47 protein-coding genes (2 of these 47 running past the window's edge) are annotated in these 57671 nt (G+C 42.6%); 17 read left to right on the top strand and 30 right to left on the bottom strand.

From position 1 onward, the window contains the following. The 5 genes from uvrC to AC3IRT_RS02395 all read right to left on the bottom strand — a co-directional run. Positions 1-587: the start of an excinuclease ABC subunit UvrC gene (uvrC, locus tag AC3IRT_RS02415; protein ID WP_489394946.1), read on the bottom strand. Its footprint begins 1213 nt before the window's first position; only the first 587 of its 1800 coding nucleotides appear in the window; its start codon is at positions 585-587; the stop codon falls past the left edge of the window. Positions 588-604: 17 nt separating this feature from the next. After that, the gene (locus AC3IRT_RS02410) at positions 605-2854 is read right to left on the bottom strand and encodes a transglycosylase domain-containing protein (RefSeq protein WP_489394945.1); all 2250 of its coding nucleotides are present in this window, start codon (positions 2852-2854) and stop codon (positions 605-607) included. A gap of 206 nt (positions 2855-3060) precedes the next feature. Next, entirely contained in the window at positions 3061-3531 is a 471-nt protein-coding gene (locus AC3IRT_RS02405; protein WP_489394944.1) for a T9SS type A sorting domain-containing protein, read from the bottom strand. A gap of 230 nt (positions 3532-3761) precedes the next feature. Beyond that, positions 3762-5453 (bottom strand): amino acid permease, encoded by a 1692-nt coding sequence (locus AC3IRT_RS02400; RefSeq protein ID WP_489394943.1) that lies wholly within the window; start codon positions 5451-5453, stop codon positions 3762-3764. Between the two features lie 263 nt (positions 5454-5716). Next, positions 5717-6394, bottom strand: a complete 678-nt coding sequence (locus AC3IRT_RS02395; protein WP_489394942.1) for an ACP phosphodiesterase — start codon at positions 6392-6394, stop codon at positions 5717-5719. Positions 6395-6571: 177 nt separating this feature from the next. On the opposite strand from AC3IRT_RS02395, the gene tyrS reads away from it, so the two are divergent. Beyond that, complete coding sequence (gene tyrS / locus AC3IRT_RS02390; RefSeq protein ID WP_489394941.1) at positions 6572-7858, top strand: tyrosine--tRNA ligase; 1287 nt, start codon at positions 6572-6574, stop codon at positions 7856-7858. Here tyrS and AC3IRT_RS02385 read toward each other — a convergent pair whose 3' ends face one another. Continuing rightward, positions 7859-8566 (bottom strand): DUF4397 domain-containing protein, encoded by a 708-nt coding sequence (locus AC3IRT_RS02385; protein WP_489394940.1) that lies wholly within the window; start codon positions 8564-8566, stop codon positions 7859-7861. A gap of 155 nt (positions 8567-8721) precedes the next feature. Between AC3IRT_RS02385 and AC3IRT_RS02380 the strand changes: the two genes are divergently transcribed. From AC3IRT_RS02380 to AC3IRT_RS02370, 3 genes are read left to right on the top strand one after another with little or no spacing between them, the layout of a single operon-like run. Next, positions 8722-11400, top strand: a complete 2679-nt coding sequence (locus tag AC3IRT_RS02380; protein ID WP_489394939.1) for an FtsK/SpoIIIE family DNA translocase — start codon at positions 8722-8724, stop codon at positions 11398-11400. 10 nt (positions 11401-11410) lie between these two features. Then, complete coding sequence (gene lolA1, locus AC3IRT_RS02375; protein ID WP_489394938.1) at positions 11411-12070, top strand: outer membrane lipoprotein periplasmic chaperone LolA1; 660 nt, start codon at positions 11411-11413, stop codon at positions 12068-12070. A gap of 39 nt (positions 12071-12109) precedes the next feature. Further along, entirely contained in the window at positions 12110-13150 is a 1041-nt protein-coding gene (locus AC3IRT_RS02370) for a LacI family DNA-binding transcriptional regulator (RefSeq protein WP_489394937.1), read from the top strand. Here the strand turns inward: AC3IRT_RS02370 and AC3IRT_RS02365 are convergent. From AC3IRT_RS02365 to AC3IRT_RS02355, 3 genes are read right to left on the bottom strand one after another with little or no spacing between them, the layout of a single operon-like run. Beyond that, entirely contained in the window at positions 13125-14696 is a 1572-nt protein-coding gene (locus tag AC3IRT_RS02365; RefSeq protein ID WP_489394936.1) for an MFS transporter, read from the bottom strand. The genes AC3IRT_RS02370 and AC3IRT_RS02365 overlap by 26 nt on opposite strands. A gap of 14 nt (positions 14697-14710) precedes the next feature. Then, entirely contained in the window at positions 14711-15895 is a 1185-nt protein-coding gene (gene uxuA / locus AC3IRT_RS02360; protein ID WP_489394935.1) for a mannonate dehydratase, read from the bottom strand. A gap of 13 nt (positions 15896-15908) precedes the next feature. After that, positions 15909-16730: an SDR family oxidoreductase gene (locus tag AC3IRT_RS02355; RefSeq protein WP_489394934.1), complete on the bottom strand. Its 822-nt coding sequence runs from the start codon at positions 16728-16730 to the stop codon at positions 15909-15911. A gap of 235 nt (positions 16731-16965) precedes the next feature. On the opposite strand from AC3IRT_RS02355, the gene AC3IRT_RS02350 reads away from it, so the two are divergent. Further along, the gene (locus AC3IRT_RS02350) at positions 16966-17955 is read left to right on the top strand and encodes a PfkB family carbohydrate kinase (protein ID WP_489394933.1); all 990 of its coding nucleotides are present in this window, start codon (positions 16966-16968) and stop codon (positions 17953-17955) included. Between the two features lie 17 nt (positions 17956-17972). Continuing rightward, positions 17973-18617 carry a beta/alpha barrel domain-containing protein gene (locus AC3IRT_RS02345; RefSeq protein ID WP_489394932.1) on the top strand — a complete coding sequence of 215 codons (645 nt, stop codon included), beginning with the start codon at positions 17973-17975 and terminating at the stop codon, positions 18615-18617. A 114-nt stretch (positions 18618-18731) separates the two neighbouring features. Here the strand turns inward: AC3IRT_RS02345 and rpoC are convergent, their stop codons facing one another. From rpoC to AC3IRT_RS02305, 8 genes are all read right to left on the bottom strand, one after another. Then, positions 18732-23009 (bottom strand): DNA-directed RNA polymerase subunit beta', encoded by a 4278-nt coding sequence (rpoC, locus tag AC3IRT_RS02340; protein ID WP_489394931.1) that lies wholly within the window; start codon positions 23007-23009, stop codon positions 18732-18734. Between the two features lie 69 nt (positions 23010-23078). Beyond that, the gene (gene rpoB, locus AC3IRT_RS02335; protein WP_489394930.1) at positions 23079-26888 is read right to left on the bottom strand and encodes a DNA-directed RNA polymerase subunit beta; all 3810 of its coding nucleotides are present in this window, start codon (positions 26886-26888) and stop codon (positions 23079-23081) included. A 167-nt stretch (positions 26889-27055) separates the two neighbouring features. Then, the gene (gene rplL, locus AC3IRT_RS02330) at positions 27056-27430 is read right to left on the bottom strand and encodes a 50S ribosomal protein L7/L12 (RefSeq protein ID WP_116776281.1); all 375 of its coding nucleotides are present in this window, start codon (positions 27428-27430) and stop codon (positions 27056-27058) included. 75 nt (positions 27431-27505) lie between these two features. After that, positions 27506-28024 carry a 50S ribosomal protein L10 gene (rplJ, locus tag AC3IRT_RS02325; protein WP_489394929.1) on the bottom strand — a complete coding sequence of 173 codons (519 nt, stop codon included), beginning with the start codon at positions 28022-28024 and terminating at the stop codon, positions 27506-27508. 2 nt (positions 28025-28026) lie between these two features. Continuing rightward, entirely contained in the window at positions 28027-28725 is a 699-nt protein-coding gene (gene rplA / locus AC3IRT_RS02320) for a 50S ribosomal protein L1 (RefSeq protein WP_489394928.1), read from the bottom strand. 22 nt (positions 28726-28747) lie between these two features. After that, a complete protein-coding gene (gene rplK / locus AC3IRT_RS02315) occupies positions 28748-29191 on the bottom strand; it encodes a 50S ribosomal protein L11 (protein ID WP_489394927.1) in 444 nt (147 codons plus the stop codon). A gap of 170 nt (positions 29192-29361) precedes the next feature. Then, positions 29362-30783 carry a hypothetical protein gene (locus AC3IRT_RS02310; protein ID WP_489394926.1) on the bottom strand — a complete coding sequence of 474 codons (1422 nt, stop codon included), beginning with the start codon at positions 30781-30783 and terminating at the stop codon, positions 29362-29364. Between the two features lie 140 nt (positions 30784-30923). Continuing rightward, entirely contained in the window at positions 30924-32825 is a 1902-nt protein-coding gene (locus AC3IRT_RS02305; protein WP_489394925.1) for an alpha-L-fucosidase, read from the bottom strand. 163 nt (positions 32826-32988) lie between these two features. Between AC3IRT_RS02305 and hemL the strand changes: the two genes are divergently transcribed. After that, positions 32989-34305 (top strand): glutamate-1-semialdehyde 2,1-aminomutase, encoded by a 1317-nt coding sequence (gene hemL / locus AC3IRT_RS02300; protein WP_489394924.1) that lies wholly within the window; start codon positions 32989-32991, stop codon positions 34303-34305. Positions 34306-34727: 422 nt separating this feature from the next. Here the strand turns inward: hemL and argC are convergent, their stop codons facing one another. From argC to AC3IRT_RS02285, 3 genes are read right to left on the bottom strand one after another with little or no spacing between them, the layout of a single operon-like run. Then, positions 34728-35747: an N-acetyl-gamma-glutamyl-phosphate reductase gene (gene argC, locus AC3IRT_RS02295; RefSeq protein ID WP_489394923.1), complete on the bottom strand. Its 1020-nt coding sequence runs from the start codon at positions 35745-35747 to the stop codon at positions 34728-34730. 29 nt (positions 35748-35776) lie between these two features. Beyond that, positions 35777-36964, bottom strand: a complete 1188-nt coding sequence (gene argG, locus AC3IRT_RS02290; RefSeq protein ID WP_489394922.1) for an argininosuccinate synthase — start codon at positions 36962-36964, stop codon at positions 35777-35779. A 21-nt stretch (positions 36965-36985) separates the two neighbouring features. Further along, entirely contained in the window at positions 36986-37702 is a 717-nt protein-coding gene (locus AC3IRT_RS02285; RefSeq protein WP_489394921.1) for a GNAT family N-acetyltransferase, read from the bottom strand. Positions 37703-38233: 531 nt separating this feature from the next. Between AC3IRT_RS02285 and AC3IRT_RS02280 the strand changes: the two genes are divergently transcribed. From AC3IRT_RS02280 to AC3IRT_RS02265, 4 genes are all read left to right on the top strand, one after another. Beyond that, a complete protein-coding gene (locus AC3IRT_RS02280; protein WP_489394920.1) occupies positions 38234-38551 on the top strand; it encodes a carboxypeptidase-like regulatory domain-containing protein in 318 nt (105 codons plus the stop codon). Positions 38552-38557: 6 nt separating this feature from the next. Further along, a complete protein-coding gene (locus AC3IRT_RS02275; RefSeq protein WP_489394919.1) occupies positions 38558-39145 on the top strand; it encodes a TonB-dependent receptor plug domain-containing protein in 588 nt (195 codons plus the stop codon). Further along, on the top strand, positions 39129-40682 hold the full coding sequence (locus AC3IRT_RS02270; protein WP_489394918.1) for an outer membrane beta-barrel family protein: 1554 nt from the start codon (positions 39129-39131) through the stop codon (positions 40680-40682). Before AC3IRT_RS02275 ends, AC3IRT_RS02270 begins: the two co-directional genes overlap by 17 nt. Before the next feature lie 147 nt (positions 40683-40829). Then, the gene (locus AC3IRT_RS02265) at positions 40830-41093 is read left to right on the top strand and encodes a hypothetical protein (RefSeq protein WP_489394917.1); all 264 of its coding nucleotides are present in this window, start codon (positions 40830-40832) and stop codon (positions 41091-41093) included. A 129-nt stretch (positions 41094-41222) separates the two neighbouring features. On the opposite strand, the gene pruA is transcribed toward AC3IRT_RS02265, so the two are convergent. The 7 genes from pruA to AC3IRT_RS02230 form a co-directional block, all read right to left on the bottom strand. Continuing rightward, complete coding sequence (pruA, locus tag AC3IRT_RS02260; protein ID WP_489394916.1) at positions 41223-42857, bottom strand: L-glutamate gamma-semialdehyde dehydrogenase; 1635 nt, start codon at positions 42855-42857, stop codon at positions 41223-41225. Positions 42858-43077: 220 nt separating this feature from the next. Beyond that, entirely contained in the window at positions 43078-43941 is an 864-nt protein-coding gene (locus tag AC3IRT_RS02255; protein ID WP_489394915.1) for a helix-turn-helix domain-containing protein, read from the bottom strand. 10 nt (positions 43942-43951) lie between these two features. Then, positions 43952-44596 carry a peptide-methionine (S)-S-oxide reductase MsrA gene (gene msrA / locus AC3IRT_RS02250; RefSeq protein WP_489394914.1) on the bottom strand — a complete coding sequence of 215 codons (645 nt, stop codon included), beginning with the start codon at positions 44594-44596 and terminating at the stop codon, positions 43952-43954. Between the two features lie 102 nt (positions 44597-44698). Continuing rightward, positions 44699-45310, bottom strand: coding sequence for a superoxide dismutase (locus tag AC3IRT_RS02245; protein ID WP_489394913.1), 612 nt, complete (start codon positions 45308-45310; stop codon positions 44699-44701). A 100-nt stretch (positions 45311-45410) separates the two neighbouring features. Continuing rightward, the gene (locus tag AC3IRT_RS02240; RefSeq protein WP_489394912.1) at positions 45411-45881 is read right to left on the bottom strand and encodes a nucleoside deaminase; all 471 of its coding nucleotides are present in this window, start codon (positions 45879-45881) and stop codon (positions 45411-45413) included. Positions 45882-45902: 21 nt separating this feature from the next. After that, a complete protein-coding gene (locus AC3IRT_RS02235; protein WP_489394911.1) occupies positions 45903-46241 on the bottom strand; it encodes a tRNA-binding protein in 339 nt (112 codons plus the stop codon). Between the two features lie 3 nt (positions 46242-46244). Beyond that, on the bottom strand, positions 46245-46460 hold the full coding sequence (locus AC3IRT_RS02230) for a hypothetical protein (protein ID WP_489394910.1): 216 nt from the start codon (positions 46458-46460) through the stop codon (positions 46245-46247). A gap of 74 nt (positions 46461-46534) precedes the next feature. Between AC3IRT_RS02230 and AC3IRT_RS02225 the strand changes: the two genes are divergently transcribed. The 5 genes from AC3IRT_RS02225 to AC3IRT_RS02205 all read left to right on the top strand — a co-directional run bounded on the left by AC3IRT_RS02225 (position 46535) and on the right by AC3IRT_RS02205 (position 54736). Beyond that, positions 46535-47110 carry a porin family protein gene (locus tag AC3IRT_RS02225; protein ID WP_489394909.1) on the top strand — a complete coding sequence of 192 codons (576 nt, stop codon included), beginning with the start codon at positions 46535-46537 and terminating at the stop codon, positions 47108-47110. A gap of 184 nt (positions 47111-47294) precedes the next feature. After that, entirely contained in the window at positions 47295-48074 is a 780-nt protein-coding gene (locus tag AC3IRT_RS02220) for a succinate dehydrogenase cytochrome b subunit (RefSeq protein WP_489394908.1), read from the top strand. A 54-nt stretch (positions 48075-48128) separates the two neighbouring features. Next, positions 48129-50063: a fumarate reductase/succinate dehydrogenase flavoprotein subunit gene (locus tag AC3IRT_RS02215; RefSeq protein WP_489394907.1), complete on the top strand. Its 1935-nt coding sequence runs from the start codon at positions 48129-48131 to the stop codon at positions 50061-50063. A gap of 45 nt (positions 50064-50108) precedes the next feature. Further along, positions 50109-50882 carry a succinate dehydrogenase/fumarate reductase iron-sulfur subunit gene (locus tag AC3IRT_RS02210; protein WP_489394906.1) on the top strand — a complete coding sequence of 258 codons (774 nt, stop codon included), beginning with the start codon at positions 50109-50111 and terminating at the stop codon, positions 50880-50882. 86 nt (positions 50883-50968) lie between these two features. Next, positions 50969-54736, top strand: a complete 3768-nt coding sequence (locus AC3IRT_RS02205) for an ATP-binding protein (RefSeq protein ID WP_489394905.1) — start codon at positions 50969-50971, stop codon at positions 54734-54736. A gap of 64 nt (positions 54737-54800) precedes the next feature. On the opposite strand, the gene AC3IRT_RS02200 is transcribed toward AC3IRT_RS02205, so the two are convergent. The 3 genes from AC3IRT_RS02200 to AC3IRT_RS02190 all read right to left on the bottom strand — a co-directional run bounded on the left by AC3IRT_RS02200 (position 54801) and on the right by AC3IRT_RS02190 (position 57620). Then, a complete protein-coding gene (locus AC3IRT_RS02200; RefSeq protein ID WP_489394904.1) occupies positions 54801-55739 on the bottom strand; it encodes a hypothetical protein in 939 nt (312 codons plus the stop codon). 96 nt (positions 55740-55835) lie between these two features. Further along, on the bottom strand, positions 55836-56978 hold the full coding sequence (gene gmd, locus AC3IRT_RS02195) for a GDP-mannose 4,6-dehydratase (RefSeq protein ID WP_489394903.1): 1143 nt from the start codon (positions 56976-56978) through the stop codon (positions 55836-55838). A 99-nt stretch (positions 56979-57077) separates the two neighbouring features. Beyond that, the gene (locus AC3IRT_RS02190) at positions 57078-57620 is read right to left on the bottom strand and encodes a lipocalin family protein (protein WP_489394902.1); all 543 of its coding nucleotides are present in this window, start codon (positions 57618-57620) and stop codon (positions 57078-57080) included. A gap of 48 nt (positions 57621-57668) precedes the next feature. Here AC3IRT_RS02190 and AC3IRT_RS02185 point away from each other — a divergent pair, with 48 nt between their 5' ends. Next, on the top strand, positions 57669-57671 hold the start of the coding sequence (locus AC3IRT_RS02185) for a hypothetical protein (RefSeq protein WP_489394901.1). The gene runs 330 nt beyond the window's last position; only the first 3 of its 333 coding nucleotides appear in the window; it begins with the start codon at positions 57669-57671; the stop codon falls past the right edge of the window.

Here is a 57671-nt window from a genome sequence, read left to right as displayed (position 1 = left end):
TTAGCTAGGTTCTGATTATAAGATTCTTCTTCTTGGTAACCCTCACAAGGACCTTTACAATTGCCGATTTGATACTCTAAGCACACTTTGAACTTGCCTTTTCGAATATTCTCTTCGGATAGATTGAGGTTGCAGGTACGCAGTGGAAATAATTCACGAATCATATCTAGCACGATATGCATCATGCCCACCGAAGCATATGGTCCATAATAGCGTGAACCATCTTTGATATATCGACGTGTCCAGTAAATACGTGGAAAACGCTCGTGTTTGATGACAATCCATGGGTAAGTTTTGTCATCTTTGAGCATCACGTTATAGCGTGGCTGATGCTTTTTGATGAGGCTATTCTCTAGCAGCCAAGCGTCGATCTCCGTATCTACAATGGTGAATGCAATACGATTGATCTTGCGCACCAGCACGCGCGTTTTGCCATTGAGCTGATGCGGACTATTAAAATAGGATCCTACCCGATTGCGCAAATCCTTGGCCTTGCCGACATAGATCAGCTGCTCTTCTTTATCAAAAAACTGATAAACACCCGGTTTGTGCGGTATGCGCGTTAATTCCTGTTTATAATCAAACACGTAAACACTCCTCTATTTTAAAACCCTAATCGGTCGTCTTGCAGTGGCGTCTCTTCTGGTACACCAAAGAACTCGGTATGTCTGGAGCAATCTATCTCAAAACGATTAATACCGCCCGGAGGCAATGGAAAATCTTCCTGAGAATAATTTAATGCTTTATCTGCATAGACTTTCCGCATGAATTTACCAAAAACTGGCATGGCAGAACGCGCTCCTTGTCCGAGCGCGGTGCTGCTAAAGCTAATTCCTCGATCTTCGGCACCAGTCCACACGCCTGTCACTAATTCTGGTGTAATACCCATAAACCAAGCATCCGCGTTATTATTTGTGGTACCCGTTTTTCCTCCAATCGGATTTTTTAGTCCGCCAAAATCCGGATCCCAACGCAATCTACTCCCTGTACCACCGTCTACAACGCCTTTCAAGATGTCTACCATTGCATAAGCAGTTTCGCTGTTGATGGCCTTTACTACTTTTGGTGCTTTCTCGTAGATCGGCGTTCCGTTTTTGTCTTCTACACGCAGGATCATGGTCGGCTCTACCCAAGTTCCATGATTCACAAAGGCAGCATACGCACCCACCATATCAAAGATCGAGGCATCGTACGAGCCTAAAGCGATGGAAAGGTTATTTGGTATATCGGATGTGATTCCCATTTTTCGGGTGAATGACGCTACGTTATCTGCACCAATTTCATTGATTAAATAAGCCGAAGCCTGATTCTGCGAAAACTTAACCGCATTTTTCAACGTAATTGGATCTCCGCCACGAATATCTCCGCGCGGACTCCATCCGCCGATATTCTGTTGGTGATTGGGAATGGTATTACATGGTGTATATCCATTATCGATCGCGCAAGCATATACAAAAGGCTTGGCCGTAGAGCCAACCTGTCTTGTACCTAATTTCACTTGATCGTATTTGAAATGTTCGAAATTAATACCACCTACCCACGCTTTGATGTGCCCAGTTTGGGGCTCCATAGACATCATCGCATTACGGAGAATTAACTTCGTATAACGAATAGAATCCAGCGGAGTCATCACGGTATCGATATTGCCTTCCCAACTGAAGATGGTCATCGGTATTGGCTTCTCAAATTCTTTGGCAATATTGCTTTCCGACATTCCTTCGTCTTTTAGCATCCGATAACGGTCAGAACGCTTCATTCCTCTGGTAAGTATTTTAGCATTTTCACCAGAGAAAGCATCGCGGCGACGCCATTCTTTGCTAAACTCATTCTGTAACTTACTCATCCACTCCTTCTGCGCGTCCTCAGCATGTTGCTGCATTTGGAAGTTGATCGGCGTATACACGCGTAATCCATCACGGTCTAGATCATATGGTGTACCATCTGGTTTGGTAATAGCAAGCCTTTTGAATTCTTGACGGATCTGCTCTTTGAGCACCGCACGGAAATAAGGACCTATACCTTCGGAGTAACTAGAAATGCGCAATTGCAAGTCAAGTCCATCTTGTTTAAAATCATTGTAATCGTTCTGAGAAAGGTATCCTTGCTCCACCATATTATGCATGACGAGATTTCTTCTGTTGAGCGCATTTTCAGGATAGCGCACTGGCGAATAGATTCCTGGACCTTTCAGCATGCCAACTAACAAGGCCGCTTGTGGTGCCGTTAGTTGATCTGGTGTGGTATTGAAGTACGTACGCGCGGCTGATTTGATTCCAAATGTATTGTATGCGCCAAAATCTACCGTATTGAAATACATCATGATGATTTCGTCTTTCGTATAGTTTCGCTCCAGTCGAACAGCAGTAATCCACTCTTGGAATTTTTGCATCACACGCTTTAAGAAACTTTTCTCGCGTCTTTCGGAGAAGAGATTCAAGGCCAGCTGTTGGGTAATTGTACTACCACCCTGTTTGTTGCCCGCTAGTGTATGAAAAATAACGCTTATGGTACGAGAGTAGTCGATTCCGGAGTGTTTGTAGAAACGCTTATCTTCGGTAGATACCAACGCTTGTATTAATGCAGGAGATAACTCACTGTAGCGCACGTTGGATCTATTGTGTACATAATAGGTACCTAAAACCCGATTATCATCGGTGATAATTTCGGAGGCTAAGTTGCTATTCGGATTTTCCAAATCTTCGAAAGATGGCAACTGACCAAATACACCGATACGTACACTGACCATAAACAGTATCGCAAAAAGAACAAACCCGACGATAACCTTCCAAAATAGGCCTGTATACCTCTTTATGTCATCCGGTGTAAGCTTGCTATTCTTCGATTCTCTTTTCATAAAACAATTTTATCAATATAGGTGGCTCTTAAATACACCGAAGGGGTATCCTGACAACCCAAGTTTTTCATCTACAAAAATATCATAATTTTTGGGAGGATTCGAGATATTTTATATAGTTCACTAGCACAAATCTGTTTCCGTACAGTTGCTTAGTGCAAATAGTTAAAATTAAAAAGTGGAATGGTGAGTTGCTAAAATGAAATTTAGCGGATGGAAATCCTCTTAATGATAGTTTCGCTACCCGATGTAACACGCACGAAATAAAAACCAGCTGGCAATTTGCTATTGGTATCGAAGTTCAAACTTTGCACGCCTCCATCTAATTCTCCATTCATCAAACTCATTACTTCATTACCCAATGCATCCATCACACGGATAGAAACATGACTTAGTTTAGAAAGTTTGAATGAAACAGCTACTTGCTCCGCAACAGGATTATAAAAAACTTTGACGTTGGTAATCGTCTTATCATTTAACTCAGCGGCTGATACCCCATCTCTGCGAGTGCGTGATGCAATCGAGGCCAAGTGACTAGTAGACAGAGAAACACTAGAGGCCGTATCCGGCTTAAACAAGCTATGCGCTTCGGTAGCATAAGACGTATTGACTCCTATCACCAGTGCTACTACACTGATATAAAGCCAAGTCTTGATATACTGAAGATGCTTTCTCATTTAATTTATTGTTCTGCATTTGTTTGGCGTCGTAGCCAACAAAGAGTTTTTTAATTGGATGTTTCCTGTATACAAATATAACCTTTAAACTGAGATTTTGTTGATCTCATGGAGATTTTTTTGAGCTCTTTAACAATTTTTAACCAAGACTGACGTTAGCACAGCTTCGGTGGCTAAAAACGGGGATTTTAACGAAAAATTTGTAAGTGTTTTGTTATTTTTTGCTGCGTTTATGATCGGTTTTCGGTATTTAATTTCGAATTTTTATAACCATATGCAAAATACACAATCAAACCGATCAATAACCAGATCACAAAGATGATCCAATTGCTGGCTCCCAACTCACTCATCAGGTATAGATTGATAAGGATGCCAATAACCGGAAGCAACGAAAAATTGTGCTTGAAACTCATCACACTCATCACTAACCACACTAACCAAAATATAATAATTAATGAATTGTGCAACAGGGTATTACTGAGCGCCGCATCACGCTTTCCTGCCAGCGGGGCGCCATAGATATACACCAATACCAAACCGACGATAAAACTCAGACCGACAATGTATTTACCATTAACATATGGAACACGAAATTTTGCTTTAGCCGTCAATCCTGCATGATCCATGTAGAGCACACCGCCACACACCATGATAAAAGCAAAGAAAGTCCCGACGCTCGTTAGATCCACAAAGAAATCCATCTTGAAGAATAGTGCTGGTACGCCAACCACTATACCTGTAATGATTGTCGCAAAGGAAGGTGTTTTATATTTTGGATGAATTGTGGCAAATTTCTTCCATAACAATCCATCGCGACTCATTGTCATCCAGATTCTTGGCTGAGCCAGCTGAAATACTAAAAGTGCACTGGTAATAGCTATTACGGACGTGACCGAAACGACACCCGCCATGTGATCAAAACCTACATACGAAAACACGTATGCTAATGGATCTTTCACATTCAACGCACTGTAATTGACCATGCCGGTCAATACCAAGGTAATACATACGTACAACACCGCGCAGATCAACAAACAGTAGATCATAGCGCGTGGCAGATCGCGTTGAGGATTTTTACTTTCTTCGGCAGTGGTAGAAATAGAATCGAAACCAATGAATGCGAAAAATACTGCAGCTACACCGCTAAGAACGCCTTCCATGCCGTTGGGCGCAAAAGGCGTCCAGTTCTCTGGCTTCACGAAAAACATTCCACCAAAAATAACAGCTAGAATAACACCGATCTTGACGAGTACCATAAAGTTGCTGGCACGGCGCGACTCTTTGATACCAATATATACGAGCCAAGTGACGAACACCGTGACTAAGCCAGCAGGCAAATCAAAAATAATGGGAATATTGGCGAGGCGCGGTGCCGTTTCGTACGCTTGTAGTGCGGCACGATCTATGCCCTCCAAGTTATCTACGCCGACAGCCAGCATTTTGGCATGTGCATCAAAGGCATATGCTGGAGCCATGGTTAACCATTTGGGCATTAGAATACCAAACCCTTCCAACATCGACACAAAATATTGCGACCAGGATATGGCCACCACCATGTTGGAAACGGCATATTCTAACACTAGTGCCCAACCAATGATCCAAGCGAATAATTCACCAAAAGAAACATAAGCATACGTGTATGCGCTTCCAGAAACGGGAACAGCACTGGCAAACTGAGCATAAGATAAAGCCGTAAAAACACAGGCAAAGGCAACGAATAGAAATAGCAAAGAGATGGCAGGTCCGCCATTGTAACTGGCCAAGCCGATCGTACTGAAGATCCCGGCTCCTACAATAGCGGCTATTCCCAAAGAAACCAAATCACGAACTCCTAGTACGCGCGCTAGACCAGAGCCTCCCTTTTCTGAATCAAGCAGAATTTGATCTATACTTTTCTTGCGGAAAAGCTTATTATTACCCATGTCGAAATGATTATCAGCTAATAGAAGTTATTTTTTTAGATCAGATGCTCATGGTAATCGAATTTTTTCTTCAAATCTTCGAATTATCACCTATATCTATGTCCGATCGTTTACAAATGTCTAAAATAATCCAGAAAAATGGGCATAAATATTTGTATATCTCTGTATTTGCGTCCAACGACTAACTTGAAAAGACGAGTAGTTGCACAGCGTTAAGGCAAAAAAAGCGGAAAATTTGCAAAGTGATTGATGGAGGAATATTACTACAGGACTAGTTTATCTTGCACATAACGAAAAATGTCGCGAAAACCAGATAGCGAATCCGATGTGTATTGTTCGAGCGCATCGCTTAGTGCGTAGCGATCAGCTTCTGTTTCTTGAAAACTCCAGATTCGCTTGGAAATATTGAATAAAGGCACAGACAAACTCCTGAGCTCAGCGTACTCATGCATGTATTTCCACTCTAAAAACTGATCGTAGAAATGGAAAAATTTGCTAGTATCCGCCAAACCAATGATTCCCAAAAACTTCTTCAATATCGGTCGGTTTACATTAGCCAGATGTTCATACAATCGATTTACATTGACCATTTCATGCTCAATAAGTAGATGATCCAGCAGTAATTCTAACGAGATATGCCCCATAAAAGAAGCACGTATGGGCAGGTGGGTTAAGATCGGATCTAGCTTTTTGCGGAGCTGATGGTTGTGCTCCAGAAAAAATGGGCTACTATGAAAGATCTTATCGACCTCCACATGCCGATACCAGCCTTGATAGATTTCGATCAATTGCGGATGCGCAAATAATTGCTCTTCAAAGCGATTGGGATGAAAGACGTAATCTTTGTCTACATTCTTTAGCAAATCTGGCAAGAGACAGCCTACCACCCGCGCCGACTCGGATGCATAACGTTCAAAATAGAAATGCGAAAGAAAGTTCACTTGCTGAATGGATTGATCAAACCGAATATAATAACAGTAAGATACGCTTTAAGTTTTATCTTTGCAATCTTAGAATAAATGTTAACAAATTGGCTACTTATGCGTAAGTGAGGTATTGCAACACAGGCGAAGACCCACTAAAACGACATAACCGCTTAAAAATCAAATCATTTAAAGATGAATTTTGTAGAAGAATTGCGTTGGCGTGGCATGCTCCAGGACATTATGCCCGGTACAGAAGAAGTATTAAGCAGCGAGCGAGTTGCTGGATATATTGGCTTCGATCCTACAGGAGATTCTTTGCACGTAGGGCATCTCACACAGATCATGACGTTGATACACTTTCAGTCTGCAGGGCACAAGCCCTTCGCATTAGTTGGTGGCGCAACAGGTATGATTGGTGATCCTTCGTTCAAGTCAGCAGAACGCAATCTACTGGATGAAAGCACCTTGCAACACAACCTGAATGGGTTGAAGGCGCAGCTTTCGAAGTTCCTGTCTTTCGGAGAAGGAGAGACAGATGCACAAATGGTCAACAATTATGACTGGTTTAAGGATTTCAGCTTCTTGGATTTCATCCGGGATGTCGGCAAGTTAATTACCGTCAATTATATGATGTCCAAAGATTCGGTGAAGAAGCGATTAGAAGGCGAAAATGGGCTTTCCTTCACTGAATTTACCTATCAACTTATCCAAGGATACGACTTCTATTATTTGTGGAAACACCACAATTGTAAGATCCAGATGGGCGGCTCCGATCAGTGGGGCAATATTGTGACCGGAAGTGAGATGATTCGTCGTATAGATCAAGGAAGCGCTCATGCGCTGACGACGCAATTAATTAAGAAGTCGGACGGACAGAAATTTGGTAAAACGGAGTCTGGAGCGGTATGGCTTGACCCAAAGAAAACCTCTCCTTACAAATTCTATCAATTTTGGCTGAACGCAACCGATGATGACGCGAAAAGCTGGATCAAAATCTTTACGCTAAAGCCGAAAGAGGAAATTGATAGCATCATTGCGGAGCACGATCAAGCGCCACATTTGCGTATTGTACAAAAAGCTTTGGCGCAGGATATCACGATCCGCACCCATTCCGAGCAGGCATATGAAACGGCGATCAAGACATCGGATTTCTTATTCAACAATGGTTCGTTGGATTTCTTATCGTCCTTACGTGAAGAAGACGTACGTGAGGTATTCGAAGGATTGCCACAATACGATCTAAGTCGTACAGCATTAAATAATAGTATTCCTATTTTGGATTTCTTAGCGTTGAATACGCAAATATTTCCTTCTAAAGGTGAGGCGCGCAAAATGCTACAAGGCGGCGGCGTGTCGCTCAATCGCGAAAAAATATCCGACGTAGATCTCGTAGTATCGAGCGGTCATTTGATCAACGATCAGTATATCATTGCCCAAAGGGGCAAGAAAAACTACTACTTAATTGTAGTAAAAGACTAATTAAGGGTGTTGAATCACCGTATATAGCGAAGTCTGATCATTACGATCTTTCTCCGCTAAAGAACCTGTCAACCAAATCGTATACACACCTTGGTTGGCAGGTTTTAATTCAAAAGCATGACTTGCACTTGCGCTGCCATCTGTCGTAAAATGCAATGGGTAATCCGCTACATCAAAGGTCATGAATGTAGAAATCTTTCCAGCCGCCAATCCCCGAAAAAATCCCGCCCGATCCTTCGCTGTACCTACAGAAACCGTTACTCCATCTGGATTTGTATTGACAAAGCGCACTTTAAATTGACCACTTCTTGGCAAAAGCAAATCATCTTCGACCAATGTGGATTGTATAGGATTTCCGTTAGTAAGGAGCAAAGAATAATTTTTGCCAGCACCCAAATTAAGATCTGTTGCTGGTGGAGATAGTGTTTGATTGCCGTAGCGCACATTCAACGTCAATCTTCTACTACCCGGATATACCGTTCGATGACGTATAAAGTCGCCATACCCCAACATCTCAATAGTGGTATTTTGTCGTTCACCATTCAAAAACACCTCCATCTGATCAGAGTCGGGGACACCATTAAATATCGCTAACACAGCCATCTGATTAGTAGCATCATTACTTAATTGATCTGATAGCAGATCATTGTTATTACACGATGCCAATAGCAAGGCAACAGCGGCTATGAATGCAGAAAATTTTCTCATGATAAATCATTTTTGAAATGCCTATATTCTGGCACTAATACCTTAACAAACGTAGCTAGAAAGATAGTCGCTACAATATACAACTTCGCTCCTTGCCAAAACTGGAGTTTTGTCTATTTTTAGTAAGTTTGTAAAAGGCATAAACTGTCGTCTACATGGCTAAAGGAAATTCATTCAAAAATGGGAGTACGGGTACTGGTGGGGCAAGACGCGCGAAAAGCACAACGTCTTCGTACGAACCAAAGAAGACAACGCGTACCTTTCGTAAAATAGATTTTACGGAAGGACAGCAAAAGGTAATGAAGGTGCTGGGATTGTTTTTACTCATCACGTCTGGACTTTTTGCCGTAGCTTTTATTTCTTACCTCTTCACTTGGAAGGCAGATCAAAGTTATATATACATCACCAATGGCGGCTGGGACACCCTATTTAGCTCTTCAGAAGAAGTGCTAGACGAGACGCTAGAAACACCCGTTATTGAGAATAAACTTGGGAAGTTTGGTGCCCTATTAGCCAATCAGTTTATCTTCGAATGGTTTGGCGTCGCGTCTTTCTTATTTATTCTAGTCTTATTCGTAGTCGGATACCGACTGCTGTATCTTCGTGCGTTATTACCCGTTGGCAAAACCATTTTGTATTCGCTTATTGCGATCATTTTCATCTCTCTTACGTTGGGATTTCTACAAGATTTCATTACCGATACGCCACATATTCTGGAAGGAAAATTTGGCTACTGGACCAATCAGATCCTGACTTTGCAGATTGGAACTGCGGGTGTGGCCGGTATTTTGATTTTTGTCTTGCTAGCAGCGCTCATCCTGATCTACAATTATGATCTGAAGATTTCTTTTCAAACTGCACGATCGGACGAAGGAGGGGAATATGAAGAAGGAGAAGAGACAGACGATTATCAAAGCAATGAGCGGCTAGACAGACCTGCGGTGAGCAATAGCTTCAGCGAAGATAGATCCACTCCGCGCGAACGTATTGTACAACAATCAAGAAATGATTCGGAAGCGAAGAACAGCTTAGAGCAGCATCAACAAGCAAATCCTACTTGGGAACCAGAAATAAGCGCGCCAAAGGAGAAAAACACACTACGATCGGAAGAACAATCTGGCACGATCTCTTTTGATGTGGTAGATACACATACCCCAGAACCAACAATTCCGGCGGTAGAAGAGACCGGAGCGGTGGCACTTTCGGTAGAACCAGATTTGTCCGTAGAAATTGAAGAAACGGCTGAGGAAGAATTGGCACTCACGGTTGAAGCCGTCAAAGAAGAAAAAGCGGTGGAAGCGAGTGATTTGGTGAAGCAGTTCGGAGAATACGACCCGAAATTGGATCTGTCCGGCTACCAACATCCCCCACTCGATTTATTGAAAGAATACGGTACAGGTAAGATTACCATTAATCAGCAGGAGCTGGAAGCCAATAAAAACAAGATTGTAGATACACTACGAAACTATAGCATAGAGATTGAGCATATCAAGGCAACAATCGGCCCGACTGTTACGCTGTACGAAATCATCCCTAAACCGGGAGTGCGAATCTCGCGGATCAAAAATCTGGAAGACGATATCGCGCTAAGTTTGGCGGCATTGGGTATCCGTATTATTGCGCCAATGCCCGGAAAGGGAACGATTGGTATTGAAGTGCCCAACAGCAATCCCGAAATGGTATCGATGCGATCGGTCATTGCGACCGAGAAATTCCAGAAAACAGATATGGATCTACCTATCGCATTGGGAAAAACGATTTCGAACGAAGTCTATATTGCCGATTTAGCAAAAATGCCTCACCTGTTGGTGGCTGGTGCCACCGGACAGGGTAAATCCGTAGGTATTAATGCGATTCTGACTTCATTACTGTACAAAAAGCATCCTGCCGAACTAAAATTTGTATTGGTGGATCCAAAGAAGGTAGAGCTGTCGCTGTTCAAAAAGATCGAACGCCATTTCTTGGCGAAACTTCCGGGCGAAGATGATGCGATCATCACGGATACCAAGAAGGTGATCAATACGTTGAATTCTTTGTGTATCGAGATGGATCAACGCTATGACTTGTTGAAAAATGCTCACGTCCGCAATTTGAAAGAGTATAATGCGAAGTTTGTTGGTCGACGATTAAACCCAGAGGAGGGTCATCGATTCTTACCATTCATTGTACTCATCGTAGATGAGTTTGCGGATTTGATGATGACGGCTGGAAAAGAGGTAGAAACACCGATAGCCCGATTAGCACAATTGGCACGTGCCGTGGGGATACATTTGGTGATCGCCACACAACGGCCTTCGGTGAATATCATCACGGGTACGATCAAGGCCAACTTCCCGGCGCGTTTGGCGTTTCGTGTGTTGTCTAAGGTCGATTCCAGAACGATTCTGGATTCGGGCGGTGCGGATCAGCTGATCGGTCGTGGAGATATGCTATTGGCTACTGGAAGCGAATTGATTCGGATTCAATGTGCTTTTGTGGATACACCGGAAGTGGATCAGATATCGGATTTCATTGGTGGACAACGCGGTTATCCTTCGGCTCATTATCTACCAGAATATGTGGATGAAAATGGCGAAGGTAGTGGCTTGGCCGACTTCGACTTATCGGATCGAGACGTGCTTTTCGAAGATGCAGCAAGGCTGATTGTGATGCACCAACAAGGCTCGACATCGTTGATCCAACGCAAACTAAAACTAGGCTACAATCGAGCTGGACGGATCATTGATCAGCTGGAGGCTGCCGGTATTGTCGGTCAATTTGAAGGCAGTAAAGCGCGCGAAGTGCTGTACCCAGATGAGTACTCCTTAGAACAGTATTTGGAGACATTAAAATAAGAAAGCAAGTATGAAGATTATACCGATTACACGAATCCTGATTGTAGCCCTTTTGTGCCTACCTATTGCGGCAGCAAAAGCACAAACGAAAGCATCTACCGCTAAAACAACCTTGGATCAGGTATCCAAAAAATACGATAGCTACCGTACCATGCTGGTGGATTTTTCTTTCGCCGCTACGCAGGCCGATGGACAGCAATACAACGATAACGGATCGTTGAAATTGGACAAAGTGGGCAATAAATACCGCATCAAACTCAACGCGCAGGAGATTATTAGCGACGGCAAAGCGGTTTGGTCTATACTTCCAGAAGACAAGGAAATCCAAGTGAGCGAAGTGGACAACAGTGCAGAGACACTCGGCCCGCAAAACTTGTTTACCTTCTACCGTACAGGCTATACATACACGGCGTTAGCCGATGAGCGCGTGGGCAATCAGTCTTTAAAAGCCATTCAACTTACGCCCACGGATAAATCGTCTAGCTATGCTAGGATCAAGATTCGTATTAACAGCAATAATCATATCCATGATATTACAGTGTATGACAAAGCGAGTTCCAGCTATACGTATACAGTGACTGCCTTGTACGTGAATCAGAAAATTCCGCAAAGCACTTTTACCTTTCAAAAGAATCAATTCAAGGATTTTGAGCTGGTAGATTTACGTTAATCTGCTGCCTCAAAATAGCATTTCTACTAAGCAAAAAACATGGGAAATATCACGTTAAAAGAGTTGGCAAAGATGCTGGGATTATCGGTCTCATCGGTATCGAAAGCGCTCAATGATAGCCATGAAATCAGTGTAGAAACGAAGCGTAAAGTGCAAGAGCTGGCAGCAGCGCACCATTACCGTCCGAACATGTTTGGTAAAAGCTTGAAGACGGGTCGTACGAATACGGTAGCGATTATTATTCCGTATCTGGCCAACCCATTTCAAGCGCAGATCTTAGAAGGCGCCCATCAGGCAGCTTATAGCAGCAATTATAAGTTGATTTTCATGCAGAGTCGCGAGGATGCCGATACGGAGATGGAGCTTTTGCAGTCGCTCTTGAGTCAGAATATTGATGGTATCTTGATTTCGCCTTCGGCGAATACCAGTGTGGAGTTCTTGCAGGAGGTGCATCAAGAAGTGCCTATTGTATTAATTGACCGTATCGATTTTGATTTGGAAACGCACAAAATCGGCGTCGATAACGAACGTGGTGCTTTTGATGCTACCCAGCACCTGATCGATATGGGTCGGGATCATATTTTGGTACTGAATGGCAAAGATTTGGGCGTTACGCAAAAGCGTACCGCCGGATACAAAAATGCGCTATTGGCCAACCAGATTCCGTTTACAGAAAACAATCTTATTGAGGTCGACTACCAACTGCCCAGACAAGATTTGGTAAAGAGCTTACGCGAAATGCTGCAAGCTAAACTCGCAATGGTGCAAAAGCCAATCGGAATATTGGGTAATACCGACATGCTCACGCTTAGTGTTTTGGGAATCCTATCCGATTTGGGAATCCGCGTACCGGAAGAAGTGGCCGTGATAGGCTTTTCGAACACGGAAGCAGCGGATTCTTTAAATCCAGCTTTGTCGACCGTGGTACAACCTGCACTGGAAATGGGAAAGCTGGGCATCGAACGACTAGTGGAACTCATCCACGGTAAAAATCGACATCAAATCGCTGTAACGACAACAAAACTGGAGCCTGTGCTGGTGTTTCGCAAGTCGACTACAACTCGACCGGTTTCATCTTAGGCACTAAGGTTTTCATCACCATCCATGCCAGCAAATAGGCCACTCCGCAAAACGAAAAGATGATCAGGTAACCGGTATTTATCCCATTACTAACAACCTCACCTGTAGACGAAAGCTGGTTTAAAAACTCTTCGATATTGACTACCCCGTGCTGTTCTAATAAGATCTTTTCGGTCTCTATGTTTTCAAATTGCGGAAATGCCTCATGAAGCGATGTTCCATTGATCTTACTCCAATGCCTTTCTGCATAATCAAACAGCATTCCCGAACATTTATTGATCAGGAAAGCACCAACGCCACCTGCTAAACCGCCAATCCCCGTAACGGTAGCAATGGCTCGCTTAGGAAACATATCGCCTACTACGGAGTACAGATTAGCGGACCAAGACTGATGCGCGGCCGCACCAATACCAATCAATAAAACAGGATACCAAAACGAAATCGCGCCCAATGGCTGTGCTAACAATACCACCAAAGGAAAAAACGCAAAAATGAGCATGGCGCGCATACGGCCTGCATAAGGATCTAAACCATATTTATCGACGAAATACGTGGGCAGCCAACCTCCTATAATCGACAACATCGTGATGCTATACAAAACAAAAAGCGCGATCTGGCCAGTAAAATCTGAAGACTTGATACCATATACGGAGCTGAGATAGGCTGGCATCCAGAATAATAAGAACCACCACACACCATCTGTCATGAACTTACCCAAGGCAAAAGCCCAAGTTTGCCTATATTGCAAGCATTTTGTAATGGTTACTTTGCGTTGTTCAACAACTACTTCTGCGGTAGCTGGACGCAGACCTGTTATCTCATCTTGTTGAATATAGGCGAGTTCTTCGGCGGTGACGCGAGGATGTGTTTCGGGTTTTTCGTACATAAATATCCAGAAACCCATCCACACAAAACCGAGTGCACCAATAATGATAAAAGCCATCTCCCAGCCTAATGCTTCGGCGATATAAGGAATGGTTAGTGGAGCAGCCAAAGCACCAACCGTGGTACCTGCATTGAAGATACTGGTAGACAAAGCCCGATCTTTCTTCGGAAAATATTCTGCTACGGTCTTGATGGCTGCCGGAAAGTTGCCGGCCTCACCTACCGCCAACACGAAGCGTGCAAAGATGAATAAGACCACACTGACATTGACCACACGGGAAAAGTCATGCACATGGCTAATCGCTTCTTTGGCTCCTTCAAATCCAACAAACCATTCGCCTGCGGTAATCCCCGAAGTAGCAATACCACAAAATGCATGCAATATCGCGCCGATAGACCAAACACCGATGGCCCACAAAAAACCTTTCTTCGTACCAACCAAATCGACGAACCGCCCGGCCAGCAACATGCTGATGGCATAGAAAATGGCAAATAAGGCCGTTATATTTCCGTAATCATTATTGGTCCAATGAAATTCGGGAGCAATGAAGTCCTTCCAGGTTAGAGACAGCACCTGCCTGTCCAAATAGTTGATGGTTGTTGCAAAAAATAACAATCCGCATATCACCCATCTGTAGTTTCCTTTTACTTTGCTCCCCATTCCTCGTATTTGGTTTATTTACTGGTATTTGTCACTGTTTTGGAATAGATTAATCCTTCCTCCAATCCACGTAGTTCTGCTAAACCTCGTAGTCGTCCGATAGCAGAATATCCCGGATTGGTCACTTTATGAAGATCATCTAACATCTGATGCCCATGATCTGGACGAAACGGAATCGGTTGTGCTCGCGTCTGATTTTCATCAATAAAGATATCCACTACCTGCGCCATATCGACATCGCCGCTTAAATGATCAGCTTCATAAAAGTTGCCGACAGCATCCTTCTTTACATTACGGAAGTGAGCGAAATGCACACGATGTTTAATAGCTCTCGCAATCGCTGGCACATCATTTTCCGCGCCAGCACCCAATGATCCCGTACAGAAACATACGCCATTAAAAGGCGCGTCTACTCCTTCGATAATCTTCACGTAATCCTCCAAATTAGAAGCAATGCGTGGTAATCCTAATATGGGGTACGGTGGATCATCCGGATGGATGGCCATCTTGATGCCATGTTCCTCGCAAACCGATTGTATTTCACGCAAAAACCAGCAAAGATTATCTAACAAACCTGCACGTCCTATTTCCTTGTACAGGATCAGATTGCGCTGTAGATCATCTAAGGTGATGTCTTTCTCGCTCGGAATTCCCATCAGGATTACCCGTTTCAATTCTTCGATATCGGCGGCACTGAAATTGGCAAATCTTTTTTTCGCGTCGGCAATTACTGCTTTGGGATAATCCTTTTCTGCCTGCTCTCGCTGGAAGATATGTAAGTCGAAAGCAGCCAGATCAGCCCAATCGAAATACAAGGCTTTCGCCCCGTTGGGCATTTCCAAATCTAGTTTGGTACGCGTCCAATCTAACACGGGCATAAAGTTGTACGTGATGACGCGGATGTCGCAGGCCGCTAGATTGCGTAGCGTTTGTCTATAGTTTTCGATGTATCGATCAGCATCTTCTCGCTTCGTTTTGATGGCTTCGTGCACCGGCACACTTTCTACGACGGACCAGACCAGTCCGGCCGTCTCAATGATGCGTTTACGTTCTTCTATATCTTCCAACGGCCATACCTCGCCGTGCGCGATATGATGTAATGCGGTGACGATACCTGATGCGCCAGCCTGCTTTACATCTTGCAAGCTTACTGGATCTTGTGGGCCGTACCAGCGCCAAGTTTGTTCTAATTTTTGCATCGTATTTTTCTTATTATACACCAGACCAAGCGTTGAAGCCGCCATCTACATAAACGGTCTCGCCGTTCACAAAGGCAGACGCATCGCTCAATAGATATACTAATGTTCCATTCAGTTCTTCGGGATCACCCAATCGTGAGAATGGCGTACCATTTACAAACTTTTGTGCGCGCTCAGTGTAAGATCCGTCCGGATTCGTTAATAGAGTCCTATTCTGTTCGGTTAGAAATACACCAGGAGCAATGGCATTGACACGGAGCTGATCGCCATACCGAAGCGCCAACTCGGAAGCCATCCATTTGGTGAAACCAACTACGCCATTTTTGGCGACGGTGTATCCCAATACACGACTGATCGCTTGGCTAGAAGATAGCGAGGCGATATTGATAATGCTACCACGCCCTTGCGCCGCCATCACTTTCCCAAATACATGTGTGGGAATGATGGTACCAAAGAGATTTAATTCAATGGCCTTCAAAGTGTCTTGGATATTCGCTTCGAAAATATCCTGATCTGGACCAATCGTAGCGCCTGGAATGTTGCCACCGGCAGCATTAATCAATCCATCAATGGTTCCCCATTTTTCAACAATGGCGTCTTTGGCTTGTTGCATGGAAGTTTCGCTCAGCACATCCGCTACGACCATCATTCCTTCTCCACCCAAGCTATTGACTAGTGCCAAGCGCGCCATAGCGCGTTCTTCATTTCGGCCAACAATGGCAACTTTGGCGCCTGCCTCTGCTAGTGCGCCCACAAAACTCTTTCCGAGAACTCCGGTAGCACCGGTTACGACAATAACTTTGCCCGCGAGGGAAAACTTATCCAATATGCTCATGTGGTTTATTTAGCGTTTATAACAATTCAATATTATTAAAATTAGTCGGCTCATGAAAGGATTAGTTACGCTAACGTTTGCGAGGAATTCTAGTTGGTAAACTAGTCTCTCTTAAAAAAGAAACTGTACATTAGAAGGACTACAACTAAATAGCTAGTCTACCTTGCTCCATGAATCCGTACTTAGAGGTATATTCGAAGAGCAGGTATAACCAATAAAATTGAATTGTATTCGAATGAAGAAAGTACTATGTTTTGGAGAGATTCTCTTACGTTTGCAGGCTGTTGGAGCTAGTTTCTTTGAGAAAGATCGCAATCAGCTACGGGTATTTCCGGGAGGATCAGAAGCCAATGTAGCCAGCGGACTGGCACAAATGGGCACAGCGACAGCCTATTGTAGCGCGTTCCCAGAAAATCAATTGAGCGTAGAAATCCAAGAACAACTGCAAACGTTGGGAGTAGATACCGGCAAAAGCCTAAGCTTTGGCGATCGCATTGGTTCGTATATTTTGCTATCTGCAAATGGATTGAGCCAAGGCGAAGTGATCTATGATCGACGGTATTCTAGCTTCAGCCAGCTCACGTTAGAAGACATCAACTTCAATCAGTTATTTGACGGAGTCGATTGGTTTCATTGGACGGCACTATCACCTGCTTTGAATGAAAATATAGCAGAGCTAATCGAACCCATATTAAAAGAAGCAAAAAAACGAGACATCAACATATCAGTCGATTTAAACTACCGCTCTAAACTTTGGCAATATGGCCGAGAACCCATCGAGATCATGCCTGATTTGGTGGCTTACTGCGACGTGGTGATGGGAAATATCTGGGCAGCGAATAAGATGTTGGGCACGTACGTAGATGATGCATTGGATCGTCAAACGTCTACGGCGGATTATTTCGAAGCAGCCAAGCAATCTGCCGCCGAGATTTTCGCGCTATTTCCGTCGGTTCAGCACGTAGCCAATACCTTCCGATTTATTGATAACCCACAGCACAACCTGTTCTATGGCACTTATCACAATCGCTCGGAAGACACCATATCCACGATCTACGAAACCGATGATGTGATAGATCGCATTGGTAGTGGCGATGCTTTTATGGCGGGCTTTATCCATGCACTGATAGCAGAATCACCAGCTCAGCAAGTAGTGGATATCGCCACTGGCGCTGGTTACCAAAAACTGTTCGTATCTGGAGACTTTGGAAACGGAAAATTTTAACTTTTAGCCTTTAAAGAATGAATAAGCTACTCTCTCTTATACAACAGTATCCTGCCATTCCCGTATATTACAATGATGATCCGCAAACCTGTCTTGAGGTATTGCAAGCCTGCTATCAGGGCGGCATTCGCGTCTTTGAGTTCGTCAATCGTGGTCCGCAGGCCAAAGCCAATTTCGAGGCTTTGTTGGCGTACAAAAAGGAACATTTCCCAGATATGGCGCTGGGCATCGGTACGATTAAGACCGCGCAAGAAGCGAAGAACTTTCTGGCATTGGGTGCAGAATTTATCGTTAGTCCTATTATATCCGCAGAGATTGCGCACGAAACCATAGCCAAAGGACATTATTGGATTCCGGGTTGTATGACGCCATCCGAGATTGCCGTAGCCGAATCATTAGGTGCATCACTCGTTAAGCTATTTCCAGGCGATATCCTAGGTCCAAAATTCGTAAAAGCGATTAAGCCCTTATTTCCAAATCTGCGTTTTATGCCTACTGGCGGTGTAGATGTTAGCAAAGAAAGTATCGATGAGTGGTTCGCAGCTGGCGTATTCTCAGTCGGTTTGGGCTCTAAACTCTTCCAGAAGCCGGATCATAGTGAAGCCGGTTACCAATGGCTGGTTGCTCGTGTACAAACTTTGATGACGTTGGTGAAACGCTAAAAAAGATTTATCTAACAGATATCCACCAATACGAAATTACCACATAAAAAAGGCCGTGCGTATTGACTTCGCACGGCCTTAATAATTATAATTACAATTTTCTAAAGAAGAAGACTAATCTTCTTCTTTAGATGCTAATAGCTGATCGTACTCTTCGCGAGAGCCTACGATAATATTGCTGTACTGACGTAAACCGGTACCTGATGGGATTAAGTGACCCACAATAACGTTTTCTTTCAATCCTAACAAATTATCACGTTTACCGGCGATAGCTGCCTCATTCAACACCTTAGTAGTTTCCTGGAAGGAAGCTGCTGAGATGAATGATTTGGTACCTAAAGATGCACGCGTAATACCTTGCAACAAAGGACTAGACGTTGCTGGAATTGCATCGCGCACTTCCACCAATTTCATATCCTGACGTTTCAAGACAGAGTTCTCTTCACGTAGGTTACGCATAGTTACAATCTGACCTGGGCGAAGGGTTTTAGAATCACCGGCTTCCACGATGACTTTTTTGTCATACAAAGAATCGTTTTCTTCCATGAAGTCCCATTTGCTTACCGCTTCTTTTTCTAAGAAACGTGTATCTCCTGGATCCTCAATATTTACCTTCTGCATCATCTGGTGAACGATTGTCTCAAAGTGCTTATCATTGATCTTCACACCTTGTAGACGGTAAACCTCTTGGATACCATTCACGATGTACTCTTGTACTGCAGATGGGCCTTTGATTGATAAGATATCTCCAGGAGAGATCTGTCCATCAGAAAGTGGCATACCTGCTTTAATAAAGTCATTATCCTGTACCAAGATGTGTTTAGACAATGGTACTAAATATTTCTTCACCTGACCGTCACGTGATTCGATAGAAACCTCGCGGTTACCACGTTTCACACCACCTAATGTTACCACACCGTCGATTTCTGTTACTACAGCTGGGTTAGATGGGTTACGCGCTTCGAATAACTCCGTTACACGAGGTAGACCACCCGTAATATCTCGGGTTTTTCCTGTAGAACGAGGAATCTTAACCAAGATCGCACCATCTTTTACTTTCTGTCCGTTAGATACAGAAACGTGGGCACCAACTGGAATGTTGTACGAACGAATTACTTCGCCCTTCAAATCCATGATCTTGATCGTCGGGTTCTTCGTTTTATCACGAGTCTCGATAATTACCTTCTCCTTGTGACCAGTTTGATCATCTGACTCTTCACGGAAGGTTACCCCTTCGATGATCGCATCAAACTCTACTTTACCAGCAAACTCCGAGATAATTACCGCATTATATGGATCCCAGTCAACCAATTTCTGGCCTTTTTCGACGGTATCTCCTTCTTTTACGAATAAGTTAGATCCGTAAGGGATGACTTGTTGATATACGACACGTCTTTCTCCGTTCAAGATTTTAATCTCTCCAGAACGACCTAATACCACTTCGAATTTACCATCATCTCCTTCTTTCTCTACGGTACGTAAGTTTTCAAACTCAATAATACCTTCATGCTTTGCAATGATTGCAGAGTCAGAAGCAATGTTGGAAGCAGTACCACCCACGTGGAATGTACGAAGTGTCAACTGTGTACCCGGCTCACCGATGGACTGTGCAGCAATTACACCAACAGCCTCACCTCTTTGAACACGTTTACCAGATGCCAAGTTACGACCGTAACAACAAGCACATACGCCACGTTTAGCTTCACAAGTCAATACCGAACGAATTTCGATACCTTCAATACCTGAATTTTCAATCACCTCTGCAATTTCTTCGGTGATATCTGCATTGGCAGCAACGATTAATTCGTTGGTCTCCGGATGTAGTACATCATTCAATGGCGTACGACCCAAGATACGATCGAACAATGGCTCGATCACATCATCGTTGTCTTTCAATGCCGTCGTGTAGATACCGCGCAACGTTCCACAGTCTTGATCGATAACGATCATATCTTGCGCAACATCATGCAAACGACGTGTCAAGTAACCCGCATCGGCCGTTTTCAAAGCCGTATCGGCCAAACCTTTACGCGCACCGTGGGTAGAGATAAAGTACTCGAGTACCGAAAGTCCTTCTTTGAAGTTGGACAAAATCGGGTTTTCGATAATCTCACCACCAGATGTACCTGATTTCTGTGGCTTAGCCATCAAACCACGCATACCACATAGCTGACGAATCTGCTCTTTAGAACCACGTGCTCCAGAATCCAACATCATGTATACCGAGTTGAATCCTTGGTTGTCATTAGACAAGATATCCATAACGTGCGCCGTTAAACGGTTGTTGATACGTGTCCAGATATCGATAATTTGGTTGTAACGCTCGTTGTTCGTAATGAAACCCATATTGTAGTTACCCAATACTTCTTCCACTTCTTTCGTTGCTTGGTCTAGCAAATCTGTTTTAGCTGCTGGAATGTTTAGATCCTGCAAGTTAAATGACAGACCTCCTTTGAAAGCGGTTTGGAAACCTAACTCTTTCATATCGTCCAAGAATCTAGCTGCACGCGCCATACCTGTATTCTTCACGATCTCGCCAATGACGTTACGTAAAGATTTTTTGGTCAACAAATCGTTGATATAACCTACTTCTTCTGGTACGATCTGGTTAAAGATCACACGGCCAACAGTAGTCTCAATGATTTGTTGTTCGAAGTTACCTTCTTTAGTTTTAATCTGTGTTTTTACTTTGATGAAAGAGTGCAAGTCAACTTGTTGCTCATTCAACGCGATGATGACCTCTTCTGGAGAATAGAAGACTGTTCCCTCTCCTTTCATACGACGGTTTTCATCTGTCTTACGGCCTTTGGTAATGTAGTAAAGACCCAATACCATATCCTGAGAAGGAACCGTTACCGGTGAACCATTCGCAGGGTTCAAGATATTGTGTGCTGCCAACATCAAGATTTGGGCTTCCAAGATTGCCGCATTACCTAGTGGTAAGTGGACTGCCATCTGGTCACCATCAAAATCGGCGTTGAAAGCCGTACATACTAATGGGTGTAATTGAATCGCTTTACCTTCTACCAACGTTGGTTGGAATGCTTGGATACCCAAACGGTGAAGCGTAGGTGCACGGTTTAATAATACCGGGTGACCTTTCAATACATTCTCCAAGATATCCCAAACGACAGGATCTTTGCGATCAACAATTTTCTTCGCAGATTTTACTGTTTTCACGATACCACGCTCGATCATCTTGCGAATGATAAACGGTTTGTAAAGCTCCGCAGCCATGTCTTTAGGAAGACCACATTCGTGTAATTTCAAGTGTGGACCTACGACGATAACCGAACGTGCTGAATAATCCACACGTTTACCTAGTAAGTTTTGACGGAAACGACCTTGCTTACCTTTCAAAATATCAGAAAGAGATTTCAAGGCACGATTACCTTCGGTTTTTACCGCATTTACTTTACGAGAGTTATCGAACAAGGAATCTACCGCTTCTTGAAGCATACGCTTCTCGTTACGCAAGATTACCTCTGGTGCTTTGATCTCGATAAGGCGTTTTAAACGGTTATTACGGATGATTACACGACGGTACAAGTCATTTAAATCGGAAGTAGCGAAACGACCACCATCCAAAGGCACTAATGGGCGCAACTCTGGTGGAATAATTGGTACGATTTTCACGATCATCCATTCTGGACGATTTTCGATACGCGTGTTAGCACCACGGAAAGCTTCTACTACGTGAAGGCGTTTCAACGCCTCATTTTTACGTTGTTGTGAAGTTTCGTTTGCTGCTTGGTGACGTAGATCGTAAGACAACTGATCAAGATCCAGACGTTTTAGTAATTCTTCTAAAGCGTCAGCACCCATTTTAGCCACAAATTTTTGTGGATCATTGTCATCTAAATATTGGTTTTCTTTCGGTAAGGTATCTAGGATATCTAGGTACTCTTCTTCCGTTAAGAAATCCATGTACGAAAGACCATCATCTTCTTTGATACCGGCTTGAATAACCACATATCGCTCGTAGTAGATGATCATATCCAATTTCTTGGTAGGAAGACCTAGTAAGTAACCGATTTTGTTTGGCAAAGAGCGGAAGTACCAGATGTGTGCCACAGGAACCACCAAGTTGATGTGGCCCATACGCTCACGACGTACTTTTTTCTCTGTTACTTCTACACCACAACGGTCACACACGATACCTTTGTAACGGATACGTTTGTACTTACCACAGTGACATTCATAATCCTTTACCGGGCCGAAGATGCGCTCACAGAATAATCCATCGCGTTCCGGCTTGTAGGTACGATAGTTAATCGTTTCCGGCTTAGTTACTTCACCGCTAGAACGCTCCAAGATAGTTTCCGGAGAAGCTAAACTAATCGTAATCGACGTGAAGTTACTTTTGATTTTATTATCTTTTTTATAAGACATACGTTGTATAACTTAAAAGCTGTATATAAAGTTTGGGAAGCTCGCACCTCCCAAACTAAAATTACTTGATTAATCTAATGTGATATCCAAACCTAGACCACGTAGCTCATGAACCAATACATTGAATGATTCTGGTACAGATGGTGTTGGTAAGTTGTTACCTTTTACGATCGCCTCATAGGTTTTCGCACGGCCAATCACATCATCGGATTTCACGGTTAAGATCTCTTGTAGGATATTAGATGCACCGAATGCTTCTAATGCCCAAACCTCCATCTCACCAAAACGCTGACCACCAAACTGGGCTTTACCACCCAATGGTTGTTGTGTGATCAATGAGTATGGTCCGATTGAACGCGCGTGCATCTTATCGTCTACCATGTGACCTAGTTTCAACATATAGATTACACCTACTGTTGTTGGCTGGTCAAAGCGCTCTCCTGTAAGACCGTTGTACAAGTACGTACGACCTGATGCAGGAAGATCTGCTTTTTGTACCCATTCTTCTACTTGGCCCATTTCTGCACCATCGAAGATTGGAGTCGCGAACTTCATACCTAATTTCTGACCTGCCCATCCAAGAACAGTTTCATAAATCTGACCCAAGTTCATACGAGAAGGTACACCTAATGGATTCAACACGATATCAACCGGTGTTCCATCTGCCAAGAAAGGCATATCCTCATCACGTACGATACGTGCAACGATACCTTTGTTACCGTGGCGTCCGGCCATTTTATCACCGACTTTCAACTTACGTTTCTTAGCAACGTAAACTTTAGCCATTTGAACAATACCAGATGGCAATTCATCACCAACAGATACCGCAAACTTGTCGCGTTTGAATGCGCCTAATTCTTCGTTGAACTTGATGCCGTAGTTGTGCAATGCAATCTTGATCGCATCGTTCTTCTCTTCATCTGTCGTCCAACCAGCTGGATTTAGGTTAGCATAATCTAAATCAGTCAGGATTTTTTGCGTGAATTTGGCACCTTTTGCTACCAATAGCTCTTTGTACACGTTGTAGATACCTTGGCTTGTTTTACCATTCACTACGGTGAATAATTTCTCTACCAAACGCTCTTTCAACACGCGCAAGTTTCTCTCGTGCGTATTATCCAATTTCTCCAATGCTTTTTTCTCAATGTCTTTAGACATTTTCTTGGCACGAGAGAACAACTTCGTGTCGATTACCACACCTTTGATAGATGGTGGCGTTTTCAACGAAGCATCTTTCACATCACCGGCTTTATCACCGAAGATTGCACGAAGCAATTTCTCTTCTGGTGAAGGATCTGATTCACCTTTAGGTGTAATCTTACCGATTAAGATATCGCCTTCCACTACTTCAGCACCGATACGGATAATTCCGTTTTCGTCTAGATCTTTTGTCGCTTCTTCGGATACGTTCGGGATGTCTGAAGTCAATTCTTCTTCACCACGCTTGGTATCACGAACTTCTAGTTCAAACTCTTCGATATGCAAAGAAGTAAAGATATCCTGAGATACCACACGCTCTGAAATTACGATCGCATCCTCAAAGTTGTATCCTTGCCAAGGCATGAATGCTACTTTTAAGTTACGGCCTAATGCCAACTCGCCATCTTCTGTGGCATAACCCTCACATAATACTTGTCCCTTTACTACCTTTTCGCCTTTGATAACGATCGGTTTCAAGTTGATACACGTATTCTGATTGGTTTTCTTGAACTTGATTAATTTATATGTTTTGACGTCGTCGTCGAATGATACTAAGCGATCAGCATCGGTACGCTCGTACCGGATATGAATCTCTTGTGCATCCACGTATTCTACGACACCGTTTCCTTCTGCGTTGATCAAGGTGCGCGAGTCAGAAGCCACACGGCCTTCTAATCCTGTACCTACGATCGGTGCTTGCGGACGCAACAATGGCACCGCTTGGCGTTGCATGTTGGATCCCATCAAGGCACGGTTGGCATCATCATGCTCCAAGAAAGGAATCAAAGATGCTGCAATCGACGTAATCTGGTTAGGCGCAACGTCCATGTAATCCAATTTCTCCGGCTCAATAATCGGGAAATCACCCTCATATCTTGCTTTTACTTTGGCATCTTCGAAGTTACCTTTATCGTCATAAATGGCATTCGCTTGCGCGATAGTCTTGCCATCTTCATCTTCTGCAGATAAATATACTACAGGATGATCTACCACGACTTTACCAGCATCTACCTTACGGTATGGTGTTTCGATAAAACCAAGGTTATTGATTTTCGCGTGTACTGCAAGTGATGAAATCAAACCAATGTTTGGCCCCTCTGGAGTTTCGATAGTACACAAGCGACCGTAGTGCGTGTAGTGAACGTCACGAACCTCGAAACCAGCACGCTCTCGAGATAGACCACCAGGACCTAACGCGGATAGACGACGCTTGTGCGTAATCTCGGCCAATGGATTGGTTTGATCCATAAACTGAGATAACTGATTGGTACCGAAGAAGGAGTTGATAACAGACGATAAAGTACGTGCGTTAATCAAATCCGTAGGTGTAAAGACCTCATTGTCACGAATGTTCATACGTTCGCGGATGGTACGCGCCATACGAGCAAGACCTACGCCAAACTGGGCATAAAGTTGCTCACCAACGGTACGTACACGACGATTGGACAAGTGATCGATATCATCGACTTCTGCTTTTGAGTTGATCAGATTGATCAAGTATTTAACAATCGCGATAATGTCTTCGCGCGTCAATACTTTTGTTTCTGATCCAGTAGATAAGCCTAATTTACGGTTGATACGGTAACGACCTACATCACCCAAATCATAACGCTTATCTGAGAAGAACAAGCGATCGATAATACCGCGAGCTGTTTCCTCATCAGGTGGTTCGGCGTTACGTAATTGGCGATAGATGTGCTCCACCGCTTCTTTTTCCGAGTTAGACGTATCCTTTTGTAATGTGTTATATATAATAGAATAATCTGCATTGTTAGATTCATCGTCTTTCGCTAAGATAATAGACTTAACGCCAGCATCGATGATCATTTCAATGTGATCTTCTTCTAGTACGGTTTCACGCTCAAGGATGATTTCATTACGATCGATAGATACTACTTCACCTGTATCCTCATCTACGAAATCTTCTATCCATTTTTTCAATACTCTTGCCGCCAAACGACGACCAACGTATTTTTTAAGACCCGATTTACTTACCTTAACTTCATCAGCTAAGTCGAACAATTCTAGGATATCTTTATCCGAATCGAATCCGATAGCACGTAATAAAGTGGTAACCGGGAATTTTTTCTTACGATCGATGTAAGCATACATGACGTTGTTTACGTCTGTTGCAAATTCGATCCAAGATCCTTTAAAAGGAATTACCCTAGCAGAATAAAGTTTTGTTCCATTTGTGTGTCTACTCTGACCGAAGAATACGCCAGGTGAGCGGTGTAGTTGGGATACAATTACCCGTTCCGCACCATTGACTACGAAAGTACCTTTTGGTGTCATGTAAGGAATAGTACCTAAGTACACATCCTGTACAATCGTCTCGAAATCTTCGTGCTCTTCGTCGTTACAAGATAACTTTAATTTTGCTTTTAGAGGTACACTGTACGTTAAGCCACGCTCGATACACTCTCGAATGTCGTAACGTGGTGGATCTATGAAATAGTCCAAAAACTCTAGCACAAAAATGTTTCTTGAATCAGAAATAGGGAAGTTTTCGGCGAAAACCTGATAAAGCCCTTCCTGATGGCGATCGTCAGAAGTAGTTTCCAGCTGAAAAAACTCCCTGAAAGATTCTAATTGCACGTCCAAGAAATCAGGATAATCGATAACCTTCTTACTTGTAGCAAAATTCACTCTTTCTTTTTGAATATTGTTGTTTGCCAAGGGAATAAGATTTTAGTTTTAATAAACTGCGCTAACATTGTTGTTGAAAACCTGAAAATCGATGAGTCAACAACACCACATCGAGGCTTAAATAGTATAAACAGGGAAAGACTCTGATAGAAAATCCATCAGAGTCTATACCTTAAAGGTGCTTTACGCAGGAGAGATTACTTAACCTCAACTACAGCTCCAGCTTCTTCTAGTTGTTTTTTCAAAGCTTCAGCTTCGTCTTTAGAAACACCAGTTTTCAATTCTTTAGGTGCACCATCAACTAAGTCTTTTGCTTCTTTCAAACCTAGGCCAGCTAAATCTTTAACCAATTTAACTACTGCTAGTTTTGAACCACCAGCTTCTTTCAAGATTACGTCGAAAGAAGTTTTTTCTTCTGCAGCAGCAGCACCTTCAGCAGGAGCAGCAGCAACAGCAACTGCAGCAGCAGCTGGTTCGATGCCATACTCGTCTTTTAAGATATCAGCTAGTTCTTTAACTTCTTTTACAGTTAAGTTTACTAGTTGCTCAGCAAGTTGTTTTAAATCTGCCATTTTATTTTGAATTTTTGAATGTACTAAATGAATATTGTTAATTAAAATTTTAACGAACGTTTACAAGAGGGTTCGTTAGCCTCTGTTTTCTAAAGCTTTAAGCAATCCTGAAACTGTATTTCCGCCTGATTGTAGAGCAGAAATAACGTTTTTCGCTGGAGATTGAAGTAGAGCAATAACGTCTGCGATTAATTCGTCTTTCGATTTTAGGTTCACCAAAGCATCTAGCTGAGAATCACCAACGAAAGCCGTTTCTTGGATATAAGCCGCTTTTAATAGGGGCTTGTCACCTTCTTTACGCAATTGCTTGATCAATTTCGCAGGACCGTTCCCAGTCTCAGAGAACATCATAGTAGATGCTCCTTTCAATACGCTAAAGATCTCTTCCGAATCTACTCCTGCCTCTAATAACGCTTTCTTGATCAAAGTATTTTTCACTACTTGAACCTCGATACCGCTTTCGAAACATTTGCGACGGATTTTACTCACTTTCTCTACAGACAAATCAGCTGTGTCAGCAATATAAAAATTGCCGTAGGATTTAATCTGCTCTGCCAAAGCTTGAACAATTTCTTGTTTTTCTTCTTTTCTCATGATTAAATACCCGCTACTGATTTAGTCTCGATATGAATACCAGGACTCATAGTCGATGAAATGTGAATACTTTTGAAGTATGTACCTTTCGCCGCAGATGGTTTAAGGCGAGAGAGTGTTTGCAACACCTCTAACGCGTTATCATAAATCTTGTCTGCTTCGAATGACACTTTTCCAACTGAAGTGTGGATAATACCGGTTTTGTCGACTTTGAAATCAATTTTACCGCCTTTTACATCAGTTACTGCTTTTCCTACTTCCGTAGTTACAGTACCTGTTTTAGGGTTAGGCATCAAGTTTCTTGGACCTAAAATACGGCCCAATTTACCCACTTTTGCCATTACACTAGGCATAGTAATAATGATGTCAACGTCAGTCCAACCACCTTCGATCTTGCTGATGTAATCATCAAGACCTACGTAGTCTGCACCTGCTGCTTTAGCTTCTTCTTCCTTATCAGGAGTACACAATACTAAAACGCGAACAGTTTTACCTGTTCCGTGAGGTAACGTTGCAATACCACGAACCATTTGATTCGCTTTACGAGGATCTACGCCCAAACGAACGTCGATATCCACAGAAGCATCAAACTTAGTCGTTGTAATCTCTTTTACCAAAGCCGCGGCTTCTTTCAAAGAATACGCTTTACCAGCTTCAATTTTGGATAGTGCCGCTTTTTGATTTTTTGTTAATCTAGCCACTTTCTTAAACTGATTTCGTTAATTAATTGTTCCAAGGAGCGTCACCTGATACGGTGATACCCATACTGCGCGCCGTACCCGCAACCATTTTCATAGCTGACTCTACAGTGAACGCATTCAAATCTGGCATTTTATCTTCTGCAATCTGTTTTACCTGATCCCAAGTAACCGAAGCTACTTTCTTACGATTAGGCTCACCAGATCCGCTCTTGATTTTGGTAGCGTCTTTCAACTGTACCGCAACCGGAGGAGTTTTGATGATAAAATCAAAAGATTTGTCCGTGTAAACTGTAATGACAACTGGTAGAATTTGACCAGGCTTGTCTTGCGTACGAGCATTGAACTGCTTACAGAAATCCATAATGTTCACCCCTTTAGCACCTAACGCAGGTCCTACTGGTGGTGATGGATTGGCCGCACCGCCCTTTACTTGTAATTTTACTAACGCACCGACTTCTTTTGCCATTTCGTTATAAATTTAATATTTGTAAATGTTTGTTAGTAAGTGGAAGCTATACTGTAACATTTATTCGCCAGTTACAAAACAGGTCTTGTAACCAAACGAGGTGCAAAGATATACAATATACCAACACAAACAAAATCAAATATAAAAAATTAGAACTGTAAACCCTTGATTTAGAACTCTACTTCGATCGTTTCGTCCCACTCCTCATTGATCTCTATCTGAAAACTCGTCTGAAATGGCAACGTGCCCAACAATTCTCCTCTAAAAAGCACCTGTACATTATTGCGCGCAGCGGCTGAGACGTCTAAAGTACGCAGTAGTTCGCCAGATATTCCAAAGATAAGTAACTGGTAGGATAGATTGACTGGATTATCGACTCGGCCAACAAACTGATTAAACTGCAACTCTTTGCTTTCTGCAAAATTGGGCGTGATTTCAATTTCTGACTGATCTAGCACAGGATTAGCCATTTGAGCATTGAACGGGGCATAAAATTGGGGCTCACCCCTTCGCACAATAACGACCCGATCTACGACTGATAGATCTTGGGCGTCTGTAAATTGAAATTTTATTTGGCTGAAGTAACGATCGAGTTGTGCAGATTCTTGGATATTTTGATTGACGAAGATGGATTTTTCAACGCCATATATTTCTCCGGCGTACGCCGAAAACCGATTACCTATATAATAGGTATTGGCAGATGCGACGAAAGGAGGCATAAGTAGATCGGACAGAGCAGTATGCCGCACGAAGGAAAATCGATATTGGCCATGTGGCAAATCCATAGAAATAGTAGGCATGCTCGGGGCATATTCTTGTATAACCGAGGAGATCAGATTTCCAGTAATCTCATCGAATGCATAGATTTGTAATCGATCTCCTTCAGATCGCTCTTCTTCTTTTACTGTTCCGCGGATTCGTAAATTATCTATACGTAGCGCACCACTGTTTTCATTGTAAGCGCTTCCTGCTCCACGCTCACCCGCCGCTGTAACTAAACGAAAACGAATTCGATCAAGCATCGCTAGCTGCAGATTACTTAGAGTAAACGTAAAACTATTGCGAGCTTGACTCGTCAGGAAATTTGCAAATTGATTTTCGCTCTGCAACAATTCCCACGTTGTATCATCATTGCTATAGTATAGGTCAAATGCTTTTGGACCGGTGGCAGAGGAACTGATATCAAAACCGAAACTTTCAAGAGATCCCACCACTTGAATCGGTACTTCTAAAATTAACTCTTTGACGCCTGTCATAGACAGAGCTCGTCCGGCGGCGTAATCGCCATAAGGCCAACCTGCCGCAAAACCAGCAGGAATCAAACCTTCATTATAGGTGATTTGAGCACCAGGCTGAATTGCCACATCAGGTTGCAGAGTTTCATTATTAAATGACCAGAAGAAGAGATATTCGACAATAGCATTCAAATTATCCACTTGCTGAACCTGCCCTAGCGAACCGGAACTCCCTTGGGAAGAAGCAAATATAGCATCTTGTACATCGAAATTGATTGTATAAATTTCGTCAGTTTCAGTTCCAGAATTACGAGGATCTTTCTGGCATGCGATCAGCAACATTAGAAAAAAGAGCACACTTAAAAACCTAAGTGCGAGAGAGATTGGCGAGTACAACATAGCGTAAAGCGTTAGGGCACAAGCAAAATAGCAATCATATTTCTTTAAAAGAAATATGATTGCTATTTAAGTAAATTATATCCTACACAAATAGGGATTTATCTAATAAATCCTAATTCACTGGCCGTAAATCCTTCATCAGTAGCTTCTACAGCTTCAAAACGTATAAATTTATATTGCACATTTTTGCTAAGCCGCACCACCTGCTCAATTGGGTTCGACTTGATGTTGGAAAATTCACCTTCATAGAAAGTTTCCCAATTTTTGTTGTCCTGACTTCCAGCAAAGCGATAACGTGTCACCATGCCATCTTTTTGCCCATCTTGTCTTGGCAAGTAGAAGAAACCAGCCACGGTATTGTCCCCTAGTTCGAAAACTAGGTTCTTCTCTTTCACTTGTACCCAAGTTTTTGGATCATTATCGGTCGCAGCGGATAGATCTGTTGCAGAAACGATTTTATAATCAGCAGCTTTAAGACGATTGATTTTCTTCGCATCCTCAGTCACCTGATAATCTACAAATGCTTCTTTATATAAACCAAAATCACTCAAAGTCGGCGCTACTGGAGCAAACAATTCGATGCGCACTTTGGTTGCTTTTACAGGCTGATTTAGTTTAATAATGCGTGTAGCTCCAATACTAGTTGCTACCGCAATCTTTTGCCAATCTTGCCCGTCCCATGTCGCAATGTGCACACTGTCTAGACGTTGCCCCAATTTAATATTTTCGCGTAAACGGATTAAATCAAATTCTTGTTCGCTGCCTAAATCCAACTCTAACCAAGGTTCCAAGACATCATCATCCGATGCATAATACGAATAACGATCGTCATCCAGAATTTGCTCTGCGGCATACGCTTTATGATCGCCACGCGTATTCAATGTTTTGATCTTTGCCTTAGCCGCCAAATTGGTCGCAAATGTTTTATCTAATTTCTCACCAAAACCTTTCAACGAAGCAACATCATTAGCATGTAATAAGCCATTTGGCATCGGAGCCAATCCGAGATTCATATTCGCACCGCGGCCTACCGATTTCAAATAAATTTCGAATAAAGCATCTGGACTTTTCACCTGCCCATCTTGTTCAGGGTGATAAAACCAACCCGAACGATGCGGAACATCACATTCGGCCGGTATCCAAGCTTCGCCGCCGCGCGTACCGGTTGACAAGTTGCTATCATCCATAAACCCTGGCATTGGTTCTTTTCCTTCTTTACCTTTCAACGTGATCGTTGCCCAACTCGTCTCGGCCGCATGACCGTGCTCATTACCTACCCAACGCATATCCAAACCGATATCTGAAAAGATCATCGCCATCGGTTGATGCTCGCGTACGATAGGCCATGTTTTATCTTTCCAACTATAATATGTGGTGCGATCGATCGTGCGCTTTTCATTTCTGCCACCATAATATCCATCGCCCCCATTAGCACCATCGTGCCAAGAAGTAAACAAATCACCATAACCCGTCATCAATTCAGTCAATTGTTGACGGTAAGCTTCTGGATAAGCTTCGGATCCATAACGTTCATCATTACGATCCCAAGCGGATAGATATACACCAAACTTTAAATTATTCTTTTTGGCCGCTTCCATAAATTCTTTGACCATATCGCCTTTACCATCTCTCCATGGAGATTGTGCAACGCTATAGTTAGTCGTAGCCGTTGGCCACAAGCAAAAGCCGTCGTGGTGTTTAGCTACAGAAATTAATCCTTTAAATCCGCCAGCAGCCGCTGCACTCGCAATTTGATTCGCATCAAACTCGGTCGGATTAAATATCGCAGGATCTGCATCGCCAAATCCCCATTCTTTATTCTGATAAGTTGTTGGTGTAAAATGGATCAACGCGTAGGTTTCCATCTCATGCCAGCGTAGCTGACGTTCGGTAGGCAATACACCATACGGTTCTGGTGGTGGCGGTGTACTCATCTTACATGCGGTAAGTGTTCCTGCTAACAATCCTAACGCTACGCCTATTTTTTTGGTAAATATCATCGGTAGTTTGTGTTTGAGCGCTGAATATACGGTTTTTCTTACAAAAAGAAGCTCTACAGCATCTAAAAGCGCTAATCTGGAAGCTTTGCAACCAATATTGACTTTCACATGAACGATATCTAGCCCGAAATGGATAAATTCGCATTTCAATATAAAATTTTAGATGGCGAAGGTAGAAAAGGATATTTCCAGAGAAAAATCAGGTCAATTATTCGAAGAAGCAAAGGGCTATTTCCCAGGTGGCGTGAATTCACCCGTGCGTGCATTCAAGTCAGTATATGGCACTCCTCTATTTATTGAGCGTGGCGACAAAGCACATTTGTGGGATGCCGATGGCAATGAGTTTATCGACTTTTGTTGCTCTTGGGGGCCACTTATTTTGGGTCACAACAATGACGCCGTACGCGAAGCGGTGGCAGAGCAATTACACAAAGGCTTGAGCTTTGGTGCACCTACCGCTTTAGAAAATAAGCTGGCCAGCCTCATCATCAATAATAACCGATACTTAGAAAAGATTCGTTTTGTAAGCTCAGGCACAGAAGCCGTCATGTCGGCTATTCGCTTAGCCAGAGGATATACCAAACGGGATAAGATCGTCAAGTTTGACGGCTGCTACCACGGCCACTCCGACGCATTGTTGGTAAAAGCGGGATCTGGCTTGGTGACTTTCGGGGAAACTTCGTCGGCTGGCGTGCCAAAAGCCTTTGCGGAAGAAACCATTGTGATCGCGCTAAATGATTATGATGCGTTGAAGCAAGTTTTCGCTGATTTCAAAGATCAGATTGCCACCGTTATTATAGAAGGTGTACCAGCCAATAATGGTTTGCTAATGCAAGACAAGGAATACGTTCAGTTCTTGCGCGAGATCACGCAGGAGAATGGTGCTCTTTTAATTTTTGATGAAGTAATTACTGGATTCCGCCTAGGCTTTGAGGGTGCAGCTCGTTATTACGATGTCAAACCAGATATCATCACTTATGGAAAAATCATCGGTGGCGGCATGCCGGTAGGCGCCTACGGCGCATCCAATGAATTGATGAGCCATATATCGCCAGATGGTGGTGTGTATCAAGCCGGCACGTTGTCAGGCAATCCGGTAGCGATGTCTGCAGGCATTGCGGCATTGAGCATCTTGGCACAAGATGGATTTTATGAAAATATTGAAGCAGTCACGCAAAAATTTGTGCAGGAAATTCTAGCATATATTGCGCAAAAAGAATATCGTGTCAAGGTATTTACTATTGGATCGATCTTTTGGTTTGCCTTCACCGACCAAGAAAGGATTCAGCGTGCCGACGAGATCGTCCACGAGTCGATGGAGCAGTATAAGGTGATGCACCGCGAGTTGCTAAACCGTGGCATTTACTTTGGCCCTTCGGGTTATGAGGTGGGCTTCATCTCCGCGGCTCACACGGAAGAAGATCTTCGCACAACCATCGTTGCGATCCAAGAATCGTTGGATGTAGTTTTCGCAGAGTAATCTGAGTTCGTTTTTAATCCTTTATATTATTGACAACGGTATGCTTGTCCTTAAGCCGGACAGGCTCCTACTTTTTTTCCCGCAAAAAAGTAGGCAAAAAACTCGCCGCTTACCGTATTAGCACAACGTTAGTGCATCCCACTGCTATTGCCAATCCGCTGAGGCGGCATTCGATGAAGATGGAAGGATGATGCTTAAGCGAAGTGTTATGTTATGACTAGTAGACTCTACCGCCGACCTAGCATTCCGACTGCGTTAAACCGAACGAAAGTAAATCCGTGAAGAACAAAAATCTGTTGGAAGGAAGCGAGGTTATTTGTGTTTAGGGTTTTTGAGGTCGGGTAGCAAAGCAATAATAAATAACAATGCCTGCTTCGTTTTCGAAGCAGGCATTGTTATTTGATCGCCACCTTGAATAAAGATTAAAATCCTGCCGGCTTCAAGTTCAAACCAGCACGTTCGTCCAAGCCGAACATTAGGTTCATATTTTGTACCGCCTGTCCAGAAGCACCTTTCAACAAGTTATCCGTCGCATTCAGAATCAATAATTTATCACCATGTTTCTCCACATGCATGATACTCTTATTGGTATTCACCACCTGCTTCAAATCTATATTTTGCTCACTCACAAAAGTGAATGGATGCGATTGATAATAATCTGCGTACAAGGCATACGTGTCAGCTTCTGCCAAATCCACATCCACATAGATTGCAGAGAAAATTCCACGCGCAAAATCACCACGTTGAGGAATGAAGTTAATCCTTTGCTGCGCACGCGCTAACAACGATCCATCGTCCGTTGGCAAATAACCGTTTTGCAATTGATCTAATGACTCGGAGATTTCTTGCAAATGCTGGTGCTCGAAAGATTTGTAAGCCGACAAATTATTGTTGCGCCAAGAGAAATGCGTCGTAGCGCTCGGTTTCTGTCCCGCGCCCGTAGATCCCGTGGTGGCGTTTACATGAATCTGATTGGGCAATAAGCCAGCCTGAGCCAGCGGCAACAGCGCCAATTGAATATTAGTCGCAAAACAACCTGGATTTGCCACGTACTGTGCTTGCTTAATCGCTTCTCGGTTCAGTTCTGGCAATCCGTACACAAATTGACCATTGGTATACGCTTGATGATCGCGTAAACGGTAATCTTGTGATAGATCAATAATTTTGACCTTGGTATCTACAGGATTTTCGTCCAGAAATTTGCGCGCATCACCATGACCTAAGCACAAGAATAGCACATCAATATTAGCGTGGAAGTCAGTCGAAAATTCGAGTTCGGTATCGCCCAACAAGTCATTATGCACCGCATAAACTTTCTTGCCCGCATTGGATGCGCTATTGGCAAACACAATCTCCACCTCAGGATGATAGATCAACACTCTCAACAATTCACCTCCGGTATAGCCAGCTGAGCCTACTATTCCTGCTTTTATCTTCGTCATGTACTTTCTTCTTTTTTGGCTGTCGATAATTACGACTGCCCGTTCACTTTAAACCAGATTCCTACTTGATTACCAAATATTTTAGAAAAGCCTTTTACATCGTCGCCGGTGTAGCCTTCATTCATTTCGCCGTAGCTTCCGAATTTGTTGTTCATCAAATCATGATCCGACTCTACACCAATAATCACAAAGCGGTGCGGATGTAGCTCCACAATCACATGACCCGTTACTGTAGCTTGAGCGCTGCTCAAGAACGCTTCGATATCTCGCATCACCGGATCGTGCATCTGTCCTTCGTGCATATAGTTCCCGTAGAAAGCAGCGATTTGGTCTTTCCAAGAAAGTTGCCATTTCGTCAGCGTATGTTTTTCCAACATATGATGCGCTTTGACCAAAATGATTGGACTAGCAGCTTCAAAACCGACACGACCTTTGATGCCGATGATGGTATCGCCGACGTGAATATCACGACCGATGCCATAAGGCTGCGCCATTTCTTGCAATTGTTGGATCACTTTCACCGCACCAATTTTCTCCCCATTCAAGCCAACAGGCTCGCCTTTTTCAAAGTCGATGGTAATCTGACGCGGTTGATCTTGTGTGATTGGCGTTGGCCAAGCCGATTCTGGCAGGTATTGATTAGAGGTAAGCGTTTCTGCACCACCTACCGACGTTCCCCAAAGGCCTTTGTTGATCGAGTATTTGGCTTTTTCTGCCGAATATTCTACACCATGCTTGTTCAGGTATTCAATCTCCGCTTCGCGGGATAATTTAAGGTCGCGAATCGGTGTAATGATTTCGATGCCCGGAATCAAAGTCTGGAAGATCATGTCAAAACGTACCTGATCGTTTCCGGCGCCCGTAGAACCGTGAGCCACACAAGTTGCACCGATTTTCTTGGCATAATTAGCAATCGCAGTCGCCTGCGTTACGCGCTCGGCCGATACGGATAATGGATAAGTGGCATTCTTTAGCACATTACCAAAGATCAAGTACTTGATCGTATCTTTATAATAATCTTCTGTTTCGTCAATCGTGGTATGTGATTTTACACCTAATTCGTACGCGCGTTTTTCAACGGCTTCTAACTCTTCGGCAGAAAATCCACCGGTGTTCACAATAACTGAATGTACTTCCAAACCTAAATCTCTTGATAAGTATATACAGCAAAACGAGGTATCCAAACCACCACTGAATGCTAAAACGACTTTCTTCATTTTATTGTTATAATATATAAATTAAAATCCCTTGACTGGTTTTACTCCAACTGGGAATACAAAAGTGACCATTTTCTTGGTGGATTTCCAGAGCTTCGACTCGATGCGTTTAAGCAGCGATTGCTTTTTAGCAATACGATTTAACCGTTCCTTAGCTTCGGCTTTTCGCTGGATCTTTTCTTTCAATTCCCGTTCTTTTTCGACTGGATCCCACAGCATGGCGGTGCACATACAGTTCTTCCGCTCCTTGGCCGTCAGAATATCGAAATTTACGCATGATTGGCATCCTTTCCAAAACTCTTCGTCTTGGGTAAGCTCGCCATAGGTAACCGGTTCGTAACCGAGGTCCGAATTGATCTTCATGACGGCCAATCCCGTCGTTAATCCAAAAATTTTGGATTTCGGGTAACGCTCGCGCGACAACTCAAAAATCTCTTTCTTAATGGCCTTAGCTAAACCTTCTTTACGAAATATGGGATTGACAATGAGGCCCGAATTGGCCACATAATCGCCGTGGCTCCAGGTTTCAATATAACAAAAACCAGCCCAACGGCCGTCTTTATGTAAGGCAATAACGGATTTGCCTTCTTCTATCTTCTTGGCAATATATTCTGGCTGCCGACGGGCAATACCTGTTCCCCGTGCCTTGGCAGACTCAAACATTTCGTCACAAATCTGCTGAGCATAATCTTTATGCGTGGCATTGGCAGGAATAATCAAAAAATCTGAAAGTATCATTCTGAGACTTCGACCTAAAAAACATTCCACTTTACATGGAATCTATACGTGAATTTAACGATTGTAATAGCAGCACACGCTCGAGCGTTGAATGGTGGCCGCCTATCCGGAAATTTCCTGCCCCTTTATCAAGCTCGAGGCAGTATTGGTCGTCGTAATCTCAGAATTGGACAACACAAGGCATAATCGTGGCGCATAGCATATGCTACAAACCTACTATTGGCTTGCAAAACTATGTGCTGATTGTGGTTATGACAGTGCATCCTATCTTCTTCTTAAAATTCTGACAGACAAAAGTATGAAATATTTCCGTGTCAACAATGGTATTCAACTATTTTTACGAATACCCTAATGGTAGTGCAAAAATGTGACCAATTAGCAACATGCCTTCTGCACATTCACATTAAATCATCATTAAGAAATAAGACACAAGAACTTTCATCAAAAAATAACACCTTTTAACAGAAAGCACAATATTTCAAAATAATTTAATATATATCTTAGAAGTAAAACAACAACCTCATTAACTCATTGAAATTAAAAACACTATTTAACCAAATTATGCTGCTAACAAAAGATTTCAGCCCATTAGTTCGCGGCTTACAATATGTAATAATACTCTCCTACATAACCTTAATAGCAACACCAACGAACGCACAAACAAAACCTGTCACACTAAAGGGCACAGTCGCTACCTCAGAAGGAGAACCTATTTCGTTTGCGACAGTTACACTGAAACGAGTCGGTGACGAAGAGATTTTGACGAAATTCACGGATGAATCGGGATTTTTTGAATTTCAAGATCTAGTTAATGGTTCACTTGCAATTACGATTGAAATAATTGGCTAGCAGACGTTGACGCAAGAATTATCTATCACAGGGAACACTAATTTGGGTCTGCTAAAACTCGATCGAGATCAGAATTTGTTAGAAGAAGTTTCGGTGACGGCTCGCAAACCCACGATCTCGCGCAAACGCGATCGCTTGGTCATGAATGTCGATAATATGGTATCCGCAGCGGGGAGATCATCATTGGAACTGCTCAGCATGGCTCCTGGCGTATTTGTGATGCTAGGCAATATCTCGATCAATGGCGTATCGGGCACTCGCGTGATGGTGGACGGGCGCATGCTCAATATAAGCGGTGATGAGTTGAGGGATTCCCTGCGGAATCTCAAAGCAGAAGACATCGCATCGATTGAAGTCATTGCTCGGCCGCCAGCAGAATATGAAGCGGCAGGATCTGGCGGATTGATCAACATTGTTATGAAAAAACGCAGAGAAAGTGGTCTGCAAGCTAGAGTAGGTCATGATTATTCAAAAGGTTTGGGCAGATATCCTTCATTTCGACCATTTGCTGGCGTCAATTATAATTCCGGCAAACTTACCCTTTCAGCAGATTATTCGTTTTCCAATAGCAAAAGCTTTGAAGACATTATCTGATCAAGGTGCCTATACGGCAACTAATAATAGTATAGATCGATCAAAAAGTCATCGCGTTCGTCTTTCGAGTTTTTACGATATTGCAGAAAACCACAACCTATCCATAGATTATACTGGCAGGTTTACAAAAGCGGTGGATAGTGTATTTTCCCACACGGAGATTGTTTATCCCAACCCTGCTGAGAGCATCATTTCCATCGGTCAGTTTCCAATGGACAAGCCTGTTGATTACCATAATATTGGAATAAACTACCTTTGGAAAACGGATACATTAGGTTCAAACTTCCGATTTGTAGCAGATTATACCAATAGCAATAAATCTTTCCGAAGCAGCACATTTAGCAATACATTCAATACACAAGATCAATTGATTCAGGACACTGCTTTCGTTTTTCGATTCCCTAGTGTATCGCAGATCTTCACGGCCGAAACTAAATATCAAAAAAAATGGGCCAATGGTTGGGAAGTACAAGCGGGTGCAAAACTATCCAATACAGATATCACCAATGAGAATGCCTACGATATATTGCAGCAAAACACTTGGCTTAATGATCAGCGCGCGTTTGATTACCTCTATAAAGAGCAAATCGCCGCAGGTTTTGCGAGCTTAAGTGGAGAATTGTACGGAGCCGAATTTAGCTTGGGATTACGAGGCGAAAATAGCCGAATCAGAGGCGAAATCATTGGAGATGGACAAGATACCTTGATTCGTGCCGACTATTTTAATTTTTTTCCCTCTCTACATGTACAAAAAAGTTTGGATCAAGAAGGTAAACACATCATGACGCTCTCCGCAAACAGACGTATACAAAGACCATCGTACAATGAGCTGAATCCGTATCGTTATTTCTTAGATAATTATTCGGTAATCACCGGCAATCCATTGCTCCGTCCACAAATTACAGTAGGTGGAGAACTCACTTATTTATTTAAGCAAAAATACTACCTCGGTTTCGGTTACAATAATACCAAAGATGTTATTTATCAGATTATCGAGACTGACCCACAATCTGACATGCTTCTAATTTTGCAAAAGAACACCGGAAGAGAGGAAGTATATACCGCTACGATTAGTGCACCGGTACAATTCTTTTCTTGGTGGAATGCCACCAACAATCTTTTGCTCACCTCTACCAGCTCGGTTGCTCCGGAATTTGATCTTCATTTAACCTCATTTATCTTACAATCCGAGCAAGAATTTTCATTCAAAAAAGGTTGGACGGCAAGTCTGAGTGCTTTGTACACACCGCGTGTCTTACAAGGAAATATCATTACAGGCTTTATATCGAACGTGGATGTGGGTGTACGCAAACGGTTTTTCAACGATCGCCTTACAACGGCTATATCGATTAGCGATATCTTTCACACAGGTAATTTTGATGCGAAGAGCTACTATAATGATGATATCATTACTGTATCAAGCCGTCAACAAACCCGACTTTTTACCCTTTCGCTCACGTACAATATCAACGTAGGCAAAGCTTTTAAGATGAAATCTTTAATCAAGAGCAATTCGGAAGAAAGTGGGCGATTGTAAGGGCTCACGATCGGATGAACGCTGGATTGCAAGACTTATGATACCGCGAAATTTGAGCGTTGAATTTGGATCAGTAATTTTATGACGTTAAAATTTTAAACTATACTGGGTAAAAGCCTACTTTTGCAGGATAAAATTTAGCACATTATGATTACTCCAAGTATCGTTTTCTATCTCTTTTTTGCGATCCCCTACATCGGAATCATGTATTGGTTGATCAAGCAGGATAAGAAAAAGCATGCATGGGGTGTCACAGTGATTACCGTAATCGCTATTGCTGGTTTTTTTGTATCACAACGCGCAAGTAGAATTGCGGTGCAAAACTACAAACAGCATCAGATCGATGCTCGCCAACAAGAACGGGAAGCCGACAGCATTTTGCGCACCTTAAACCGCGATACGGTTAAATAGGTTAATCAATAATATTTAGTAGATCGCAAATTTTGATTACTTGGTTTGCTCGCACATAAAAAAGGAGCTTTCATCTACGATGAAAGCTCCTTTTACTTATCAAGCAGGCAGCCGAGCTGCCTGCTTATTTTATTCTACTCCTAAAAACGGGTAACGGTAATCCGTATCTGGATTGAAGGTTTCCTTAATTGTACGTGGAGAAACCCAACGCAATAAGTTAATCATCGATCCCGCTTTATCATTGGTACCTGATCCGCGCGCACCGCCGAATGGTTGTTGACCCACGACAGCACCTGTACATTTATCGTTGATATAAAAGTTACCCGCCGAATGACGTAATGCATGACTTGCTTCTTCAATCGCATAACGATCTTGAGCGATTACTGCACCTGTCAATGCATAAATAGAAGTCGTATCTATTGTTTTCAACGTTTCAGAAAACTTCTCGTCTTCATAGACAAAGATCGTCAATACAGGACCGAACAATTCCTCTTGCATCGTCTCGTAATAGGCATTTTGAGCAACAATTACCGTAGGGCGAATGAAGTAACCTTTTGATTTATCGTAGTCTCCCCCGAAAATAACTTCTGCTTCAGCAGATTCTTTTGCACGGTCAATGTATTTCGTGATTTTATCAAACGATTTCTCGTCGATAACCGCGTTGATGAAGTTAGAAAAATCTTCTGTTCCGCCCATTTTGAAGGTTTCCAGATCTTTACCCATAAATTCTTTGACAGCTGGCCAAAGCGATTTTGGAATATAGGCACGAGATGCCGCCGAACATTTTTGTCCTTGGAACTCAAAAGCACCACGTACTAAAGCCGTGCTCACCACTTTCGCATCCGCAGAAGCGTGTGCTAAGATAAAGTCTTTACCTCCAGTCTCCCCGACAATACGTGGATAGGTTTTGTATACATGAATGTTCTCTCCGATTGTTTTCCATATGTCTTGGAAAACTCCTGTAGAGCCTGTAAAATGGATACCGGCAAAATCTGGGTGTTTGAAGATCACTTCTCCAGCATCTGGACCATGTACGTAGACCAAGTTGATCACACCTTCTGGCACGCCAGCTTCAAGAAAGATTTCCATCAACACATTGGCCGAGTAAATCTGCGTGTCAGACGGTTTCCAAACTACCACATTACCCATCATCGCGGCAGAAGTTGGCAAATTACCCGCAATGGCAGTGAAGTTAAATGGCGTCAATGCAAAGACGAAACCTTCTAAAGGTCGTTGTTCGACGCGATTCCAAACTCCCTTAGGTGATACCGGAGGCTGCTGTGAATAGATCTCCGTCATGTATTTCACATTGAAACGCAAGAAATCGGCCAGCTCACAAGCAGCATCAATCTCTGCTTGAAAAGCATTTTTGGATTGACCTAACATCGTTGCTGCATTTAGCTTGTAACGGTATTTGGTGGAAACCAATTCCGCCGCTTTCAAAAATATAGCTGCACGGTGCTCCCAAGGCAAGTTTTCCCAAGCTTCTTTAGCAGATAACGCCGCATCGATCGCAGCGGTTACATGCTCCTTGGTACCTTTGTGGTAATGACCTAAGATGTGTTTGTGATCGTGTGGTGGTGTTAGAGGAGATTTGTTTCCAGTACGCACCTCTTCTGATCCGATGTACATCGGTATATCTACTTCCTGCGCTCTGGCAGTCGCAATTGCTTCTTGAAGTAGTTTTCTTTCTTTGGTTCCTGGCGCATACGAATTGATAGGTTCGTTAATTGGGTCGGGAACATTAAAAAATCCTTTAAGCATATCTTTCCTTTTTATCTTATTCTTACCCGTAAAGATACAGAAATGCTCGTAGAACTCATAAACGCCGATTGTCTGAATATAAACATATATTGCCATATACACCTAAGACACTTACAGCTGATTATCACAATATAACGCTAATAAACAACCACATAAGATCATTAAACCAAAATGAAACAAGAAAAAACTGGAATTAATTATGACAAATTTCGTCTATATGCTATACCCCGTACTGTTGCACGTATTGGCGAGGCGAAGCGCCCATTACTTGCTTGAAGACCCGATTGAAATGTACCGCATTTTTGAAACCTACTTGGAATGCCGCTTCCGCGATGGATTCGGTTCGCCGATTTACCAATAGCTGGCAAGATTTCTCGATCCTCACTTCATTTAAGAAGCCTACATACGTTTTGGTGGTATGTTTTTTAAAGAATTTACAAAAGGAAGTGGCCGTCATATGCACCAAGGTGGCCACATCCGCGATGGCTATATCGTTCTGCAAGTGATCGAAAGTATATTTATAGACCGCACTAATGCGAGCACCGTCTTTGTCGGAATAACTGATCTTGCGTGCGCCGGAATAAAGCGACTCGGCTTCTTGCCGATGCTGTGTGAGCGTGTGCAACATACTGATAAATTCCACGAACCGTGGAATTCCATTCTTCTGGGAAAGCTCCTGAAAAAATGGTTGCAAATCATGAGCGCGCTCCGCGCGAACTCTTTTACTGGCATCCAAGCCAATCAAATAACTACCAACCTGATCGAATTCGGGAATCACAAATAGTTTCTCCATCCGTTCGAGATGCACAAAAACATGTACCAAATGAATATCTTCATTTGGCGAATTTGGCTCCTCATATTTCGTAAACATGTGCGGTTCGTCGGGGCGGAGAACAAAGACATCTCCCTGCTGAAAAGATTGCGCAATATTGCCCACCACGATCGTTCCTTTGCCTTGCAGCACACAGGTCACTTGCAATTCGGAATGCCGATGATAATAACCATACAGTTTACCTCCCTTGTTTTCCAAAGTCGCAAACACGCCTTCACCATACACGGGAACGGTAAACTGAATGGGTTCCATTGAAAAATAACTACTTTAGCTTGTCTGCAAAGACCTTTTTAAACTTTTCCAATTTGGGCTGTACCACGAATTGGCAATAGCTATTACCCGGATTTTTGTTGAAATAATCCTGATGATAATCTTCTGCTGGATAAAACACATCAGCCTTTTCGATCGTGGTAACAATAGGCTTCTCATACGCTTTCTCGGTATTCAGTTGCGATATATAATAATCTGCCTTTTCTTCTTGCTCAGCATTCAACGGAAATAACGCCGAACGATACTGCGTACCGGCATCATTACCTTGGCGATTAAGCTGCGTAGGATCATGCAATTGGAAGAATGCTTTTAGCAATTCATCATAAGAAATTACCTTTGGATCGTACGTGATTTTGACCGCTTCGGCATAACCGGTTTGCCCAGTCGTTACTTGTGCATAGGTGGGATTTGCCCCTTTACCGCCAATGTAGCCAGAGATTACGGTATCCACTCCTTCTAGCAAGCCAATCGAAGTTTCGATACACCAGAAACATCCTGCTGCCATGATCGCTTCTTGCCGATCATCATTGACGGGCAATGTCGCCAAAGAAACCGGTTTAGACGTATTGGATGTTGCTTGGCAAGACGTAAAAACCATCGTGCACAAAGCGAATAAATACATTATTTTGTTGCTCATAATTCCTCCTATTATTTATCACAAAATACGAAAGAAGCTGCCTTTTGGTTTTCGCCAAGGCAGCTTCTTAACATATTTAACACAATAGCGTAAGGACTAAAATTATCCTTTTGCTGCTGCGTATCTTTTCGCGACAGCATCCCAGTTAACTACCTCAAAGATAGCTTCCAAGTAAGCTGGGCGCTTGTTTTGATACTTTAAGTAATAAGCATGCTCCCATACATCGATACCGAAAACAGGTGTTCCTTTTACTTCTGCTACGTCCATTAATGGATTATCTTGATTCGGCGTAGAAGTAACGGCTAATTTACCATCTTCCCCTACGATTAACCAAGACCAACCTGAACCAAAACGTGTAGCACCTGCTTCTTGCAATTTCTTTTTCAAATCTGCGAATGAGCCAAATACTTCATTGATCGCTTCTGCCAACTCACCAGTCGGCTCGCCACCCGCATTCGGACCTAATACAGACCAGAACAAATCGTGATTGAAGTGACCACCACCATTGTTACGTACGGCAGCAGGGTATTTGCTGATGTTTCTGATCAATTCTTCCAAAGATGCGCCAGCGGCATCAGTATCAGCGATAGCTTTATTCAAGTTATCCACGTATGCCTGATGGTGACGATCGTGATGGATTTCCATCGTATCTTTATCAATGTGTGGTTCTAATGCGTCATTAGCGTATGGTAACGCTGCTAATTCGAATGCCATAATTGTATAATTTTAGTATAAATCAATGCTGCTTATGCTGCGTTACGAAGATAACAAATGTTTGGTTTTTATGTTTGAAAACATACTATTCTCCGCAATCTTATCTTCTTTTATTACGAAAAAATGATTGTATTAACTCGCTGCAATCCGATTCAAGTACACCTCCCACAATTTCCGTCTTCGGATGAATAATGCGATCATGAAAAGCACTGTAACCGCGTTTGTCATCTTTCGCACCATATACGATTCGATCTAGCTGCGCCCAATAGGCTGCACCAGCACACATCACACAAGGCTCTATCGTAACATACAGCGTACAACCTTTCAAATATTTGCCCCCCAAATGATTGGCGGCAGCCGTAAATGCTTGCATTTCGGCATGTGCCGTGACATCATGCAGGCGTTCCGTCAGGTTATAGCCCTTCGCAATAATCTGTCCGTTGGCGACGATCACCGCCCCAATTGGAATCTCATCTTCATCGTATGCCATCTTCGCTAAGCGCAACGCTTCACGCATAAACAATTCATCAACCGATTCCGACGTTTCTCCCGCAGCACTAAAATACCTCATCTACTCTTCTCTTCCACTTATCTAACTTAATCTCGTTCCGTTCGGAACGGCCTTATCTACCGCTGTTAGCACAATATCTCCATTCGCATCTGCAAAACCGGTAACCAAGCATTCAGAAAAGAAATTGGCAATCTGTTTTCGTGGAAAATTTACAACAGCAACTACTTGTTTTCCAATCAACGCTTCCCGTGTATAATGAACGGTGATTTGCGCACTGGATTTGCGCACACCGATATCTGCTCCAAAATCAATCTGAAGCTGATATGCCGGCTTCTTAGCCTTTGGAAAATCTTGCGCGTCTATAATCGTCCCGACGCAAAGGGCTACCTTCTCAAAGTCCGACCATGTAATTTCTTCCATTATTTATAACCTGTTAGTATGAATATCCTGCAGCTCTTTACCTAAGGTAAACCTCACATAATCGGCATTACGACGGATCCTTTTGGCCAATCGTTGCACCAATTGCTCTTCCTCGCCCTCCACATACGCTAGATCTTCCTCACTTAATGTGTTGTATTTGCGCGTAATCTTGAATCGAATAACTTTCCAGTCGTTCGCTGATATTTTTAGGCTAGTCATGATTTCTGATTTTTAGTGGCTTAATTTTTGTGATTCTCTTGTATCTTTGAAAACGTTAAAATTAAAACAATACTATGAAAAAACGAATACTTACGCTGATCGTTGCGATCACAACTATCTTTTCTGCACAAGCTCAGCTCTTCCCTTCTTTTGATTTAGGATTAAAAGCTGGTGCGAACTTTACAAGCCTTCGTTCGAACGGAAATTATTTTGATTCTAGCACGAAAGCAGGTTTCTTGGCAGGTGCGTGGGCACGTGTCGGCGTTCTTGGATTCCACATACAGCCAGAGCTTTATTATACTTCAAAAAACACTTCCTTAAATCGTGGCGGCACATCCGAAGATGTTAAATTTTCTACGGTAGACCTACCTATATTATTGGGAACCAAAATTGGTTTAGGTCCAATCGGTGCACGTATTCAGGCCGGACCTTTGTTTTCATTTATTGTAGACAGAGACAATGTGACGAGCTTTGGATCTGAGGTAGATTACAAAAAGAACTTTGCTGCTATTGTCGGTGGTGTTGGAGTAGATATTTCTAAATTATCTTTGGATTTACGTTACGAAGCCGGCTTAGGCAACATCAACCGCGGTGAAAACAGACAGCGATTGAACCTTTGGACTTTAGCTGTAGGATTTAATTTCTTGTAGAGAATTAGAAGATTAACAATCTTTACATATATCCCTCTTTAGGGCTAAAAAAATAGGGCTACCGGATCTCGGCAGCCCTATTTTTTTAGAACAATTCTAAATTGTCCTTTTTACTCCTATCCACGGGACTTATTATTGTTTATATGATAAATTTGTGACTAAATTATATAAATTCAGAAGACTAATGAGTAAATCAAAGCCGGTGTTAACTTCTTCGCTAGGGAAGAAACTCGTGATGAGCTTAACAGGCCTATTCCTGTGTACATTTTTAATAGTCCATTTGATCGGTAACTTGCAGTTATTTAGTGACGACCTTGGCTATTCATTCAACAACTATGCATATTTTATGACACACTTTACCCCGATTAAAGTAGTTTCATATCTATTGTATGCATCTATCATCGTCCACGCTATTTATGCGTTGATCTTGACCATTAGAAACAAGGCTGCTCGCCCGATTCAATACAAAGAGACGGACGGTAAAGCGAATAGCACGTGGAATTCCAGAAATATGGGTATTCTAGGTACGGTGTTATTGATCTTTATCGCTACGCACATGCAGAATTTCTGGTTTCAATACAAATTCGGAACTACGCCCTATGTAGAGTATCATACGGATATCGCTACAGGTGACCGTCAAACTGACCAGTTCGACAATGTACCAGAAACTTACACCGGCTACCGCAGTTTTGTGGATAATGGTGTAGAGACGGTTCAATCAAAAGACCTTTACACACAAGTGGCGGTGACTTTCAAAAATCCACTACTCGTGTTATTCTATGTCGTAGCGATGGGAGCGCTTTCATTTCACTTGATCCACGGGTTTCAGTCTGCTTTTCAGACCGTAGGTTTTAATCATCGTCGCTATATCGGCGTGATTCGTGCGATTGGCGTTTGGGGATTTGGTGTAATCATTCCAATTCTCTTCGCTTTAATGCCTTTGTATTTTTACTTTTTAAAATAATGTTATTTACAGATGTTGCTCAGCAGCATCTTTTAAATATATAGATCGTTAACTATGTTAGATTCTAAAGTACCTGCTGGCCCATTAGCCGAAAAATGGTCCAAACATAAATTCAACATGAAGCTGGTAAACCCAGCCAACAAACGAAAATTCACTATCATCGTAGTGGGTACCGGTTTGGCGGGCGCTTCGGCAGCTGCTTCTTTAGCAGAACTGGGCTACAATGTGAAAACATTCTGCTACCAGGATTCTCCACGCCGTGCGCACTCTATCGCAGCACAAGGTGGTATCAACGCGGCAAAAAACTATCAGAATGATGGTGACTCGGTTTATCGTTTATTCTATGACACTATCAAAGGTGGAGATTATCGTGCGCGCGAATCGAATGTGTATCGCTTAGCTGAAGTTTCGGTTAATATCATTGATCAATGTGTGGCGCAAGGTGTTCCATTTGCGCGTGAATATGGTGGTCTTTTAGACAACCGCTCTTTCGGTGGTTCTCAGGTGTCCCGTACGTTTTACGCACGTGGTCAGACTGGGCAACAATTACTATTAGGTGCTTATTCTGCCCTGAACCGCCAGATCCAAAAAGGAAAAGTAACGTCTTACACCCGTCATGAAATGCTTGACTTGGTAAAGATCGATGGACATGCACGTGGTATCGTAACCCGTGATATGATTTCCGGAAAAATAGAAACACACGAAGGACATGCTGTATTGTTGTGTACTGGAGGTTATGGTAACGTATTCTTCCTTTCTACAAATGCCATGGGCTGTAACGTGACCGCTGCATGGCGTGTACACAAACGTGGTGCTTACTTTGCAAATCCTTGTTACACGCAGATTCACCCGACTTGTATTCCGGTAACAGGAGATCACCAGTCGAAACTGACGTTGATGTCTGAATCATTGCGTAACGATGGTCGTGTATGGGTTCCTAAAACAAAAGAAACCGCAGCAAAATTGCGTAAAGGTGAATTGCACCCGGCAGATATTAAGGAAGATGACAGAGATTACTTCTTGGAGCGGAAATACCCTTCTTTCGGTAACTTAGTGCCCCGTGATGTGGCTTCTCGTAACGCCAAAGAAGCGGTGGATGATGAGCGTGGTGTAGGTAAATCTGGTGTCGCGGTATTTTTAGATTTCGCGGATTCAATTGCTCGTTTGGGCGAAGATACCGTACGTGCCAAATATGGTAACTTGTTTGACATGTACCACAAAATCACCGACGAAAATCCATACAAACAGCCGATGCGTATCTATCCAGCAGTTCACTACACGATGGGTGGTGTATGGGTAGATTACAACTTGATGACGTCGGTACCTGGTTTGTATGCTTTGGGAGAGTGTAACTTCTCCGATCACGGTGCTAACCGTTTGGGAGCTTCTGCATTGATGCAAGGTTTGTCTGATGGGTATTTTGTGATTCCATTCACCGTAGGTGACTACTTAGCTAATCTTGGTTCATTTGCACCGGTAGACAAAAATCATCCTGCATTCGAAGAAACGCGTAAAGAAGTAGAGACTAACATAAATGCTTTACTTGCGCTACGTGGTACGAAAACGGTGGATGATATCCACAAAGAATTGGGTAAAATCATGTGGGAATACTGTGGTATGGCGCGTACAGCTGAAGGGCTGACGAAAGCAAAAGGCATGATTCAGGAATTGCGTAAAGACTTTTGGCAAAATGCAAATGTATTAGGTAACAACGAAGAGCTAAATATGTCTTTGGAGAAAGCAGGCCGCGTGGCTGACTTCTTAGAACTGGGTGAATTGATGGTAGACGATGCGTTGAACCGGAATGAGTCTTGTGGTGGTCACTTCCGTCTGGAATCGCAGACTGAAGAAGGCGAAGCCATGCGTAACGACGAAGAGTATACCTACGTAGCTGCATGGCAGTACACGGCCGACAATCAGCCTGAGGTCCTTCACAAAGAGGAGCTGGTATTCGAGAATGTTAAATTAACCCAAAGAAGTTATAAATAAGATCCATTGGGCCTTTGGCTCAATGTGTTACTCTATATAGATATTATGAGTGGACATATGAATTTAACGCTAAAAGTTTGGCGTCAGAAAAATATACAAGATAAGGGGCAATTTGTCACTTATCAAGCAAACGATATCGCGGATGATATGTCTTTCTTAGAGATGTTAGATATCGTGAATGATGATCTTACGCGTAAAGGTGAAGATCCAGTTTACTTCGATCACGATTGTCGTGAAGGTATTTGTGGTATGTGTTCGTTGGTCATCAACGGCCGCCCGCACGGACCAGAATATGGCACAACAACGTGTCAATTACATATGCGTTCATTCCACGATGGGCAGACTATCGTGATTGAGCCTTGGAGAGCAGCTGCTTTCCCAGTCTTGAAAGATTTAGCAGTAGATCGTACCTCATTTGAGCGCATTCAACAAGCTGGAGGTTATGTAAACGTAAACACAGGTGGTGTACCAGATGCGAACTCCATTCCTATTCCAAAGCGTATTGCTGACGAAGCATTCGAGTCTGCAACTTGTATTGGTTGTGGTGCTTGTGTAGCGGCTTGTAAAAATGCCTCTGCAATGCTATTCGTATCGGCCAAAATCTCTCAGTTTGCTTTGTTGCCACAAGGACAAACAGAGCGATACGAACGTGCACAAAGTATGGTGGATCAAATGGATGCAGAAGGTTTCGGTAACTGTACAAATACAGGTGCCTGTGAAGCAGAATGTCCAGTAGGTATCAAAATGACAAACATTGCCCGTATGAATAGAGAATACTTTACGGCAAAATTGTTCCGCGAAGAAGACGTCCACAACTAGCCTTCGCTTAAATACTACAAAGAGTCCGCGCCATTCAGTTTGCGCGGACTTTTTTGTTATATTTAACGATCTAAACAATCTTTTGCATGGGAAATAGAGTGCTTCTTTTATTGTCGACCGTCATGTTTTTGCTTTTTGCAACAGCGTTGATCATACACAATACGATCACAGAAGCAGATATGCTAACAATCAATACCGAAACTATTTCTAAAAATATTCATAGAAAAGAGAAGGTTGTAGAAGACTTGTTTGCAGATTCATTAGCACTGAAAACATTTGCAAATGTAGAGCGCTACCCTACCCAGGCGCTGGAAATGACCACCGAGCTGTCCGACGATAATCAGTTAATCTATTTTTACGTTTATAAGAATAACAATCCGATATTCTGGAGTTCTAACCTAATCGTACCTCCAAGCGATCGACCATTCGTACAAGAAACGACTTTTGTTGATACCGAACCTCGATCTTACATTGTCAAGAAAAAGAAACTAGATCAGGATATGTCTGTCTTGGCGGTCATCTTGGTGAGGCGTGCATTTAATCACTCCAATAGTTATCTTTCTAATCGCTTCTACAAGAATATTATCCCTTCTGACAACTTAGAAATCGCCCGATACAGCGATAATGATATCGTTCGTAACGTATACAGTAAATCCGGCACCTATCTTTTCTCTGTAAAATTTAAACAGGGAAAGTACCACAATGTATACCTCACTATGCAACTGCTCGCTTGGGTATTAGGTTCGATTATTTTCCTTTCATTAATTAATCGGGGTTGTTTTATACTGGCAAAGAAAGGATATGCTTGGCCTTCTGTCTTGGCGATGGTGGCCGTACTAGCACTTTTAAAATGGATTTCTCTGCAGGCAGACTGGCTTTCGGCCACCTCTAGCATGGAGCTGTTTGATCCAAAATACTATGCGTATAATCCGTTTCTACCTAATCTTTGGGAATTTATAATCACTACGGCTAGTGCAGCATGGTTGGTCTTTTACATACGTAGTATTCAGGTTTTTCTGGCAGCACAAAATCCGTTTAATCGAAATTTCAAAGCATTATTGTTAGCTGGTGTTGCGTTAGCTAGCATTTATTTGCTTAGCAATCTTTTGTTGGAGCATCTGAGTACGTTGATTACCCACACATCCAGCATCAATATAGACTTTACCAACATCTTAGGTTTTAGCAGCTACAGTTGGTTAAATGTGTTTTTATTCTGCGTCAATATTATCCTATTGCTATTGTATATTGATTTTGCGATTGGACAGGTCCGCACTATGTTACGGAATCTGACAACAGAGATCAACATACAATTGATCACTTTGATCACGTTTCTGCTAATCAGTGCCTTATTTTTTGAGCAAGCGATTTATTACAACCTATTGGTAGGCGCTGTCTTGCTAATCCGCTCCTATACGCGGCATAAAAACACACAATATTCATTTTTTAATATTGTCATTGTTTTACTCTCTATATCACTCTTATCTTCTTTTATCTACCATCAAAGCATTCGCAAAGTAAAACAGAAACAGATGGCTTTGACACTAAGATATCTGGAAGCTGAAAATGATCTTAATGCGATTTCCATCTTTGCAGAGATAGAAAAAAATCTGGCTAATGACTCGACAATTATGCGCCAATTATTGCTAGACGCTACCGCTACCCACCAAGTGCAGCTTCTAGACAGTCACATTAAAACGCACTATTTCGGTGGTTACCTTTCGCGATATGAGCATCAATTCTATTATTACATAGACGAAGTGCCGTTGGATGAGTACGGCAGTAATAAGATGCTAGAATATCGTGAAAAAGTGATCAATAATGCTGTACGTGTGCCCAATACAGATCACTTCTACCGCGTACGCAGCGAATTGGGTACGCACGAGTATTTCTTTCAGGTGGATGTGCCTTTAGACGAAAAGACTAACGCACAAATTTTTGTCAATTTACGGAATTACGCACACAGTCCCTCTCTTCCCTATCCCGAATTCTTAGTTGATAGTAAGGTTGATATCATTCGAGAGCATTATGCCAGCGATGCTGCCTTTGCATTGTATAAAGATCGTGTATTGTTGACGCAGAACGGAAACTATGTTTATCCTTCCCAAGATGGCGAATTTCCACCAGATTTGCACAAAACCATCGAACTACCAGACGATAAGGGATTCTATCATATGGTATTCCGCCCGGATGTACATACGACCATTGTGGTGAGTAAGCCAAAGTTTGACATTTCACAATCTCTTGCGATCATTTCATTTCTCTTTATTTCATTATTTACGGTATATCTTTTAGCGCTGATGATTCAATACCTGACCACAGTGGTATTTCGAAGATCTTTCAATTGGCGTACACTACAATATCAGTTTATATTATTGCGAAACAAACTGCGCTATAGTACCAGAATACAGACTATTGTAATTTGCACGGTTATCCTTGCCATTCTAATCTCTGGTACGGTTGCATTCTTCACCATTCGTAAGCAATTAGAAACGAGCAACTTGGCGCTGCAAGAAAGCTATAGTAAGGAAGTCTCTCATAAGCTAGAAAACCTACTATCTAACACCGAAAAGAAAGCGTGGACGGAAGATGCCATCGAAAGAATTCGGGAAATTAACGAATTTTCTAATCTCGACGCTAATATATACGACAAGCGAGGTATTTTGGTGTACTCCTCTCAACCACGCATATTTGAAACAGGATTAGTCTCCCAATTCATACATCCCGATGCATATAATGAACTCAATGTCATTAAGAAAACGAATGTGACACTCACAGAAAGGATCGGTGATTTTGACTTTAACTCGAGCTATTCAACGATTAAAAATGAAGATAATAGTTCGGCCGCTTTTGTGAACATTCCTAATTATGCGGCCAAGAAAGAGGAGATCAGAAATAGTAATCTGCTACTTAACTCCCTGCTCAACATCTATACGGTAATTATATTGATTGCTGGGTTTATCGCGGTATCGGTATCGCGCCTGATTACCAGGCCGCTGTTGATCATTGGCGAGAAGATGGTAGAAACAACCGTTAGCGGCAAGAATAATGAACCACTATATTGGGAGCGTGACGATGAAATTGGTGCCTTGGTAAAGGCGTACAATCTGATGCTGGTAAAAATGGAACAAAACACAAAACAGTTAATGAATGCAGAACGGGAATATGCTTGGCGCGAAATGGCTAGGCAGGTAGCTCATGAGATCAAAAATCCATTGACGCCTATGAAACTAGGTATACAGCAATTGATGCGTTCTTTCGACGAAAACGATCCAAGATTTGAGGATCGTTTCAAAAAATTTTCTGATTCGTTTGTCGAACAGATAGATAGTTTATCAAAGATCGCCGTCGAATTCTCCAATTTCGCAAAGCTACCCAACACCGATTTGGTGAATATTGATCTCTTGGAAAAGGTGCGAGAAGTTGTCACATTTTTCAATAGCTCCATGAACACCAACATTCTAATTGCGAACAAAACTGGTCGGGACAAGCTTTTTGTGTTGGGCGATAAAGACCAAATATTACGTAGTTTCAACAACTTGATAAAAAACGCTATAGAGGCTTCCCGTGGTCGCAAGAAAGTGATGATTAAGATTAGCTTGTCTTTAGTGGAAAATGAACTATTGAAGATTGCTATTGGCGACAATGGACTAGGCATACCGCTAGATGTGATTCCGAAGATCTTTCAACCAAACTTTACTACTAAAAGTTCTGGAACTGGGCTGGGACTTGCATTTGTCAAGAAAACAGTAGAATCAATGCAGGGAGAAATCACTTTTCAGACCGCAGAAAACGTGGGGACGACATTCACGATCGTGTTGCCAATGACTGCGCCATCAATTAACAATTCTCGATAAATGAATAGCGATCGCAACTTAAGTTTATTGCAAAATCACTACAAGAGGTTTGATAAAGAAAAGTCTATTTAAAGACCACGCTAGCACGCCCCATAATGGCGTTATCAGCATATAGCAATACGGTGTAAGCGCCTTTCTTAAATCCCGATTTCTCATCAGACCAGAATAATTGATATTCTTCACCGTTATTGGTAAAATTGATCGTTTCTTTAAAAGTATACTGAAGCTTCTCGCCGTGCACATAGAATAAATCCTCTGAGTTGGCAATAAGATTACCGCTAGGATTAATAATACGTACAAAAACTTCTTTCTTCCCGATCTCCGCAATCGGATTGTCAGCAATGGTAAAACTAATCTGCAACTCATCAATGCGCTTGGCTCTCACATTGGTGGTATGTTCACCATCGCGTTTAGTAGATACACCATTCAGGCTCACGTTGGACACCTTAATAGAAGATGCTTTAGACATCTTTGTAGTCATAGCGGATTGCCTGTCTTTCAGTGAAACAATTTGGCGTTCGCTTGCGTCCAATTCATCCTTCAATAAACTATTTTCCTGAGCTAATAATTCCGTTTTCACACGTAGACCAACTACTTCATCCCGAAACTGGGAAACACGATCCTTAAGACCGACTACCTCATTTCGAACATTCACTAACTCAGTTTCCGAAATATCAGTCTTACTCAAATCTTGGCGTAAATTATTAATAACCATGCGAGCTTCACTTTCGGAAGCTTCCAAATCGCCGGTGTATTCCACGCCTTGATTACTGGCATTATCCAGCTCGGCTTCAATACGATCTATATCGGTCTGCAGGTTTTCACGCTGCAGGGTTACTGTGTATAATTTCTCACCCGAAGATTTAAATTTTATATAAAAATAGACATTAGTCGCTACTAGGGCGGCAATGGCTATGATAAAGAAGTATATATTTTTATTTACACCGGATTGTGGTGCTTTTCTTTCTTCTTCTCTTTCTAATTCTACTCGATCAACATTCATCCCTTATGTACCCAAAAGTCGAGAAAACTCTAACTGTAAAGTATCTAAATTTTAACGATTATATAACATGTAAACAAAAACTATTCCAAGGTAGATTTATTCGAAATAGTTCAACGTGTCAAATCCGCCTGCTTTAAGGTAAGCATCTTTACGCATCAAGTGCAAATCTGCCTGTACCATCTCACTTACAAGCTCGTCCAACCCGTATTTTGGTCGCCAGTTCAACTGGCTTTTTGCTTTATTTGGATCTCCTACCAAGAGATCTACTTCGGTCGGGCGGAAGTAGGCAGCATCTACTTTCACCACCGTTTGTCCTAATTTGATGTGGTCTGGATTAATATCCAATTCTTTCATTCGGTCTTGATCACGATCGATCACGACGCCTTTTTCCGTAATACCTTTGCCACTAAACTCGATTTCTACTCCCAGTTCCGCAAAACTTAGACGAACGAAATCGCGCACACTAGTCGTTACTCCAGTCGCAATCACGTAGTCTTCTGGTATATCTTGCTGCAACATGAGCCACATCGCTTCGACATAATCTTTAGCATGGCCCCAATCGCGCTGTGCCGATAGATTTCCTAAAAACAATTTGTCTTGCAGTCCCAATGCAATCTTGGCAGCTGCACGTGTGATCTTGCGCGTTACAAAAGTCTCTCCCCGCACCGGACTTTCATGATTAAACAAAATACCATTGCAGGCAAACATATTGTACGCTTCGCGGTAATTAACGGTGATCCAATACGCATACATTTTAGCAACAGCGTATGGACTTCTAGGGTAAAAAGGCGTAGTTTCCGATTGTGGTACCGCTTGTACCAAACCATATAGTTCGGAGGTAGAGGCTTGGTATATTTTCGTCTTTTCGACCAATCCCAATAAACGAACCGCTTCCATGATACGTAATACACCTACGCCATCGGCATTTGCGGTATATTCTGGTGTATCGAAACTGACCTTGACATGCGATTGTGCGGCCAGATTGTAGATCTCGTCAGGCTGTGTTTCTTGGATGATGCGAATTAAATTGGTCGAATCGGTTAGATCACCATAATGTAAGATTAGATTACGATGCGGTGTATGTGGATCCTGATACAAGTGATCGATACGATCTGTATTAAAGAGCGAACTTCTCCGCTTTAGTCCGTGCACGATGTAATCTTTCTTCAGCAAAAATTCGGAAAGATAAGCCCCATCCTGCCCAGTTATACCTGTAATTAACGCTACTTTTTGTTGCATTGTAATCTGATAATTTGTCCAAAAATAAAAAAAACCTCCTAAAGTGTGTTACACATTAGGAGGTTTCAGCTGGTCGATCCAGTTTTATTGCCTTGGAGCCTAATCTAAGCGAGTAAAATTAAAAACTAAATTTCCCTCTCCCTGATCTAAAGGAATCGGCATACGCATAACCATCGTCTCGCCATCTGCATAAGATAAGTCTAAACGGTAACCGGTGGTTACGTTAGATGCTTTATCACCAGCATACAATTTCTTGAATTGGAATTGTGGCTCACCCATTCCTTTACCCGGACTGAAGATAGACCACACAATGTTGCGCACAGCTCCGTTAGCACAAAGTGTACCTTCGCTTCTAAATTCAATACTTCCGCGGTAATTTCCTGTCGGCAATTCCCACACGCTACCTACGAAACATTCCACAGGAGCTTCATCAAAAATATTTTTTACGGTGTATGCAGCAGGAATATCTTCCCGATCTACCGTATTCAATACCCATTTGCCTTTTACTCCTGCACGCCATTGCGACGCAGTTGGTCCAGATTCTGCTGCGGCAGAGCCGGCAGTTTTACGTGGTGCTCCACATGAGCCAAACACAAAGACAATCGCTAAAAGCGATAATATCGACATTACCTGTTTACGCATAATACTAAATTTGATATTTTTGAGCATTCTTATAAATTATTCATTACTATG

It is taken from the genome of Sphingobacterium sp. KH_072, from assembly GCF_057837975.1.
Note: the sequence above shows the minus strand (reverse complement) of the source record. Positions and strands in the feature narration are given on the sequence as shown.

Bases quoted from the DNA above. Each gene is read 5' to 3' on its own strand.
- AC3IRT_RS02410 (WP_489394945.1), bottom strand. From the start codon at position 2,854: ATGAAAAGAGAATCGAAGAATAGCAAGCTTACACCGGATGACATAAAG.
- AC3IRT_RS02405 (WP_489394944.1), bottom strand. From the start codon at position 3,531: ATGAGAAAGCATCTTCAGTATATCAAGACTTGGCTTTATATCAGTGTA.
- AC3IRT_RS02400 (WP_489394943.1), bottom strand. From the start codon at position 5,453: ATGGGTAATAATAAGCTTTTCCGCAAGAAAAGTATAGATCAAATTCTG.
- tyrS (WP_489394941.1), top strand. From the start codon at position 6,572: ATGAATTTTGTAGAAGAATTGCGTTGGCGTGGCATGCTCCAGGACATT.
- AC3IRT_RS02385 (WP_489394940.1), bottom strand. From the start codon at position 8,566: ATGAGAAAATTTTCTGCATTCATAGCCGCTGTTGCCTTGCTATTGGCA.
- AC3IRT_RS02380 (WP_489394939.1), top strand. From the start codon at position 8,722: ATGGCTAAAGGAAATTCATTCAAAAATGGGAGTACGGGTACTGGTGGG.
- lolA1 (WP_489394938.1), top strand. From the start codon at position 11,411: ATGAAGATTATACCGATTACACGAATCCTGATTGTAGCCCTTTTGTGC.
- AC3IRT_RS02370 (WP_489394937.1), top strand. From the start codon at position 12,110: ATGGGAAATATCACGTTAAAAGAGTTGGCAAAGATGCTGGGATTATCG.
- AC3IRT_RS02365 (WP_489394936.1), bottom strand. From the start codon at position 14,696: ATGGGGAGCAAAGTAAAAGGAAACTACAGATGGGTGATATGCGGATTG.
- uxuA (WP_489394935.1), bottom strand. From the start codon at position 15,895: ATGCAAAAATTAGAACAAACTTGGCGCTGGTACGGCCCACAAGATCCA.
- AC3IRT_RS02355 (WP_489394934.1), bottom strand. From the start codon at position 16,730: ATGAGCATATTGGATAAGTTTTCCCTCGCGGGCAAAGTTATTGTCGTA.
- AC3IRT_RS02350 (WP_489394933.1), top strand. From the start codon at position 16,966: ATGAAGAAAGTACTATGTTTTGGAGAGATTCTCTTACGTTTGCAGGCT.
- AC3IRT_RS02345 (WP_489394932.1), top strand. From the start codon at position 17,973: ATGAATAAGCTACTCTCTCTTATACAACAGTATCCTGCCATTCCCGTA.
- rpoC (WP_489394931.1), bottom strand. From the start codon at position 23,009: ATGTCTTATAAAAAAGATAATAAAATCAAAAGTAACTTCACGTCGATT.
- rplL (WP_116776281.1), bottom strand. From the start codon at position 27,430: ATGGCAGATTTAAAACAACTTGCTGAGCAACTAGTAAACTTAACTGTA.
- rplJ (WP_489394929.1), bottom strand. From the start codon at position 28,024: ATGAGAAAAGAAGAAAAACAAGAAATTGTTCAAGCTTTGGCAGAGCAG.
- rplK (WP_489394927.1), bottom strand. From the start codon at position 29,191: ATGGCAAAAGAAGTCGGTGCGTTAGTAAAATTACAAGTAAAGGGCGGT.
- AC3IRT_RS02305 (WP_489394925.1), bottom strand. From the start codon at position 32,825: ATGATATTTACCAAAAAAATAGGCGTAGCGTTAGGATTGTTAGCAGGA.
- hemL (WP_489394924.1), top strand. From the start codon at position 32,989: ATGGCGAAGGTAGAAAAGGATATTTCCAGAGAAAAATCAGGTCAATTA.
- argC (WP_489394923.1), bottom strand. From the start codon at position 35,747: ATGACGAAGATAAAAGCAGGAATAGTAGGCTCAGCTGGCTATACCGGA.
- argG (WP_489394922.1), bottom strand. From the start codon at position 36,964: ATGAAGAAAGTCGTTTTAGCATTCAGTGGTGGTTTGGATACCTCGTTT.
- AC3IRT_RS02285 (WP_489394921.1), bottom strand. From the start codon at position 37,702: ATGATACTTTCAGATTTTTTGATTATTCCTGCCAATGCCACGCATAAA.
- AC3IRT_RS02265 (WP_489394917.1), top strand. From the start codon at position 40,830: ATGATTACTCCAAGTATCGTTTTCTATCTCTTTTTTGCGATCCCCTAC.
- pruA (WP_489394916.1), bottom strand. From the start codon at position 42,857: ATGCTTAAAGGATTTTTTAATGTTCCCGACCCAATTAACGAACCTATC.
- AC3IRT_RS02255 (WP_489394915.1), bottom strand. From the start codon at position 43,941: ATGGAACCCATTCAGTTTACCGTTCCCGTGTATGGTGAAGGCGTGTTT.
- msrA (WP_489394914.1), bottom strand. From the start codon at position 44,596: ATGAGCAACAAAATAATGTATTTATTCGCTTTGTGCACGATGGTTTTT.
- AC3IRT_RS02245 (WP_489394913.1), bottom strand. From the start codon at position 45,310: ATGGCATTCGAATTAGCAGCGTTACCATACGCTAATGACGCATTAGAA.
- AC3IRT_RS02240 (WP_489394912.1), bottom strand. From the start codon at position 45,881: ATGAGGTATTTTAGTGCTGCGGGAGAAACGTCGGAATCGGTTGATGAA.
- AC3IRT_RS02235 (WP_489394911.1), bottom strand. From the start codon at position 46,241: ATGGAAGAAATTACATGGTCGGACTTTGAGAAGGTAGCCCTTTGCGTC.
- AC3IRT_RS02230 (WP_489394910.1), bottom strand. From the start codon at position 46,460: ATGACTAGCCTAAAAATATCAGCGAACGACTGGAAAGTTATTCGATTC.
- AC3IRT_RS02225 (WP_489394909.1), top strand. From the start codon at position 46,535: ATGAAAAAACGAATACTTACGCTGATCGTTGCGATCACAACTATCTTT.
- AC3IRT_RS02220 (WP_489394908.1), top strand. From the start codon at position 47,295: ATGAGTAAATCAAAGCCGGTGTTAACTTCTTCGCTAGGGAAGAAACTC.
- AC3IRT_RS02215 (WP_489394907.1), top strand. From the start codon at position 48,129: ATGTTAGATTCTAAAGTACCTGCTGGCCCATTAGCCGAAAAATGGTCC.
- AC3IRT_RS02210 (WP_489394906.1), top strand. From the start codon at position 50,109: ATGAGTGGACATATGAATTTAACGCTAAAAGTTTGGCGTCAGAAAAAT.
- AC3IRT_RS02205 (WP_489394905.1), top strand. From the start codon at position 50,969: ATGGGAAATAGAGTGCTTCTTTTATTGTCGACCGTCATGTTTTTGCTT.
- AC3IRT_RS02200 (WP_489394904.1), bottom strand. From the start codon at position 55,739: ATGAATGTTGATCGAGTAGAATTAGAAAGAGAAGAAGAAAGAAAAGCA.
- gmd (WP_489394903.1), bottom strand. From the start codon at position 56,978: ATGCAACAAAAAGTAGCGTTAATTACAGGTATAACTGGGCAGGATGGG.
- AC3IRT_RS02190 (WP_489394902.1), bottom strand. From the start codon at position 57,620: ATGCGTAAACAGGTAATGTCGATATTATCGCTTTTAGCGATTGTCTTT.